The sequence below is a fragment of the Nitrospirota bacterium genome, assembly GCA_013388455.1.
Classification (GTDB): Bacteria; Nitrospirota; Thermodesulfovibrionia; order Thermodesulfovibrionales; family SM23-35; genus JACAFF01.
Genome location: JACAFF010000023.1, coordinates 1 through 51,415, shown reverse-complemented (window position 1 = coordinate 51,415; position 51,415 = coordinate 1). Strand labels below are relative to the sequence as shown.

53 protein-coding genes, 1 tRNA gene and 1 rRNA gene are annotated in these 51,415 nt (G+C 35.5%); 21 read left to right on the top strand and 34 right to left on the bottom strand.

What is annotated here, in order from left to right; translation table 11 throughout:
• Positions 1–177: 177 nt before the first annotated feature.
• Positions 178–786 (top strand): hypothetical protein, encoded by a 609-nt coding sequence (locus HXY53_05940; GenBank protein ID NWF76099.1) that lies wholly within the window; start codon positions 178–180, stop codon positions 784–786.
• 19 nt (positions 787–805) lie between these two features.
• Here the strand turns inward: HXY53_05940 and HXY53_05935 are convergent, their stop codons facing one another.
• Positions 806–1,756, bottom strand: a complete 951-nt coding sequence (locus HXY53_05935) for a hypothetical protein (GenBank protein NWF76098.1) — start codon at positions 1,754–1,756, stop codon at positions 806–808.
• A gap of 87 nt (positions 1,757–1,843) precedes the next feature.
• On the opposite strand from HXY53_05935, the gene HXY53_05930 reads away from it, so the two are divergent.
• Complete coding sequence (locus HXY53_05930; GenBank protein NWF76097.1) at positions 1,844–2,335, top strand: hypothetical protein; 492 nt, start codon at positions 1,844–1,846, stop codon at positions 2,333–2,335.
• A 112-nt stretch (positions 2,336–2,447) separates the two neighbouring features.
• Positions 2,448–2,705, top strand: a complete 258-nt coding sequence (gene rpsT, locus HXY53_05925) for a 30S ribosomal protein S20 (GenBank protein ID NWF76096.1) — start codon at positions 2,448–2,450, stop codon at positions 2,703–2,705.
• Here the strand turns inward: rpsT and holA are convergent.
• From holA to HXY53_05890, 7 genes are all read right to left on the bottom strand, one after another.
• Entirely contained in the window at positions 2,683–3,582 is a 900-nt protein-coding gene (holA, locus tag HXY53_05920) for a DNA polymerase III subunit delta (protein NWF76095.1), read from the bottom strand. The genes rpsT and holA overlap by 23 nt on opposite strands.
• Before the next feature lie 18 nt (positions 3,583–3,600).
• A complete protein-coding gene (locus HXY53_05915) occupies positions 3,601–4,035 on the bottom strand; it encodes a hypothetical protein (protein ID NWF76094.1) in 435 nt (144 codons plus the stop codon).
• A gap of 133 nt (positions 4,036–4,168) precedes the next feature.
• On the bottom strand, positions 4,169–6,640 hold the full coding sequence (locus tag HXY53_05910) for a leucine--tRNA ligase (GenBank protein ID NWF76093.1): 2,472 nt from the start codon (positions 6,638–6,640) through the stop codon (positions 4,169–4,171).
• 183 nt (positions 6,641–6,823) lie between these two features.
• Entirely contained in the window at positions 6,824–8,134 is a 1,311-nt protein-coding gene (locus HXY53_05905; protein ID NWF76092.1) for a tetratricopeptide repeat protein, read from the bottom strand.
• A complete protein-coding gene (gene rsfS / locus HXY53_05900) occupies positions 8,131–8,466 on the bottom strand; it encodes a ribosome silencing factor (protein ID NWF76091.1) in 336 nt (111 codons plus the stop codon). The genes HXY53_05905 and rsfS overlap by 4 nt, the downstream gene beginning before the upstream one ends.
• 93 nt (positions 8,467–8,559) lie before the next feature.
• Positions 8,560–9,222, bottom strand: a complete 663-nt coding sequence (nadD, locus tag HXY53_05895) for a nicotinate (nicotinamide) nucleotide adenylyltransferase (GenBank protein NWF76090.1) — start codon at positions 9,220–9,222, stop codon at positions 8,560–8,562.
• A gap of 9 nt (positions 9,223–9,231) precedes the next feature.
• A complete protein-coding gene (locus tag HXY53_05890; GenBank protein NWF76089.1) occupies positions 9,232–10,488 on the bottom strand; it encodes a glutamate-5-semialdehyde dehydrogenase in 1,257 nt (418 codons plus the stop codon).
• A 353-nt stretch (positions 10,489–10,841) separates the two neighbouring features.
• On the opposite strand from HXY53_05890, the gene mutL reads away from it, so the two are divergent.
• The 6 genes from mutL to HXY53_05860 all read left to right on the top strand — a co-directional run bounded on the left by mutL (position 10,842) and on the right by HXY53_05860 (position 15,210).
• Positions 10,842–12,530 carry a DNA mismatch repair endonuclease MutL gene (gene mutL / locus HXY53_05885; GenBank protein NWF76088.1) on the top strand — a complete coding sequence of 563 codons (1,689 nt, stop codon included), beginning with the start codon at positions 10,842–10,844 and terminating at the stop codon, positions 12,528–12,530.
• 82 nt (positions 12,531–12,612) lie between these two features.
• Positions 12,613–12,798 (top strand): type I restriction-modification system subunit M N-terminal domain-containing protein, encoded by a 186-nt coding sequence (locus HXY53_05880; GenBank protein NWF76087.1) that lies wholly within the window; start codon positions 12,613–12,615, stop codon positions 12,796–12,798.
• A gap of 7 nt (positions 12,799–12,805) precedes the next feature.
• Positions 12,806–13,765 carry a tRNA (adenosine(37)-N6)-dimethylallyltransferase MiaA gene (gene miaA / locus HXY53_05875; protein ID NWF76086.1) on the top strand — a complete coding sequence of 320 codons (960 nt, stop codon included), beginning with the start codon at positions 12,806–12,808 and terminating at the stop codon, positions 13,763–13,765.
• A 136-nt stretch (positions 13,766–13,901) separates the two neighbouring features.
• On the top strand, positions 13,902–14,135 hold the full coding sequence (hfq, locus tag HXY53_05870) for an RNA chaperone Hfq (GenBank protein NWF76085.1): 234 nt from the start codon (positions 13,902–13,904) through the stop codon (positions 14,133–14,135).
• A gap of 46 nt (positions 14,136–14,181) precedes the next feature.
• The gene (locus HXY53_05865; GenBank protein NWF76084.1) at positions 14,182–14,532 is read left to right on the top strand and encodes an NUDIX hydrolase; all 351 of its coding nucleotides are present in this window, start codon (positions 14,182–14,184) and stop codon (positions 14,530–14,532) included.
• 3 nt (positions 14,533–14,535) lie between these two features.
• Entirely contained in the window at positions 14,536–15,210 is a 675-nt protein-coding gene (locus tag HXY53_05860; protein NWF76083.1) for a SurA N-terminal domain-containing protein, read from the top strand.
• On the opposite strand, the gene HXY53_05855 is transcribed toward HXY53_05860, so the two are convergent.
• The 3 genes from HXY53_05855 to HXY53_05845 are packed head-to-tail and all read right to left on the bottom strand — an operon-like array spanning position 15,205 to position 17,992.
• Positions 15,205–16,878, bottom strand: coding sequence for a response regulator (locus tag HXY53_05855; GenBank protein ID NWF76082.1), 1,674 nt, complete (start codon positions 16,876–16,878; stop codon positions 15,205–15,207). The genes HXY53_05860 and HXY53_05855 overlap by 6 nt on opposite strands.
• Complete coding sequence (locus tag HXY53_05850) at positions 16,875–17,480, bottom strand: hypothetical protein (protein ID NWF76081.1); 606 nt, start codon at positions 17,478–17,480, stop codon at positions 16,875–16,877. The genes HXY53_05855 and HXY53_05850 overlap by 4 nt, the downstream gene beginning before the upstream one ends.
• Positions 17,480–17,992, bottom strand: a complete 513-nt coding sequence (locus HXY53_05845; GenBank protein NWF76080.1) for a hypothetical protein — start codon at positions 17,990–17,992, stop codon at positions 17,480–17,482. Before HXY53_05845 ends, HXY53_05850 begins: the two co-directional genes overlap by 1 nt.
• Positions 17,993–18,125: 133 nt before the next feature.
• On the opposite strand from HXY53_05845, the gene HXY53_05840 reads away from it, so the two are divergent.
• Together HXY53_05840 and HXY53_05835 are read left to right on the top strand one after the other, a co-directional pair.
• Positions 18,126–18,211 (top strand) — tRNA-Leu (locus tag HXY53_05840).
• 109 nt (positions 18,212–18,320) lie between these two features.
• Positions 18,321–20,006 carry a radical SAM protein gene (locus HXY53_05835; protein ID NWF76079.1) on the top strand — a complete coding sequence of 562 codons (1,686 nt, stop codon included), beginning with the start codon at positions 18,321–18,323 and terminating at the stop codon, positions 20,004–20,006.
• A gap of 10 nt (positions 20,007–20,016) precedes the next feature.
• Here the strand turns inward: HXY53_05835 and HXY53_05830 are convergent, their stop codons facing one another.
• A complete protein-coding gene (locus HXY53_05830) occupies positions 20,017–20,358 on the bottom strand; it encodes a histidine triad nucleotide-binding protein (GenBank protein NWF76078.1) in 342 nt (113 codons plus the stop codon).
• A 210-nt stretch (positions 20,359–20,568) separates the two neighbouring features.
• On the opposite strand from HXY53_05830, the gene HXY53_05825 reads away from it, so the two are divergent.
• Positions 20,569–20,820: a sulfurtransferase TusA family protein gene (locus HXY53_05825; protein ID NWF76077.1), complete on the top strand. Its 252-nt coding sequence runs from the start codon at positions 20,569–20,571 to the stop codon at positions 20,818–20,820.
• 180 nt (positions 20,821–21,000) lie between these two features.
• On the opposite strand, the gene HXY53_05820 is transcribed toward HXY53_05825, so the two are convergent.
• The 10 genes from HXY53_05820 to HXY53_05775 all read right to left on the bottom strand — a co-directional run bounded on the left by HXY53_05820 (position 21,001) and on the right by HXY53_05775 (position 29,344).
• Positions 21,001–21,189, bottom strand: a complete 189-nt coding sequence (locus HXY53_05820) for a 4Fe-4S binding protein (protein NWF76076.1) — start codon at positions 21,187–21,189, stop codon at positions 21,001–21,003.
• Positions 21,190–21,233: 44 nt separating this feature from the next.
• Complete coding sequence (nrfD, locus tag HXY53_05815) at positions 21,234–22,424, bottom strand: polysulfide reductase NrfD (protein ID NWF76075.1); 1,191 nt, start codon at positions 22,422–22,424, stop codon at positions 21,234–21,236.
• Positions 22,425–22,436: 12 nt separating this feature from the next.
• Positions 22,437–23,213 (bottom strand): 4Fe-4S dicluster domain-containing protein, encoded by a 777-nt coding sequence (locus HXY53_05810; protein NWF76074.1) that lies wholly within the window; start codon positions 23,211–23,213, stop codon positions 22,437–22,439.
• A 2-nt stretch (positions 23,214–23,215) separates the two neighbouring features.
• Positions 23,216–23,617: a sulfate reduction electron transfer complex DsrMKJOP subunit DsrJ gene (gene dsrJ, locus HXY53_05805; GenBank protein ID NWF76073.1), complete on the bottom strand. Its 402-nt coding sequence runs from the start codon at positions 23,615–23,617 to the stop codon at positions 23,216–23,218.
• On the bottom strand, positions 23,618–25,222 hold the full coding sequence (locus HXY53_05800; protein ID NWF76072.1) for a (Fe-S)-binding protein: 1,605 nt from the start codon (positions 25,220–25,222) through the stop codon (positions 23,618–23,620). It lies immediately after the preceding gene.
• Positions 25,223–25,226: 4 nt separating this feature from the next.
• A complete protein-coding gene (gene dsrM, locus HXY53_05795) occupies positions 25,227–26,219 on the bottom strand; it encodes a sulfate reduction electron transfer complex DsrMKJOP subunit DsrM (protein ID NWF76071.1) in 993 nt (330 codons plus the stop codon).
• Positions 26,220–26,224: 5 nt separating this feature from the next.
• Positions 26,225–26,785 carry an RsbRD N-terminal domain-containing protein gene (locus HXY53_05790; GenBank protein NWF76070.1) on the bottom strand — a complete coding sequence of 187 codons (561 nt, stop codon included), beginning with the start codon at positions 26,783–26,785 and terminating at the stop codon, positions 26,225–26,227.
• A gap of 165 nt (positions 26,786–26,950) precedes the next feature.
• Positions 26,951–27,286: a TusE/DsrC/DsvC family sulfur relay protein gene (locus HXY53_05785; protein ID NWF76069.1), complete on the bottom strand. Its 336-nt coding sequence runs from the start codon at positions 27,284–27,286 to the stop codon at positions 26,951–26,953.
• Between the two features lie 313 nt (positions 27,287–27,599).
• Complete coding sequence (locus HXY53_05780) at positions 27,600–29,108, bottom strand: cobyrinate a,c-diamide synthase (protein ID NWF76068.1); 1,509 nt, start codon at positions 29,106–29,108, stop codon at positions 27,600–27,602.
• Positions 29,105–29,344 (bottom strand): zinc ribbon domain-containing protein, encoded by a 240-nt coding sequence (locus HXY53_05775; protein ID NWF76067.1) that lies wholly within the window; start codon positions 29,342–29,344, stop codon positions 29,105–29,107. The genes HXY53_05780 and HXY53_05775 overlap by 4 nt, the downstream gene beginning before the upstream one ends.
• 138 nt (positions 29,345–29,482) lie before the next feature.
• Between HXY53_05775 and HXY53_05770 the strand changes: the two genes are divergently transcribed.
• Positions 29,483–30,556, top strand: coding sequence for a hypothetical protein (locus HXY53_05770; protein NWF76066.1), 1,074 nt, complete (start codon positions 29,483–29,485; stop codon positions 30,554–30,556).
• A complete protein-coding gene (locus HXY53_05765; protein NWF76065.1) occupies positions 30,553–31,671 on the top strand; it encodes a hypothetical protein in 1,119 nt (372 codons plus the stop codon). Before HXY53_05770 ends, HXY53_05765 begins: the two co-directional genes overlap by 4 nt.
• On the opposite strand, the gene HXY53_05760 is transcribed toward HXY53_05765, so the two are convergent.
• The 6 genes from HXY53_05760 to HXY53_05735 form a co-directional block, all read right to left on the bottom strand.
• The gene (locus tag HXY53_05760; protein NWF76064.1) at positions 31,649–32,296 is read right to left on the bottom strand and encodes a YkgJ family cysteine cluster protein; all 648 of its coding nucleotides are present in this window, start codon (positions 32,294–32,296) and stop codon (positions 31,649–31,651) included. The genes HXY53_05765 and HXY53_05760 overlap by 23 nt on opposite strands.
• Entirely contained in the window at positions 32,293–33,009 is a 717-nt protein-coding gene (locus HXY53_05755) for a tetratricopeptide repeat protein (protein ID NWF76063.1), read from the bottom strand. Before HXY53_05755 ends, HXY53_05760 begins: the two co-directional genes overlap by 4 nt.
• A 115-nt stretch (positions 33,010–33,124) precedes the next feature.
• Positions 33,125–33,382: a sulfite reductase gene (locus HXY53_05750; GenBank protein NWF76062.1), complete on the bottom strand. Its 258-nt coding sequence runs from the start codon at positions 33,380–33,382 to the stop codon at positions 33,125–33,127.
• A gap of 67 nt (positions 33,383–33,449) precedes the next feature.
• Positions 33,450–34,631 carry a dissimilatory-type sulfite reductase subunit beta gene (dsrB, locus tag HXY53_05745; GenBank protein NWF76061.1) on the bottom strand — a complete coding sequence of 394 codons (1,182 nt, stop codon included), beginning with the start codon at positions 34,629–34,631 and terminating at the stop codon, positions 33,450–33,452.
• Positions 34,632–34,649: 18 nt separating this feature from the next.
• Entirely contained in the window at positions 34,650–36,086 is a 1,437-nt protein-coding gene (dsrA, locus tag HXY53_05740; protein NWF76060.1) for a dissimilatory-type sulfite reductase subunit alpha, read from the bottom strand.
• 257 nt (positions 36,087–36,343) lie between these two features.
• Positions 36,344–37,000, bottom strand: a complete 657-nt coding sequence (locus tag HXY53_05735) for a hypothetical protein (GenBank protein ID NWF76059.1) — start codon at positions 36,998–37,000, stop codon at positions 36,344–36,346.
• A gap of 277 nt (positions 37,001–37,277) precedes the next feature.
• Here HXY53_05735 and bamA point away from each other — a divergent pair, with 277 nt between their 5' ends.
• From bamA to lpxI, 6 genes are all read left to right on the top strand, one after another.
• Positions 37,278–39,527: an outer membrane protein assembly factor BamA gene (bamA, locus tag HXY53_05730; GenBank protein NWF76058.1), complete on the top strand. Its 2,250-nt coding sequence runs from the start codon at positions 37,278–37,280 to the stop codon at positions 39,525–39,527.
• 31 nt (positions 39,528–39,558) lie between these two features.
• Positions 39,559–40,104, top strand: coding sequence for an OmpH family outer membrane protein (locus HXY53_05725; GenBank protein ID NWF76057.1), 546 nt, complete (start codon positions 39,559–39,561; stop codon positions 40,102–40,104).
• Positions 40,101–41,123 (top strand): UDP-3-O-(3-hydroxymyristoyl)glucosamine N-acyltransferase, encoded by a 1,023-nt coding sequence (lpxD, locus tag HXY53_05720; protein ID NWF76056.1) that lies wholly within the window; start codon positions 40,101–40,103, stop codon positions 41,121–41,123. The genes HXY53_05725 and lpxD overlap by 4 nt, the downstream gene beginning before the upstream one ends.
• Positions 41,120–41,554 carry a 3-hydroxyacyl-ACP dehydratase FabZ gene (fabZ, locus tag HXY53_05715; protein ID NWF76055.1) on the top strand — a complete coding sequence of 145 codons (435 nt, stop codon included), beginning with the start codon at positions 41,120–41,122 and terminating at the stop codon, positions 41,552–41,554. The genes lpxD and fabZ overlap by 4 nt, the downstream gene beginning before the upstream one ends.
• A 4-nt stretch (positions 41,555–41,558) precedes the next feature.
• Positions 41,559–42,338: an acyl-ACP--UDP-N-acetylglucosamine O-acyltransferase gene (lpxA, locus tag HXY53_05710; GenBank protein NWF76054.1), complete on the top strand. Its 780-nt coding sequence runs from the start codon at positions 41,559–41,561 to the stop codon at positions 42,336–42,338.
• Positions 42,339–42,477: 139 nt separating this feature from the next.
• Entirely contained in the window at positions 42,478–43,308 is an 831-nt protein-coding gene (gene lpxI, locus HXY53_05705) for a UDP-2,3-diacylglucosamine diphosphatase LpxI (GenBank protein NWF76053.1), read from the top strand.
• Between the two features lie 5 nt (positions 43,309–43,313).
• Here lpxI and HXY53_05700 read toward each other — a convergent pair whose 3' ends face one another.
• From HXY53_05700 to HXY53_05685, 4 genes are all read right to left on the bottom strand, one after another.
• Positions 43,314–43,844, bottom strand: coding sequence for a YIP1 family protein (locus tag HXY53_05700; protein ID NWF76052.1), 531 nt, complete (start codon positions 43,842–43,844; stop codon positions 43,314–43,316).
• Between the two features lie 30 nt (positions 43,845–43,874).
• Positions 43,875–45,830, bottom strand: a complete 1,956-nt coding sequence (locus HXY53_05695; GenBank protein NWF76051.1) for an adenylate/guanylate cyclase domain-containing protein — start codon at positions 45,828–45,830, stop codon at positions 43,875–43,877.
• 120 nt (positions 45,831–45,950) lie between these two features.
• Positions 45,951–47,300, bottom strand: coding sequence for an insulinase family protein (locus HXY53_05690; GenBank protein NWF76050.1), 1,350 nt, complete (start codon positions 47,298–47,300; stop codon positions 45,951–45,953).
• Positions 47,297–48,619 carry an insulinase family protein gene (locus HXY53_05685; protein ID NWF76049.1) on the bottom strand — a complete coding sequence of 441 codons (1,323 nt, stop codon included), beginning with the start codon at positions 48,617–48,619 and terminating at the stop codon, positions 47,297–47,299. The genes HXY53_05690 and HXY53_05685 overlap by 4 nt, the downstream gene beginning before the upstream one ends.
• Positions 48,620–48,838: 219 nt before the next feature.
• On the opposite strand from HXY53_05685, the gene HXY53_05680 reads away from it, so the two are divergent.
• A complete protein-coding gene (locus tag HXY53_05680) occupies positions 48,839–49,822 on the top strand; it encodes a LysM peptidoglycan-binding domain-containing protein (protein NWF76048.1) in 984 nt (327 codons plus the stop codon).
• On the opposite strand, the gene HXY53_05675 is transcribed toward HXY53_05680, so the two are convergent.
• Both HXY53_05675 and HXY53_05670 read right to left on the bottom strand, forming a co-directional pair.
• Complete coding sequence (locus HXY53_05675) at positions 49,809–51,236, bottom strand: sigma-70 family RNA polymerase sigma factor (protein NWF76047.1); 1,428 nt, start codon at positions 51,234–51,236, stop codon at positions 49,809–49,811. The two genes, HXY53_05680 and HXY53_05675, sit on opposite strands and share 14 nt — an antisense overlap.
• Before the next feature lie 82 nt (positions 51,237–51,318).
• Positions 51,319–51,415 (bottom strand): 23S ribosomal RNA (locus tag HXY53_05670); the annotation flags it as partial.

The window sequence follows — 51,415 nt, the reverse complement described above, 5'->3', positions numbered from 1 at the left end:
TGCTGATTATATGATCTTTTATAATACTCAGAGACCACATAAGTCTTTGGGATTAAAAAGCCCTGTAGAGTATTTGATTGAAAATGGAGAAATGTCGCAAAAGTCTTTAACTTATACAATCCATTGACATTGTTTTAAAAAGATAGTAGATTACTATTAAAAAACAAAGGGTTGGCTATGAGGAGAATCATTTCTATTGCTATTCTCTGTTGTGTTTTATCCTTTTCCCTTGTGAATTGTGCTACTACAACAAACAACCTCAATAATAATGAAAAAAATACAGCATTACGCACTTTTACAGGAGGTGTTATTGGCGTTCTGGTTGAAGGAAATACTATGGGCGCTATTGCTGGAGCTTTTGTGGGAGATGTTGTTCTTGAACTTTTCATTAAACATAAAGAAAAACCTGCAGAACCGATTGATATTGAAGAAGAAGCAAGAAAAAAAGAAAAAATACAAAGGGCTGCTAAGCTCTTTATAGAAGAATTGATAGTTGAACCACAAAAAGTAAAAAATGGCTCTTTCATAGAAGCTAATGTTAGATATTCTGTATATGTTCTTACACCAGCCGAGCATATTACAATTACTGAAAAGTTAACACTTTTAAACACTACTAAAGAAATGGAAGTGGTAAATCGTGAAGTTGTAAGATCGGAAGGTGAGCATATATTAAAAATAAAGTTCATTGTGCCCGATGATATACCAAAAGGTGATTATACCGTTCTAACTACTATTTCAATGGGGAATTATGCCAAAAGGGCAAAATCTTTTATAAAAATTATTTAGTTAGATATTAATTATAAAGTTAACACTTCTCAATCTCTTCAATAATCGCTGCAGCTAATAGGGGAAACATAATCTCATGATGACCTGTTAATGCATAAGCTGCACCTTTTTTAAGAGTGGGCCTTCTTAGAATATTCTCTCGCGGTCTATAATGCTGGATAAAATCCATATTTACTGTAGTAATATTTTCTATCTTATATCCAAGATTTCTTGCGATATTAAGTGCTTTTAAAAAAACTTCTGGCATAATGACTGAGGAGCCAAAATTTATATATACCCCTCCTTCAAGGTCTGTTATAACAGAAGTAAAAAGTTTGAAGTCCCTGAAACTTGTTTCACCTATCGCTGCACCATAAGCTTCGGGATGCATATGAATGATATCTGTACCAATTGCAACATGTACGGTCGCTGGAATGTTAATAGCATAGGCACTGGCAAAAATACTTTTTTCCTTATATTGCAATTTGCTTTTATATATCATCCTACCAACGGATCTCCCGATCCCTTCTCCTTTTTTATATCCTTCTCTTATAGCCTTATTTAGATATTTTCCAGTCTCTTCTGACATACCGAACATTCCTTTACACAATTCCTTTTCTACATCTTCTGAAGTATGCCCGACAAATGCAAGTTCAAAATCATGAATAATACATGCACCGTTTGTTGCCAAAGCAGTTATGATCCCTCTATGCATAAGATCTATAATCAATGGTGAAAGACCTACTTTAATAGGATGCGCTCCCATTCCCAGAATAACCGGCCTTTTTTCGTTATTAGCTCTAACGATTGCTTTGACAACGTCCTTAAAATTTCTCGCAGCAAGATAATCTGGAAGATTTGCAATAAATTTTGCGAAAGTATCCCCTTTTGAATGAAGTCTCGCGAAAGAATCAATTGAAACCTTGCTCTTTCTTTTAAATAATGAGGAGGTGTTTACTTCCTTTAAAGAGAGAATTTCATATTTTTTCATCAATTACATATTACCATAAAAAATTCCTGTGCACATGAAAAAACATAATAATTGAAATATCATGGCGAATACTTATAATGTATATATATGTCTAAAGGTACAAATTATAATTTTATTGTTGGCACAAAAAATATCGGCCACTCGAAATTTTATCATGTGATTCTCATAAAAGGTTCAGATTCATATTCCTCCAAAGAAAAAACTTTACAATTTTTTCAAAAGTATCAGCTTGTCAAGTATTCTCGAATTTCTATAAGAGAATCTTTACAACCTACACATCCAGATTTTTGGGAAAAGATCGAAAAAGCTATTCACAAAAATCATCACATATTAAATGAACTTATTAAAGAACTCGAGGGAGAAGGTATCGTTACAATAAAAGATCTGGCGACAATGCCACAGGGTTATAAATCCAGTATGCTACACACAATCACACATATTGTTGATGGTTTTTTCGGAATCGATACCTATTTTTATAATCTTGAAGAAGATTCCCACTGGATTTCTATGGAATTAAAGGAGGAAATAAAGCAAAATCCTGATGTATATTGGCTTTTCAGTATTGAAGCCCAAATTTAAATATACCTCATTTATATTGCTTTTTTTAGTATTTTTATGGTAATTTTATAATCATTTTTTAGGAGGATTGATAGTGCCAGCTAAATCAAAAGTGAAAAAGAATCTTTCTGCTATGAAAAGGGCAAGGCAGGCTGAAAAACGCGCTCTCCGAAACAGAACAGTGCGTAGTTCTATTAAAACCGCTATTAAGAAGATCGAAGCATCAGTATCTACTGGTAAAAGGGATGACGCAAGGAAAGCACTTATTGAAGCTATAAAAAAATTGAAAAGTGCTGCATCAAAAGGTGTGATACATAAAAATACTGCTTCCAGAAAAATATCAAGGCTTACCAGAAAAGTAAATGCTCTTACTGAAGCTGGAGCAGCTTAACAAAAAGATACTCCATAGGAAAATTTCTTCCTGAACTTTTAATATCAATATCTACTTTGTTGAGGATTTCGAATGCCCTCACAAAGTATTCATTATTTTTTGTTCCGCCTGAATCTTGTACTTGAAGCCCGTAGTGCCAGTTCAATGCACCGATGAGGTTGTAATCATCGATCATATATTTAAGTGTTCTATATATATTAAAAACCTTTTCCGTATCCTTATTCTTTATTGCATCAATTAGGTTAAAAACATTATACGTCCTTCCTCCAGCAATAATATCAGAAATATCATCTATATGTATTATTTCTTTACCCAGCATAGAAATTTTTTCTATCTCTGCTGATAGAAGACCAAGGTCTTGCCCAATAATACCGATAAGATAATCAATAGCTTCATCAGATATTTCTATTCTGTTAATCTTTGCTTTCTGTTTTATCCAGAATGGAATTTCATTTTCTTTTATATCAAGAGATATAGATTTGAAAATATTGATTCTCTCTCTGAGCTCTCTCTTAAGTATTCCATTATGGACAATAATAAAAACCGAATCCTGCATTGGATTATTCATGTAAGCATTTAATTTCTCAAAATCTTTTTTAGACAGTTTCTGGAAATTCATTAATGAGATCGTAAACCTTCTTCGTCCAAAAAAAGAGTGAGTATTTAAAACATTCAAAAGATCATCAAGAGTATGCCTTTGTTCATCATCAGAAATAAAATTAAAGATATGGAGATTAAAATCACGTTCATCCTCAGGCAAAATCCTTTTTATTGCCTCTATAGCTTCCCTCTGAAGAAATGACTCAGAAGTATATATCACATATACAGATTCTAATAGACCTTTTTCTATCTCTTTTAAAAATGTCTTATAACTCATCTTAATGATTATTTAATGCTATTCCTTTTTGCTATAAAAAAGAATACCAGTAATCTCCATCGCCATATCTTCTATCGCCTTTTCTGAAGCAATCTCTTTTGATGCAACAAGCTCTTCAAGTCGGCCGGATCCCGAAAAAGACAAAATAAAAGGAGAACCAATATCCTTATACTCCCTGCTACTCTCTGAAGGACTTTGAAGTGTAAAATCACCCTTTATAATAACTTCATATTCTGATGCGATATCAGACTTTTCTGAAAGTATACGCATTTCAAATGTATTAATTACCCCGCTCAGTTTCAATTCTGCATCTTGCCTTACTTCTACCCCATGTTTCAGAAACTCTTTCACTAATGCCTTGTAAAGCCTGTCCTGAAGTTTAGGTTCAAAAGTTCTATTTTCGATCTTATCGATTTTAATTGAATTAAATGGCAAAGAAACTTTTCCATACAATTTATATCCACATCCAGACAAAGTTAACAGCAAAAAGTACATGGTGAATAAAAAAATAACTGAAAATAGCATTTTCACCAGAACATACCTTTCTTTCGGAGAGTAATAAGCCACTATTTTATTTAAAGGATTTTTATTCACCAACAACAATATTTACTAATTTTCCTCTTACAACAATAATTTTCTTTATTGTTTTTTTCTCAATAATCTTCCTGATCTTTGCGTCATCCAAAGCTACCTTTTTTAAAACGTCTTCAGTAAGACCATATGGGACCATAATCTTTGACCTTACTTTGCCATTGACTTGAATCACAAATTCTAATAAATCTTCACGTGCCTCATCTTCATTCCATTCAGGCCATTTTTGATCAAATATACTGGGTTTGTTACCTATTGCTTCCCACAGTTCTTCCGCGATGTGTGGAGAAAATGGAGATAGCAGAAGCAATGTTTTTTCTATTGAAAATCTGATTGCCATCATATCGTCTTCAGATTCAGGTTGAAATGAAGCTATCTCATTGACGAGTTCCATTAATCCAGCAATAGCTGTATTGAAATGATATTCACGTTCTATATCATGCGTAACTTTTTTAATAGTCTGGTGTGTCTTACGATAAAGGCGCCGGGCATCAAATGTAAATTCTGAGAAGTTTTGTCCTATTTTCTGATTTTTGAATTCTAAGCTATAATTTATAAACTTATACACTATACCCCATAACTTGTGTAAAAACCTGTATGCACCTTCTACTCCCTTATCCGACCAATCAAGATCTTTCTCAGGAGGAGCTGCGAATAGAGCGAATAAACGTGAGGTATCAGCGCCATATCGTTCAATAAGATAATTTGGATCAACAACATTCCCTTTTGATTTGGACATTTTTGCACCATCTTTAATAACCATGCCCTGAGTAAGTAAATTCTGAAAAGGCTCACTAATATTGATAAGCCCAAGGTCGCGTAAGACCCTTGTAAAAAACCTGGAATATAGGAGATGCAGGACTGCATGTTCAACCCCACCGATATACTGGTCAACAGGCATCCAGTATTTGAATTCAGAGTCTTCGGCACGAAGTTCAGTTAAAAGGTTAATATCGCCCTTGTTAAAACAATAACGTATAAAATACCATGATGAATCGACGAATGTATCCATGGTATCTGTTTCACGCCTCGCTTTTCCACCGCATTTAGGACAGTCAGTTTTTAAAAATTTTTCAGATTCTGCAAGAGGTGAACCGCCCTTCCCTGTAAATCTAACGTCTTCTGGAAGAATTACCGGCAAATCACTTTCAGGAACTGGGACCATACCGCATTGTTCACAATAAATAATGGGTATTGGCGTTCCCCAGTATCTCTGCCTCGATATGCCCCAATCTCTCAATTTATAATTCACTACACCTTTCCCTATTCCCTTTTCTTCTATAAATTTTATAATTTCATTTTTAGCAACATCACTCTTCATGCCTGTAAATATGCCTGAATCAACAAGCAAACCTTCACCTTCATAAGCTTCTGATAATTCTGAAAGTGACAAGGAAGAATAATTGAAGGGAGTAATAACAACTTTTATGGGCAAATTATACTTCTTTGCAAAATCAAAGTCTCGCTGATCATGTGCCGGGACAGACATAATCGCACCAGTTCCATATTCCATGATTACAAAATTAGCTACATAAATCGGTATTCTCTCTTCATTCAAAGGGTTAATTGCATAATAACCTGTAGGGATACCTATCTTCTCATCCTCTTTCCCATATTTTGCTTTTATCTCGTCAAGTCTGGTTTTTTGCCTCACCATCTGTTCAGCTAAAGGATGTTCAGGGGCAATACACATGAAAGTAACGCCGAATAATGTATCAGGCCTTGTAGTAAATATCCTCAGCTTTTCTTTCATACCTTCAATAGGAAAATCAACTTCAACGCCTTCGCCTTTTCCAATCCAGTTTTTCTGCATTATAACAACTCTTTCAGGCCATCCGCTTAATTCTTCACAACCCTGAAGCAGTTCTTCTGCATAATTAGTAATACGAAAAAACCACTGTTCGAGTTTTTTCTGTACGACATTGTTATCACATCTCCAGCATTTATCATCAATAACCTGTTCATTAGCAAGAACAGTTGAACACGAAGAGCACCAATTAACATAAGAAAATTTTTTATATACAAGACCTTTCTCCATCATTTTCAGAAAAAACCACTGATTCCATTTATAGTATTCTGCTTTGCATGTTGTGACTTCCCTTTCCCAGTCATAGCCGAGTCCCATCCGTATAAGCTGTTGTTTCATATGCTTAATGTTATTATATGTCCATTCTGAAGGATGTATCCCATGTTTAATTGCTGCATTTTCTGCTGGGAGACCAAATGCATCCCATCCCATGGGGTGTAAAACATCATAACCCCTCATTCTTTTATATCTTGCAATAACATCTCCTATAGAATAATTTCTCACATGCCCCATGTGTATTTCACCGGAAGGATAAGGAAACATCTCAAGGCAGTAAAATTTTTTCCCAGTCGGATTCGCTTTTGTTTTATATATATTATTGTCCTCCCAGAATTTCTGCCATTTAAGTTCTATATTTTTAGGATCATATCTTTCTTTCACTATTATGTCCTCCTATAACCAGTTATAACATCCTGAAAAAAATCAACAAAATCAAAATTTATTGACTTGTTCTGGGTAACATAAAAAGACATTTTCTCAACATCCTGCTAAAAATTATAAGACATATATAAAATGTTTACGAACGTTATTATAACAAAAAAATGTTTTAGCTTAGGGGATGGTCTATGAGTGAAGAAGATTCAGTTGATATGTACTCCATTTTTTACAATTGGAGCATCTTCCTGCCCACTCTGAAGATATATAACCACAGTTGTTACAACCATAGGATATACTAAATGCACATTTATGAGACTCTAAGGCTTTCTTATATTCAAGGACAGCCTTATCAATTTGGTTTCTCTTCATATAAAGATTACCCAGTAGTTGATGCAACTCGGGATAAACAATTCCTCCTGTATCTATAGAAAGAAGAGTTTCAAAAGCATCATCTATCATTTCAAGACGGTAAAATAGTCTTCCAAGAAAAAACTTAGTCACCATCTTCTGAGGATTTTTTGAAATGTTGTTATTGTAAATCCTTATGAGTTTCGAAGGTTCTCCAACACTAATAAGTAAATCCTCCAGCCTTAAAAGGACTATCAAAGATGAAGTTTGTTCATAATTTGTTTCGAGAATTTCTATTGCTTTTTCAACTTCATTTTCTCTCAAAAGCACCTCTGCAAGACCTAAGGTAGCAGGGATAAAATTTTTTTCAAGCCGCAATACTATCCTGAATGCCTTCTTTGCCTTTTCAAGTTCACCATTTTCAAGACAGTTTCTTCCATATTCATATTTATATCCTATAAGGTCTTCCCTCGCAAGAAGTTTGTCCTTTTCTGAATATTCGTTTTTTAGTATTATTTTCTGAACATATACAAGTTCTTGCCACCTTTCCAGCTTTTCAAGAATCTCTCTTTTCTTATATAGTGCATTCAAATTTCCGTCATCTATTTCGAGAATTTCATCTATGTTTCTGAGTGCTTCTGTTAATCTATCTGTTTTTTCCAACAAGCGGACAAGTGCGAATAACACTTCAATATTTCTCGGATTTAGATCACGAACTTTTTGATAATATTCCCTTGCAGTTTGATAATCCTCTTCAGAAGCGGCTATGTTTCCTAACTGGAGCAATGCATTAACATGTTCGGGGTCTTCAGAGAGAACTTGCTGTAATGCCTTCTTTGCCTCTTGTAACTTATGATAAGAAAATAAATAATTCAGAGCCTTTGAATATAACTCCTGAACTTTTTCCTCTCTCTTCTGTTTTTTCTGATATTGCCAGGTGTCAATAAATCTCTTAGTATCCCTTATGATAAAGACAAAAAGCATTGCAAATGCTCCGACCGCCCCAGATAGGAGAAGAAGTGCAATAGTAGGCGTTTCATATGTCTTTCCAAAAGGGATTCTTACTATTGTAGATTCTTGGTTGAAAATTGCAAGAAGAGCTATTGCTCCAAGGAATAAAATAAAAATAAATACACCCAACTTACTCATAAATCTTGATATTCTTCTATCGGAAGTCTGATAGCATCAATCCAGAGTTTCTCGAGTTCATAAAAAGACCGGGTTTCTTCTTCAAAAATATGCACTATTACGTCTCCATAATCCATAAGCACCCAGTGGCTATAACTTAATCCTTCAATTCCTAAAGGTTTAATATTGAAGACATTAAATACCTCCTCAATCTTCTCTGTAATTGCTTTAACCTGTGTGGTACTTTCTCCTGAACAGATTACAAAATAATCTGCTATAGTAGTCAGGCCCTTTAAATCGAGGATAATAATGTCTTTTGCTTTCTTATCGAATGCTGCTCTTGCTGCTTCGATAGCCTTATTTTTACTTTCTAAATGGGGTCCCCCCCTTCAAAATATACTTTTTTTGAGAATTTATGTAAATATAGAACATTTCTTTTTACATACTTAATTTTTGAATTTATATATCTTATTAAAAATTATATAAGATTTAACATCTGCTGGCAACAGATATTTTACGCTTTTTCCATGTGTTAGCAAATTTCTTATCTCTGTTGAGGATATACCAATTGGGGTAAGTCGAAGCAATCTGGCCTTAACGCCAGTGGGCAGCTCAGTTTCATAAAGCTCGATCTTCGCCTCATCAAGTTCCTTCAGGAACTTTTTCTTAATCTTAATATACGGAGAAGCTTGCAAGTCGAGAAATTTAAAGTTAGGACGGGAAATAATAATAAAATCTATAAGGCTCACAAGCTTTTCCGGGTGCCACCATTTCGGAATTTCAAGGAAGGTATCTATACCCAGTATCATTGAAAAATCTTTTTCTGGATTAGATTTCTTTAGCACTTCAATTGTTTTTACAGAATAAGACTTCCCTTTCAGTCTGAATTCTATGTCTGAAAGTTCAAAATAACTGTTATCAAGCAGCGCAATTTTTAACATTTCATATCTATGCTTTGCTTCAGCTATTCCTTTTGTTTTCAAAGGAGGTTCTTTAGATGGGATAAAGAGAATCCTGTTCAGATTGAGTCTTTCCCTCACTTCCTCAGCAGCCCTTAGATGTCCATAGTGAACAGGATTAAATGTTCCGCCGAAGATACCTATCTTCATAATTAAATTTTATTCTCTTAACTGCCCATTACCTAAAACTATAAACTTTGTACATGTGAGTTCCTCAAGTCCCATAGGCCCTCTTGCATGAATCTTATCTGTAGAAATACCTATTTCAGCTCCAAGGCCAAACTGAAAGCCATCGTTTAACCTGGTTGAGGCATTTACAAAGACTGCTGATGAATCAACTTCCCTGAGAAATCTCATAGCTTTCCCATAATCCTTTGTAACTATGGCATCAGAATGTGAAGAACTATATTTGGAAATATGTGTCATTGCATCATCAATATTTTCAACTATTTTAACATTCAGAATTAAATCAAGATATTCCTTGAAAAAATCAGCTTCTTCAAGTCTTTCAAGCGAATTATCAATTTTTCTGGTCAAAGGACATCCTTTCAATTTCACATTAGCCTTTTTAAATCTTTTTATCATGTCAGGCAGAAAAACTTTTGCAATCTTTTTGTCAACAAGCATTGTCTCCATTGCGTTACATGTCCCAGGTCTCTGCACTTTTGCATTAAAACAAATATCTTCAGCCATTTTCAGATCAGCATCTCTGTCAACAAATACATGACATACCCCTTTATAATGCTTCAGGACAGGTATTCTTGAATTTTCTGTAACAGTCCTTATAAGTGACTCACCACCTCTTGGTATAATTAAATCAACTATTCCTTCAAGTTTCAGCATTTCCATTATTGCTTCTCTATCTGGGATGTCAATAAAGGTCACTGCACCTTCGTGCAGGCCATGTTTTCCTGCTGCCTCTTTTAAAACTTTTACAATAGCTCTATTTGAATTTATAGCCTCTGAGCCACCCCGTAGTATTACAGCATTGCCCGCCTTCAAACATAGACTTGCAGCATCTGCTGTTACATTAGGCCTTGATTCATAGATAATCCCAATAACTCCAATAGGCACACGCATTCTTCCTACTGTCATTCCATTGGGCCTCTGCCACATATTTAGAACCTCACCTACAGGGTCAGGCAGTGTCGCTACCTCCCTTAGTCCATGTGCCATCTCATTTATGCGCTTTTCATTTAAAGCCAATCTGTCTATCAACGATTTAGAAAGTCCCTTTTCCTGAGCAAAATTTAAATCTTTCTTGTTTTCTGATATAAGTTCTTTTGAGCGTTTCTGTAATACTTCTGCCATAGCAAAAAGAGCATCATTTTTTTGTTTAGATGATGCCTTTGCGAGCGACTTTGCTCCTTCCTTAGCCTCAAGTGCTTTATTAACAACAAATTCCTTTATATCCATAAAATTCCCTCCTTAATAAAGCCTGTTGAAAATCTTACAATACCTTGAAAATCAAGGTTCTATAAAAATATTCGTAAAACCATCAGTTAAAGGTGCACTAAGGTATCGAAAAATAAATTTTCTCACAACATCTGCATTATTTTAATCGCCTTTTTCGGGTTAATTATTGAACACCCTCATTATACATTAAATATGATTTTTCTGCATTTTCCAATAAAAGTCTTTAAAGCAACCCATTTCTCAACCTCAGAGATATCTTTATTAATATCCCATACAGCTTGTCATTCTTAACACTTTCTTCTCGATAATTTTATGTAGATGCATTTTAGAAATAATGTGAGTTAAAATGTTTCATGCCAAAAATCAACATTCTTCCTATCTATTTACGGAACAAAATTGCCGCTGGAGAAGTAATAGAAAGGCCTGTATCTGTTGTTAAAGAACTGATTGAAAATTCAATTGATGCCGATGCCACCGAAATAAAAGTGGATATTCTTTATGGAGGAAAGCGTCTTATTAAAGTATCTGATAATGGAGTAGGAATGCAAAAAGAAGATGCCCTACTTTGTTTCGAACGTTATGCTACAAGCAAACTTCTCAAAGAAGAAGACCTTTTCAATATTCAGACTATGGGATTCAGGGGAGAAGCACTTTCATCTATTGCATCAGTTTCAAAAGTTAGACTGATGACAGGTACGAGAGATTCAATAGGAGTATATATTGAACTATATGGAGGTGAAGTCAAAGAAATAAGAGATTTTCTCTCAATCGGCACGACCATCGAGGTGCAAGACTTATTTTTCAATACACCAGCAAGAAAAAAATTTTTAAAATCGAACAGCACAGAGCTATTTCATATCATAGATATTGTTACCAGAGAAGCCCTTTCTCATCCAGAAATTGCTTTCAAACTGACTTGCGATAATCATGAAACTATGGATCTATCTTTATCATCTGGCATAAAAGAACGATTAATGCAGGTCTATGGTGAAGAATTTCTAAGTAGTTTATTGGAAATAACCAATAAAACAGAAGGAATTGCATTGCATGCATATGTATCAAAAATTGATAATTTCAGGAAAACAAGATCCCATCAGTTCATCTTTATCAACAGACGGCCGGTAAAAGAGCCTTTTATCTCTTCAGCAATTTACAGTGGATTTGAAGGTATTCTGCCGCGTGAAAAACATCCATGTTTTTTTCTTTTTCTTAATATCGATCCAGCAAAAATAGATGTTAATGTTCATCCAACAAAACGCGAAGTTAGATTTGAAAACCGAGAAATTGTTTATAGATTTGTGCTTGAAAGCATAAGAGAGACGATAAAGAAACAGCGAAGGGAATTCATAGAATCATTCATGATACCACCTTTTCCTGATAAAAATACATTAGCTGCTCAATTTAAAGGGATACCTTCTATCCCAAATCTCCGAATTGATTCAGAGATATCTGCAATATCAGAAAATATTGAATTGACATATAGACCTGAATTACCACATCTTTATCTTGGAGAAACCTTTGTTGCTATGGGAGGAAAGGGCGGATTGACACTTATAGACCATCATGCAGCACATGAGAGGATACTTTTTGAGAAATTTATAAAGGGAATAAATCTTAACTCTACTCGTTTGCTATTTCCAAAGCACATAAAACTTTCACCAAAAGAATATCAGATTATTCTTGAGAATTTACAGGTACTTGCAGATTTCGGCATAGATACAGACGATTTTGGTCATAACACTGTTATTGTCCGCTCATTACCAGATGATTTGAAAAACTCTGATATAGAAGGTATTCTCTCAGATATCGCCTCATGCATAATTGAAGGGACTGCTCCTGATAAATCTCTAAAGGAATCCATCGCAGCAAAGATTGCATGCCATAGCTCCATCAGGGGAAAAGAAATCTTAACTCATGAAGAACTCTCAAGACTCATCAGCGATCTTGAGCATACAGAAAATCCTGATCAATGTCCCCATGGAAGACCCACAAGGATATTTATTTCACTCGATGATCTGAAGAAAATGTTTAAGAGGAAATAAGTTGGGATGAAGCCAGAGGTAGAAGAAAATATGGATTACTTTTTAAATTCATTAACTCAAATTCAGCTAAAAGGAGTTAAGCATGGCTAATGAATCTTCAGCTATTGAACAACGCCTATGGAATTACTGCAATGTCCTACGTGATGACGGAGTAAGCCATGGCGATTATGTAGAGCAGTTGACCTATCTCTTGTTCTTGAAGATGGCAGATGAGCAGACAAAACCTCCTTTTAATAAACCTTCAAGCATTCCAAAAAATCTTGACTGACAGAGAAATGAATAAAGTTATCATCCTACTTGGCCCGACCGCTGTTGGAAAGACAGGTGTTTCGATTCTACTTGCGAAAGCACTGAATACCGAAATTATCAGTGCCGATTCAATGCAGATTTATAGGCACATGGATATTGGAACAGCCAAGCCATCTCCGGAAGAAAGGACTATGATTAAACATCACATGATTGATATTGTTGAGCCGTGGGAGTCTTTCAGTACAGGAAAATATATTTCAATGGTTGTACCGATAATCGAATCAATTCACCGAAATGGGAAAATACCCATTATCGTCGGTGGAACAGGTCTTTATATCAAAGCAATGACAAGGGGCATCTTTAGCGGTCCATCTGCTGACTGGACTCTGAGAGAAAATCTTCTCTCTCTGGAAAAAGAAGAAGAAGGATCTCTTTATAAATACCTGAAAGAATTAGACCCAATGGCTGCAGTAAAAATAACGCCTAAAGACACACGTAGGATTATAAGGGCATTGGAGGTCTGTATCCAAAGCAACACAGGAATTTCAGATATGCAAGAAAAATTCACCAAACCACTCCCATACGACTTCATCAAGATCGGTATTACAAGGGATAGGAAAGAACTTTACAGTCTGATTGAAAACAGGGTTGACAATATGTTTAAGGCAGGACTTATAGAAGAAGTAAAGACTGTAACAAAATTGATAGAAAATGCTATGTCTGAAAATGTTTCACAGTTTCCCTCAATGCAGGCAATTGGGTACAAAGAGATAGCTATGTATCTTCATGGGAATATTACGCATGCTGAAGCTGTCAGAATTATTAAAAAAGGAACGAAGAGATATGCAAAAAGGCAATTTACATGGTTTAAAAAAGAAGAAGCAATTCACTGGGCAGATATAACAGGAATATATGATAACTACAAAGCATATTTGATTGTTTATGGTTTACTAAAAAAATATTTGGATCATCTCCAGAAAAGTTGATGATATGTAGATGAACTGTAATTTTCGCAAGGTTTGTCCCTTCAGAATCAGACATCAATAGAGAAAAGCAGATAGAGAAAGAATATTTATTTGTCAAAAAAAAATACTTAGATTATACTAAAGGTAATAATAAATTATGACAAATAATATAAAGACATTGAATCTGCAAGATACATATCTAAATCTGCTCAGAAAGCAGAGGACTTCTGTCGTTGTTTATCTTACTAATGGAGTTAGATTAAAGGGTATTATCAAAGGATTCGATAATTTCGTAATTCTTCTAAAGGAAAATACTTATTCACTTATTTATAAGCATGCTATATCAACAATAATTCCTGAAAAAGAGATAGAGATAGGATTTGAAGAATAGGGGTGCTATTAAAAATCCTATTCCCACTGTAGACCTTATCATAGAGATGGATGAGGGGATCATTTTAATAAAAAGAAAAAATCCACCTGAAGGATGGGCACTTCCAGGTGGTTTTGTAGATTATGGTGAAAGCCTTGAGGGTGCAGCTATTAGAGAAGCAAAAGAAGAGACTGGACTTAATGTTAAATTGATCCGCCAGTTCCACACATATTCAGAACCAACAAGAGATCCACGAACTCATACTATTTCTACAGTTTTTATTGCAAAAGCAGAAGGTGAAACAAAGGCTGGTGACGATGCAAAAGAGGTCGGCGTTTTTAATAAAGACAATCTGCCAGATCAAATTGCTTTTGACCATAGAGACATCCTCAAAGATTATTTTTCAGGGAGGTATTAGTAAATGCTCAAGATAATGCGGAAACATGCAAGATATTTCTATTTTCTATTTTTCATCGTAATAATAACTTTCATATTCTGGGGTGTGGGTACAGTAGATAAGACAAATAGCATCGAGATTATTGCAGAGATTGGAAACTATAAAATTACTACTGAAGACTACTGGCGAACTTATGATAATGTCTATCGCTTTTACAAAGAAATTTATAAGGATAAGTTAGATGAAGAAATGGAAAAAAAACTAAACCTTAGAGATAAGGTTCTTGATTCCATGATTAATGAACGCATACTCCTTTTAGTTTCAAAAGAAGTCGGTATTACGGTAAGCGACCAAGAGTTGCGTGAGGCCATTGAAAGTGAACCAGCATTTCTCAAAAATGGTGTATTTGATAAAGACATATATGCAAATAGACTCAGACTCAACAGAATAACCCCCGAGATCTTTGAAGCCTCAAAACGTCAGGAGCTCGTTTTAACAAAGATGAAACGTTTTATAGAACTTTCTGTAGAAATGCCCAATCTTGATATCGATATACCACAAGCTTCAGAAAATGCTCAACTATCTATGATGCTTAGACAAACAGCCTTTAATGAAGAAAAGGATAAAGTAATAGAGTCATATATAGCAGGTTTAAAAAGACAGATGAAAATCAAAATCAATAAAGACCTTATTTCATAAATTACGAGTTGTATCCCCACGTTTCATTTTTATAACATGCTGTATACACTCTGCCATCTCTTTTATTTTATAAGGCTTTTTTAAAAATCCATTTGCCTGTCTATCTGAAAGTGGCTGTAACATTTCCTCTTTAGCATATCCAGTCGAAAAAATAATCTTCGCATATGGATCTATTAGTCGTATTCTGTCGAAAACCTCTTTCCCGCTCAATTTCGGCATTATTAAATCAAGGACTACGACGTCGATTTCTTTCTGTTTTTCTTTATATAGCTCTAATGCAGTTAATCCATCTTCTGCTAATAATACTTTATATCTAAGGTGTTTCAGAATATTGTTTCCCATTTCAAGTATCATCTTATCATCGTCTACAAGGAGAATCGTCTCTCCAGCTCCTTTAGGGATGTCTATGGCAACTTCCTTATCAATGGAAATTAATCTCTGTTTACACTCCTTAGAAAGTGGCAAAAAACAATGAAACTGAGTACCAAATCCTATTTTGCTTTCAACTTCTATATGTCCATTGAATTCCTTAATTATTCCGTACACCATTGCGAGGCCGAGTCCTGTTCCGCCGGTTTTACCTTTTGTAGTAAAGAAAGGATCAAATATTCTACTGCGCGTTTCTTCATCCATCCCGATTCCATTGTCGATAATAGAAAGCTTTACATATTCTTGTTGCTGAGATTGGTGAAAATAATCATTGAATATGTTAAATTCAGGATTAATCACTTCTGTCTTAATTGTTAATGTGCCACCATCAGGCATAGCTTCAATTGCATTTATACAAATATTCATAATTGCCTGTTCCATTTTTGATTCATCTATGTCAACATAACACAAAAAAGATGTTAGATCATTTTTAATATTAATACTACGTTTTGTGGTCCGCTCTAAAATTTGTGATATATCAATAATTAACCTGTTGAGATCGACAGTCTTGATTTCAAAGAAACTTCGGCGTGCAAATGTCAGAATTTTGGAAGTAAGCTCTGATGCACGTATTACTGATTTTTCGATATGCTCCATATATTTATAAACAGGACTACTTGTGGAAATTTCTGTTTTTGCAAGAGATGCAAATCCAAGAATGCCGGTCAAAATATTATTAAAATCATGGGCAACCCCTCCAGCAAGTGTACCCAGAGCCTCCATTTTCTGCGCTTGTAATAGTTGCTCATGGGTTAATTTAAGCTCCTTAAGAGCTTCATGAAGCTCAACATTTCTCTCAGTTAATTCCATACGGGAAATTTCAAGATCTGTCATAATCTTTTTTAAAAGTGATATATCACGGAAGGAATATAGATATCCTATAATCCGTCCTTCTTTATTCTTAATCAACGAAGCACTTACAAGAGCAGGAATTGTTTTCCCATTCGCCGTCGTAATAGTGGTTTCAATATTGAAAATATTCTGGTCCGCGTCAAGAGCTCGCTTTACAACACATTCAGTCTCACAAATACTGGTTTTTAGCACATCCTTGCAATACATCCCCTGAGCTTCAAATGATCTAAATTCTGTGATTTTTTCTGCAGCCAGATTAAAAAAAACAATTCTCATCTGAGAATCTGTAAGAAATATTGCATCAGGCATTGAAAGAAGAATATCTGTTGCACCTAATTCTTTTGGCCACCCTGTTAATTTTCTTATATCTGTATCTAAATAAGTCATTCCCTGCCTTTAAGTTCAGCAATAAATTTGCATATATAATCTCCCTTAGAACGGCATGAAACCTCATTTGCAATAAATGTTCCCATCCCTTTAGGATAAGGTAGCCCGTAAACAAGATCCATATACGAAGCAGTACAAGCACTAAACATATAACAACGGCTATAAGGCTGGGGGCCATATTCTTCCAAATAGCGTCCTGGGTCGTAAGCATTTTTTACAATAGTAACTAATTTCTCTCCAGGCAGCAGTTCTTCAATCTCGATGTAACCAATACCAAAAATATTCGTATAAGCCACAAGAGCATGCACTTCATCCTCAGAAGATTTAATCATTGGAAAGATATATTCTCTCCAGTGCATAGATGTTCGCACCCCATGAAAGGTATGATATCCGCATTCAAGCACCGCATCATATAATTTCCTCTGGACGAGCTGAGCTGTTTCAATATCTACATGCTGTATAAGTCGAGAAACGACTTTAAAATAAAATTCATTGTAATTCAATGCAGCATATACGCCAAAGGCTGCCATAATACCCTTTTCATTACTCTCTACTGGCAAACGTGATGCAATCTCAATAACTCTCTTGATATCTATAGCCATTATTCATTCACCGAGACAGAAAATTCACACTGTTTGTGTCCTGTTATCATACAATGTTTCTCAATAACCTTATAATCATTAACTGGCCTTGAATAGATCGCTGAAAGAATTCCCTTTAAAAAACCACACGTCAGATAACAAACCGGCGTATTACGCCTTCCATATTTTGCTAACCATCCAACAACATAATATGAGGAATCAGCATATGCAAATCCACCATTTTCATTCAATTCTGCAAGATAGATTCTACCTAAACCCATAAAGCGATATAAATCTTCTGCTGTATCTAATATTTCGCTTACTGTCTTATTTATCAAGTATTTTTTTATATATTCTGAAAAATTTAGATTAAATTCTTCTGCTGATGCCTGGATAAGAATATCCTTCGCTTCAACAACTTTCATATCTTCAAGTGCCTTAAGCAAGCCACAATTATAATGATGACAGTGAAGGGATACCAATGCACCTTCAAGTTTTATAATATTCAGATTTGCATCAAAGGAAATTTTCAAAATAATAAATACTCCATATTTATCAATTGATTAATATTTTTGCAAATATCATATTTTATTTCAAGTAATATAATCCTCTAAAATAATTACAATCTCTTGAAACCTATCTGTTTTTTATTGTAGCATATTCTATGCCGAAGTGGTGGAATCTGGTAGACACGCACGTTTGAGGGGCGTGTGGGGTAACCCATGCGGGTTCAAATCCCGCCTTCGGCACCATAAAATTTAGGGGTTCGATCCTGTTTTAATATCAATGTGTATCAACCTGTTAAAATATTTAAGTTAAAGTTATTTAACCCTCTCTTAAAAGAAATGATGAGGTAATTTTTTGAAAATACTCCTTATTTATCCTTATTTTCTTGATGAAAGAATTCACGCAGAGGATGTTGGAATTATACCAATCGGTTTATATTACATTGGCGCAGTTTTAAAAGAAAATTCATACGATGTAGAAATACTAAACTGGCACAATATTCATAAAGCACCTCATAAAATAGAAGAAACCCTCAAAGAGAAAAAACCTGATGTTATAGGATTTTCTATTGTTAATGCTAACCGTTGGGGGGGGATAGATATTAGTAGAATTGCAAAACAAATTCTTCCTGATGTAAAAATTGTATTTGGTGGAATTGGAACAACTTTTCTCTGGAAGCATCTGCTTACAAATTTTAAAGAAATTGATTATGCTGTTCTCGGTGAGGGAGAAATAAGTTTTCTCAATCTGATTAAGTGTCTCGAAAGTAAAGATTTAGAAGGTATCCATCAAATAAAAGGAATCGCATATCGTGAAGGTAAAAAAGTAACCAAGACACTTGATGCGGATATGATACAGGACATTGATCAAATTCCCATGCCTGCGAAATATTTTGATTTTCAACACCTCTCTTCTTCGCGAGGATGTCCTTCCAACTGCACATTCTGCGGCTCTCCCAAGTTCTGGGGACACAAAGTCAGATTTCACTCTCCAGAATATTTTATAAAGCAGATAGATTTACTCTATCAAAGAGGGATTACGTTCTTTTATTTTTCAGATGATACATTTACCATGAGAAAAGATCGGGTTATTCAGATCTGTAAAAGAATTATTGAGAAAGACCTGAAAATCAACTGGTTTGCAATCTCACGGGTTAATTTTATAAATGAAGAGATTCTCTACTGGATGAGAAAGGCAGGCTGCGTTCAAATCAGCTACGGTGTAGAAAGTGGCTCTGAAAAAATTAGAAAAGTTTTGAATAAAAATATACGAACAGAGGATATCAAAAACGCTTTTGATTTAACCACAAAATTCGGAATTCTTGCCCGTGCCTATTTTATTTATGGTTCACCAGGAGAAAGCTGGGAAACCATAGAGGAGTCTTTAAATTTAATTCACGAGATTAAGCCTCTTAGTACAATATTTTATATTCTTGATATATTTCCAGGCACAGCATTATATGATGACTTTAAACGAAGAATGAAAATAGGAGATGATATCTGGTTGCAAAGGATAGAAGATATTATGTATTTTGAAACAGACCCTCGATTATCGAAAGACGTGATACTTTCTTTTGGTAAGAAGCTCAGAACCTATTATTACAATCATCTTCCAGAGTTTACAGATGCAATCCAGCTCTTAGATCTGAAAGATCTTTATGAACACCATGCTGATTTTCTATCAAGGCTGGCAATGACTTTCAGCCACGGAGATTATGCGACAATTGAAGCAATACCACAAAAAGAAAAAATTGCTCAAAAGCTTTATGAGAGATCATTGTTATATTATCCAAACCACAGAGCTTATCTTGGATTAGGGATAATCTGGCAAAAGAAAGGAAATTTTATGGAATCTTCCAGAATACTTTCTGAAGGAATAAAATATTTTCCTCAAAGCGAGTCTTTAACTATGTGTCTCGGTATCACATATATGAATTTAAAAAAATATGAAGAAGCATTAAAGTGCTTTCAAAAGTTTCCGGAGTCAAAGGAAGCAATTGAATTCTCCACAATCTGCAAGAGTAAAATAGGTGTTTCTTAAATTGGCATTTCTATCCAGGTGGCCAATGCATCAATCTCCCTCCGAGTAAATGCATATGAAGATGATAAACTGTCTGCCCTGCTTCTAAATTGCAGTTCATGACAAGTCGGAATCCACGTCCATCAATTTTCTTATCACGAGCTATCTTGTTTGCAATTTTGAAAATATGTGCAACAAGATAGCTATCTTCTTCCTGTATGTGAAGTGTTGTCGGTATATGTTTTTTCGGAATCACAAGGACATGAACCGGTGCTTGAGGATTAATGTCATCGAAGGCAATAACATATTCATCTTCATATAAAATTCTTGCAGGCTTTTTCTTTTCTGCAATTTCACAAAAAATGCATCTCATTACTTTACTCCTTGTAAATTTAAAAAATAGTTAGACTCTACTTTATAAAGATTTTGATATCTATATATCTATGTTAATATCTCTGAATTCATTCATTTAAGAAAAAATGTATTGACATCAGTTTAAAAAACAGTTATAAATTTTAAGCAAATTTAAACTTATCATATCTCATTTTCATCTAATTTAATTGAAAAAAGGAGATTATATAGGATGACTGATCTGAAATCAAAGATACCAGCAACAACACTTGACCTCCTTGGGCAGGTATGTCCATATCCAATAGTACTGACTAAAAAAGAGATGGAAAAATTACCAGCTGGTGCGATTCTTAAGATACTCTGTGATTCCACAACAATGATTGAAGATACCATTCCAAGATACTGTGAAAAACATGGTTATCAACTTGAAATTGTAAGAATAGAAGATAAAGGTTGCTGGGAACTTTATATACTAAAAACCTGACTCTGATTTGTTTCTGAAAAAAACAATGACAGGAAACCATATTGCAAATACTGCTCATATCATAATAAATATTCAACATCTAATAATATTCACAAAGGTTGCTCCAAAAAATATCCTAAAAAATAAAAAAGGGATACTTTACCTTCTCGAGAGTATCCCCTTTTTATTTTAAGAAAATCTCTATTGCTCTTTAAGAGTTATAGCACCAGTGGTACAAACACTGACACATGTTTCACAACCTTCGCACAAATCAGCCTGATAAGGATCTGATTTTCCATCTTTCATCTGGAAAACTCCAACAGGACAATTATTGACACATTCCTCACAGCCTTCACATTTACTTAAATCCACTACTGGAATAACTCCCACTCTCTTTCACCTCCTTGCCAATATTTCAAAAATCTATTCAACTTCTATTCTGCTCTTATCTGCCTTTCTCCATACTTATCGAAAATAACTTCTTCTTTGACAGAAATAGCTACCTTATAAAGTATGGTAAGTATAAAAAATCCAATTCCCCATACGCCGAGGGCAATTAAAACTTCAGGCAACGTAGGCCAGTACTCAACAACCTTTTCAAACGGATTAGGCACAAATCCGCCCACAACAAGGCTGATACCTTTCTCTAACCATAAAGCTATAAATGTTGCTACAGCAGCAAAACCTAATGCTTTCTCATTCTTTCTTGCCTTAGGAATAATCAATATTGGAAGTGCAATTGCTAAGAGAAGAGTACATGTCCACATTACAGGTACAAGTTTTGTGTGCCCATGAATACCGACAAAAAGATACTTAATGGGATGCATATGACCTGGTATATTGCTGTAGAATGCAGTAAAAACCTCAAATAAATAAAAGGCTATAGTTGCTATTAAAAAGTAAGCGGCTGTTTTCGCCATTGTCTGTATGGCATCCCAGCCTGCATCAAATCTGGTAAATTTTCTTAAAATTAAAGATATTATTATCAGAAGTGATGGACCGGATGCAAATGCTGAGGAAAGAAACTTAGCAGCCATAATAGCGGTCAACCAATAATGCCTTCCAGGTAGACCTTGATAGAGAAATGCTGTAACAATATGAATAGAGGGTGCCCAGCATATTGCAATAATTATGAATGGCTTTATCCAAGCCGCTGGCGGTACTCCCTTCCGTTCTGCTCCCAATACATACCAGCCACATAAAATATTAAGAAAAAGATAACCGCTAAGAACAATCATATCAAAGAACATGACCGAGTTAGGAGTTGGATGGAGTAAAACATTCAGAACCCGGAGTGGCTGACCAAGATCAACAAAAATAAAGAGCATACACATAATTACGCTGGGGACCGCAACAAATTCACCCAATATAGCAATTCTTCCATATTTCTTGTAATTATGGAGATAATAAGGCAGGACTATTGTAACTGCTGAGGCTGCAACACCTACAAGGTAAGTAAATTGACCTATATAAAGTCCCCATGAGACATCCCTGCTCATGCCTGTTATTCCAAGACCAACTCGAAACTGGTAAAGGTATGAAATTACGCCAGTACTTATAATAGCCAGTAAAAAGATTACCCAACTCCAGTATCTTCGACTTCCTTTTATAGCTAATTCAAGCATAAATATTCCCTCCTAAATTATGTAATAAATACTGGGCTCTGTTCCAAGTTCGGATTTACGCCGGATAGTGTAATGCTCACGAAGAACCTTCCTTATCTCCGAATTAGGGTCATCCAGGTCTCCAAAGATCAAAGCACCATTTGATTCTTCTACGCATGCAGGTTTAAGCCCTTTTGCAAGCCTCTCATAACAAAGAGTGCACTTCTCAACAACGCCTTTCATCCTTGTTGGATACTCCCTATTTTCTTCTTTGATAAAAGGCCTTGGATTTCTCCAGTTAAAACTCCTTGCTCCAAATGGACAGGCAGCCATGCAGAACCTGCATCCAATACAACGGTGCATGTCCATCATAACAATCCCATCTGCTCTCTTAAATGTAGCCTTTGTCGGGCATACCCTAACGCAGGGAGGATTATCACATTGATTGCAAAGAACTAAAAATTGCATATGTTCAATTTCTTCTGACATATATTTGCTTTCCATGCCAGGAAAGGCGTGCTCAAAAGTCTCTGGCCATATCCATTTAATTTCTTCTTTTGGATTGTCTATATTAGGGACATTGTGAATACGATGGCAGGCGTCTATACACTTTTGCATCGTCTCGTTATCCAACTTTTTCATATCTATAACCATACCCCATCTTTTCCCAACTAAAGCTTCTGGGTTTTTCGAGAGTTGTGATGCTTCAAATTGTCCTGGCTGTAAAATTTCAAATGCAGATATACCTCCTAATCCTATTACGGCAGAGGCACCTATCATCTTTAAGAATTGTCTTCTGCTAGTACTCATAGTTAGCTCTCCTCCTTCGGCTCTATATGACAATCCCAGCAATAAGGTTTTACGGCTGTATAATTATGACACTGGTCACAAAAATCCTTTTTATTTGAGTGGCATTTCATACATGTATTTTGAAGACTCATTTTATATTGCTTACCAGTGGTACTTGTGTAAAGTGCATTCGCATCACGCACTACCCAATCCCTCCATTGATTAAGCAATTTCATGTGTTCGCTTCTCATATATTCTTTAGATTCTATACATTTTCTCTCGCTTTCAGGCAATTTCAGAATTTCTGGAGTATTAACTTTTGGGTCTGGTTTAGCAGTTGCCTTTTCACCGCTAAAGAGAAAAGGCGTTATCACCAACCCAACAAATATTAAAAGTCCAATTATTATTTTCCCTCCGTTATACATTTATCCACCCTCCTTTCCTGGAAGTGGGTCACCTCGTAAATCGGTTGTCCTTTCTTTTTCTCCCTTCATGACAAGAGCATTACCAACCATTTCATGGACTCCACGTACAGCTACTCCAGGAACCCAATAATCCACCAGTGTTTGTAAAGTAGCCCTGTCAATCTGACATATATTTGCCAGAGTGTTTACCCCAAATTTTTCATTAACGTGTTTCAGTGCATTTGCCCTTGGTAAAGCACCTCTCAATCTGAGCTCCATATTTTCTGATGCGTTCAATCCTGAGCCAGACCCACAACAGAAAGTATTTTCCCTTATAGTTTGAGGTGGCATCTCATAGAAATGATTGCATATATTTTTAATAATATACCGAGGTTCTTCAAGCAGTCCCATTGCTCTTGCAGGATTGCAGGAGTCATGAAATGTCACAATATAGTTGTCATTCCTACTTGGGTCCAGATTAAGTTTACCATGCTTTATAAGATCAGCAGTAAATTCAGTGATATGAACTATCTTGTTTGATTTTGCATTCTCAAATTTAGTGCCTGTTATTGGTGAAACAGGCTCTTCAAGAAAGTCAATAGGTCCAAACCATGTATTATGATATTGATGCCATACCCTCCACATATGTCCACATTCTCCGCCGAGTATCCATTTCACTTTCAACCTTTTTGCCTCTGCATATATCTTTGAATGGAGTCTTTTTGCCATCTCATTAGATGTGAAGAAACCGAAGTTTCCTCCTTCTGAACAATAAGTGCTTAAAGTTATATCAAGCCCAAGCTCATGGAATAACATTAAGTACCCCAGAAAAGTAATATTCCCATTTGGATCAAAATATTCACCAGAAGGATGCACAAAAAGAATTTCTGCTCCCTTTCTATTGTATGATGGATCAACATTTATCCCTGTAACTTGATAAATTGATTCTTTAAATTCATTAACAATATCCATAATTGTATGGGGAAGAAGTCCCATATGATTTCCTGTCATATAACAGTTTGCTACGGGACCGGCAATCCATTCAATATTTAATCCGAGAAGATTCAATAATTCCCTTGCTAAAATGGTAATTTCAGCAGTATCAATTCCATAAGGGCAGAAAAGAGAACATCTGCGACATTCAGTGCACTGGTATGCATAATACCACAATTCTTTGAGCACATTAACATTAAGGTCTCTTGCACCGGCAATTTTACCCATAATCTTTCCAGATGTCGTGCAGTATTTTCTGTAGATTGACCTGAGAAGCTCTGCTCTGAGAACAGGCATATTTTTAGGGTCACCACCTCCTATAAAGAAATGGCACTTATCAGCACATGCACCACATCTCACGCAGATATCTAAAAAAAGTCTAAAAGAGCGATACTTGTTGACCCTTTCCCTTAAACCTTCGATAAATATCTCTTTCCAGTTTTCAGGAAGTTTCCAGTCTTCATCAGCTACCGACCATTGCCTTATATTAGGGAATCCAACTGCTTTAAGGCTTTTTTCTTTGTTACCCCAGCAGAAAAAACCTTTTTTAATCTCAGTCGGTGTATCAAACCATGCTGTCTTTGGTGGCTTATAATTGATCTTTGAAAGTTCTTCAGGTTTTTGTATTGCCATAATTCTACTCCTTTTCTACTGGTAATCCAGCCTGTTTCATAAATTCTCTATAATCATCTTCATATTCTTCATATGTATGAACTTTTACAGGGTAATTCCATGGATTTACATGCATTACCTCACGGTTGTTGTTAGCCAAATTTCTCGTAGGACTTAAAAACACACCTGCCATATGCATTAACTTGCTCATAGGAAAATAAGCAAACAATGCACTTACAAGGAAAAGATGAATATAGAAGATAATACCTATGCCTTCTGGAACAACAGGCTTGAATGTAATTAGCCCCATTGTAATTTGCTTGATGCCTACAACATCTGTTTTAAGGAAATACCGCATAAGAACTCCTGTAAGACCTATTGAAAATATCAGAAAAATGGGGAAATAATCAGACGCAAGTGAGATATAACGGACTTGAGGGATTATTACCCTTCTAAGGAAAAGGAACGTTACAGCACCAAGAAATATTATATCCGTTACATAGAGCACTGGAGCACCTACCTGGAAAAAACCATCAAGAGATTCTAAAATTTCAACGAAAAAAGGCACTGGCTCAAAAAATAACCTTAGATGCCTTGTTAGTATTATAAAAAAAGTCCAGTGAAAGGCTAAACCACCTAACCAGAGCCATTTGGTAGATGCATAAGAAAGTTTAGGTCCATCTCTTAATTCAGTTCTCATATTCCTGAAAAGAGAACGGAAAAGGAGCACCTCAAACGCCATTCTTATGATTACACCGAGCGAACTTGAGGGGTTATCAATTTTATTTTGTTTTATCCATGGGAACGATTTTTCTTGTCCTGCAGTCGTTGGTATACGAAAAGGCACAGGTATTCGTCCCCATTTGATAACACGATAGATAACCCCGATAACGAATGTTAAGAAAGCTGCATAGGGAATAATAACAACGAAAAAGTAATGTAGACCGGCTCCTTTAACTCCTATGAATACTATCACAATGAGAGCTATAACTGCGAAGAACGAAAATAAAATTCCCATTTTTCTTACCCCTTTATGTTTCGAGTTAATACTGTTTCTACTTTAATATCTGATTCGCAATCTTCTATCTCAGAAATTAGATTAGCTCTTTTTAAAAGCCCGAATGTCATGTTCCTTATTTCATTAACTCTGAGATCAAAAATCCTTTCTTTAAATTTCATGTAAATATCAAAAGACAGAAAGGTGAGATTGTCAATTTTTGTTTCAAGAAACTTTAAGTCTTCTGAGAATTTATTTTTTTCTATATCATCCAATTCATCCTTAATAACTTGTTTTAACAGGTAAATAATTGAGACAGCTTTTGATGGAGAAAAATCCTGAACGGCGTTGATTTTCATAATGTCATTAAGATAGAGAAAAATCTTCTCAGATTCGGTATCATGAATAAGTTCATCAAAAAGACCTTGAATGTTTTCAGAAATTGTATGCCCTAATGGATTTAGAAAACGATCTTTTTGATTTTTAAGGAAATTAGAAGAATCAGATGGAAAATTATCAATGATTAAGTCAAACCATTTTTTTATAACAGATGTTCTCTTTTCTGCGAGGAGGTCTCTCAGACTCATAATATAGTATGCAGATCTCCTTTTGGTTTTTAAATTTATATCTCTACGTAATAAATTTATTTTCTACAGCTCTATCAATTAAGCAATAAAATTGAAAATTCTTGAGCAAGAAGCAAGAACATACTTACTTCTTGCTCTTAAATAATTTAAAAATAAATATATAAATTACACACAACCAGTTGGTTTAGGGAGTCCAGCATATCTACAAGCCTGCTTTGCAGGTCCAGCTGGGAAAAGCTGATACAGATATTTAGTATTACCTTTCTCGGGACCCATAACCTTACCAATTTCTTTAACAAGTATTTTAATCATTGGAGCAATCTGGAACTTTACAAAGTAATCTCTTAAGAAATTAATGATTTCCCAGTGTTCTTGCGTAAGGGTAATCCCATCTTCTTTTGCCATTAATTCTGCTATCCCAGGCTGCCAAGCCTGCCAGTCCTGTAAATAACCATCCTCATCAATCTCATACTGTTTTCCTTCAAATTCCAAATACGGCATCTGACTACCTCCTTTGTTTATTTAAATTTAAGTTTTTTGATAGAAGATTTCTCCCATCAATTTCGAGCATCGATATATTAGCATGGTAAAATTTTTATTACAATATAATAAAATTAATAATGAAACGGGTTATAAAAAGTAATACAAAGATATAATCATGGTCAAATAAAAAAATTTTATTTAAAAATAAATCTTTTTAAAATTAAACTTTTCAGAATGATAATTTATATCTACAATGTTTTTAAAAACATTGTTCTAAACTACACCAGCTATTAATAAAAGTCAATATCAATTTCTGATTTTATATAATATATTAATTGCTTGTTTTTTTGTTTACGAGTGCAACTTGTATCATTGCCTCTACCCACTCTTTTGCTCCAAGTGCATGTAAATGTGTGTAAGTCGCAAGCACATTCTTATAACAAAGTCCATCTTTTCTATTCATTATCCCCACGCCTTTATTCATTTTAAATGCAAAATAAATACTATCCTTTAGAGTCGATAATCCCATCTGCATTCCACTTTCGAGTTCCACATTGTATCCCTTTTCTATCTGACTGATTTCCTCCAGGTTTAGGACGTGCGAATAATGGAACTCATGCCCATGAAGAATAAGTCCAATTTTAAAAAATGGATTGGGTGATTCTACTTCTATCACTGTATAACCATGCCCCGCAGGTTTCTTGCTTACTCCCATAACGATAGGTAAAACACCTGTCATATCATATGATTTACCTCCATAGATTAACTTTTCGCTAAGATAAATCAGTCCTCCACATTCAGCATAGATTGGTAATCCTTCCTCAGCAGCTATTTTGATTGCGTGTCTTAATTTTACATTGGAAGACAACTGCTCTGCATGTGTTTCAGGGAAGCCACCACCAATATATAGTGCATCAATATCAGATGGGAGGTCATCTGTTAACGAGCTGAACTCAATAAGTTCCACCCCTTCTTTTTTTAAGGCATCAAGATTTTCCTGATAATAAAATTGAAACGCTGAATCCCTGATAACGCCAACCCTGAGTTGGTCATTGGCGACCTGAAACTTGTCACTGTGCTTTACCAATAACGAATGACTATTGACAATTGACTGTTTTAATAACCGTTGACTATTGACTAATAATGGGTGTGCATCGTGGGCGATCTCCCACAATTTCTCCAGGTCAAGGTATTTCTTAGCTATAGATGCAGCATTTTCAATCGCCTCTTCAGCCTCCGGGTGTTCCTGAGGCGGCACCAAACCAAGGTGCCTTCCAGGAAATATTATATTCGTCAAACGCGGGATTGCTCCACAAACTGATAGACCACAATTAAATTCTATACTCTTACGGATAATTGATTCATGCCGGTGTCCGGCTAATTTATTGAGAATTACTCCTTTTATGGAAACATCCGGATCTAACATCTTACATCCGAGTATTAGTGCAGCTACAGTCCTTGTAACCTTCGTGCAATCTACAACAATAATGACAGGTGAATGAAGTAGCTTGGCTATTTCAGCAGTACTCACACTCCCAGCTTCATCCATTCCGTCGTAAAGACCGCGATTTCCTTCAATAACCGAAATATCTGAATTTTTTGCATAATGGCTGAAAGAGAATTTAACATCATCTTTACTCATTAAAAAAAGATCGAGATTATAACAGGGATGTTTTGCGGCATAACTCAACCAGGCCATATCAATGTAGTCAGGACCTTTTTTAAAAGGAATGACTTTCTTTGACTCTTTATGCCATAAACGACATAAACCTGTGCTAATGGCTGTCTTGCCATTATCTCCACCGAGGCCTGATATTATAAGCCTCGGATATTGAATCATCTCTTTGGGCCCGGGATTTCAAAGGTGGCACAGCTACCACCACCACAACTTTTAATTGTCTGTTTTGCTTTTCTGCCACTACTTGATGTTCCTACATTTATCGTACTCAAAACTCTTTCCACTTCCTCACAGCCACACTTTGGGCACTTCATTCCTGACTTTCCATCCTCCTTTTTCAATTTTAAAAGCTCAAAGATATGTCCGCAACCAATACACCTGAATTCATATATGGGCATGGGTTTCCCTCCTTTTCAAAAAAAATTTAGAACAATGACTTATAATATCATAAATTATCCTTCTAAGAGTTTTATTATAATGAATTATCTACACTAAATCTTTGAAGGACCAATTGATTAAAAAATAAGGAGAACTTAATGGCAACTAAATCTGAAGAACCTCGCTGTCCTTTTTGTTATTACCTAATCGAACAACCAAGAGAATTACCTAAACGAAAAGTAATAGAGTTCCCTATAGGAGCTTGCACACATTGCGGTGCTGTATATGCATATGATGTGACAGGACATAATCTGGGAGCTGCATTTATTGAAGCACTCCTCTTTGCTTGCAATGAAGATGACTATTTAGCCTTCTCTCTTTCTTACGGGGATGATTATACAGATGCTGTAATAGGGAATTATGATATTATTACTCATCGTGTTTTACCTGACAAAATATTCAATGATCGGTATGTTCGAGGTTCGCTTGTTTTCGTAAAACTATTTGGAGAGTTTCATGAAGCTACAGAGGAGAAAGTAAAAGAAAAACTAAAGTATACAACTCCCATAAAGAAAAACAAACTGCGTTCAGATAAATTCTCTAAAGAAAAAGTTCGTCAATATGTTTCAGAGAATAATCTTGTAGAACTTTTATCTCTTGCAGAAGAGGATTCAAGAGTAATCAATGAGTTACAGCGAATGCTTTATACACCAGATGAACATGCACGCTGGTATATAATTGACATTCTTGGCGATGTTAGTGCGAGAGTAGCAGAGAAACGGCCTGATATAATTAGCAAACTAATAAATAATCTCTTACAGAACGCATCATATCCAGGCGCTTCAGCATGGGGTTCTTTGGAAACTATTGGCACTATTATAAGTAAAAATCCTAACCTTTTCGGAGAATTCGTCAAGCCTCTTGCTTCTTTTATAGCTCAACAAAATCTGAAAAGGGAAACCACATGGGCTATCGGAAAAATTGCGACAACAAAACCCGACCTGACCAAATTTGCCTTTCGTATTCTTTCGTCTTTTCTTGATGATACTGATGCTTTTCTTCGTGGATATGCTGCCTGGGCACTGGGAAGCATTGGATTTAATGATGTATTAGACAAACTGAAAAATCTTGAAAACGATAATAATAAAATATACATTTGGCTTGATGGAGAAATGAAAGAAATAACAGTTGGTGAGTTAGCAAAAGAAGCAATCAAAAAAATCAATCAATGAAAAAAACAGTGATACGGTATCTTGTTGCATCACCAACTGGGGATATTCCTGCAGACATTAATAAACTTGACTTTCCTCTGGAAAAAGACCCTCTAAAAACCTCCTATAGGGTTTATTTTTCTGCTATCACTGATTTTCTTACAAAAGAAAATTGCATACCCCTTTTTCAGGCAATCAAAGAAAATCTCCAAATCCAGACAAGTATCGACTATCCGAGAGAAATTGTCATTCGCGCTGAAAAACATGGTGCTCTTTATCATCCTGCAAGTATCGAACTACTGGTCGATGGGAAGAGAATCAAATTTGGATTGAATGTCGCTATTACTGAAAAAGGCAAACATGCACTGATGGATGAATTTTGTATACTCAAAATGCTTCATAATAAATTCAATTTACCATACATTCCAAAACCTTATTATATAGATGAACTAAATTCTATGGTATTTCTCCTCGAAGAATGGTTTGAGGGCTATCATGAATTTCATATCTCAAACACAAAGGATGGCAAGAAAAGATTAAAACTCTGGGAATATGGCAAAGGAAATCGCTTTCTTACAAATGAAGAAGCTTTTGAAATTTACCGACAAGCTGCAATGATTTTAACTCTCTACTATGATATTGAGAGTTTCAGATTGATTTTTCCATGGCATCATGCAGCAGGTGATTTTGTAGTAAAGATAGAGGGATTTTTGGACAAGAAAATAGATGTCCGATTGACAACAGCACGTGGCTACCAATCTTTTATGGGCTTTGATGATCAGAGGATATCTAATCCTAAAATAGCTCTTGTTTATTTTCTCCTTTTTCTCTCCATTCAAATGCGGATTGATAAAATAGATGGTTTGAATAAAATAGTATGGGCAGATGATTTCTGCGTTGATGCAACAATCAAAGGTTTTTTTCAGGGGCTTAATTTAAAAACAGATTTCAGGAATTACTTTCATTCAACAGAAGAATTTATTCAATTATTGAAATCTTTCAGCAAAAAGGAACTCATAAAAATAATAAATCCGCTTGTCAAACAATATGAACAGACAAAGGACTTTCCAATTATCAATCAAAATTTAAAACAACACATAGGAAATATTTATTCTACTCTTCGAAATTCCCTTTGACTATGTCTTCAAAGGACATCCTGAGAACTCTTGCGAGGGGAATCATAAGGGTTGCTTTTCTTTCAGGATGGAGGGTTTTTCCTTCGACAAGAAGATCCTGTGAAAGTTTGCATAGCTGATCATATATTCTGTTAAGTTTAACGGTCGGATATGAAGCTTTTTCTTCAAATGCAGAAAGTCCGCAGACATAAGAATGTTCCTTTTTATCTTTTTCAACACTATATGGCACTCCATAAACACGACAGATAATAGGCCGTTTTTCGTAAAAAACACACTCATCTCTGTCGCTTAGGAAAGGGCATCTCACTTTTTGTTTTCCCAGTCCATAAACCTTCATTTTTTGATCTTGATCGAAAATTTTAAGGGTCTCTTTTGCTTTGAGCATTTCAACCTCTGCCTTCTCAGCCCGTCTGAGTATATCTCTCCTTTTCTTTCTTTCAAGACGGTTGAAATGCATATTAATATAAGCAGCCTCGACAGGGAATAAACCAAAAATTGCATAACAACAACCACTGCAACGTATTCGACAGCGAACACTATCAGGATATTTTTCTTGAATTGTTTTAAAAAGGATCTCTGCTTTTCGTGCTAATGCAGTATACTGCGAAAAAAGCTCTTCAATCATTCTTTATGTTTAATTTTCTTTAACTTCTCTTTATTCTTAGCTGAAATTTTCTTTTTGTTATTCTTACTATCGACTATCTGTTTCTTTGTTCTTTTTCTGTACGGCTCAAGAAGCTTAAGCAAATCAGGATGAACCTCAAAACCCAGGGATTGGGCTTTCTTACAATGTTCGACTGCTTTATCAAATTCTCCCATTAAGTAAAATACATTAGCAAGATTATTATGCCCGAGTGCAAAATTCGGTGCAAGCTCAATCATTTTTTTATTTATTGTAAGACTCTTTTCAATATCACCTTTCTGCAAATATGCATTTGCAAGATTACACATTGCCTGGACTATTTCAGGATTTAATTCTAATGCTTTTTCCAGTGCTTCTATAGCCTTATCTGTTTTACCCATCTGAAGATATGCAAACCCGAGATTTGAATATCCCCTTGCATAACGAGGTTCTATCTCAATAGCACGTAGATTAGCTTTAACAACCTTCTCAAGATCCCCTTCTTTGAAATAAATATATCCAAGATTCACATAAGCCTCAAACATCCTAACACCCACATCAATAGATTCTTCAAATGCTTCAATCGCCTTATCGAAGTCGCCCTGAACCATATATGCAACTCCAAGGTTATAAAGAGAAGTAGCACACTCTGGCTTTTCGGCCAATCTCATCTTCTGTTCATAAATAAATCGCTCTATATCTTTTGGATCTTCCATAATTTATAATAACACCCAGAAAATAATCTGTGTAAAAACAGAAAAAATCATACGGATAGCCTTTAAAGCTACCCGTATGATTTAACTTAAAAATAAAATTTTTATTTGCTTTTATTTAGCCGCCAGTGTCACCAGCTTTTTCAGGAGATACCCCTCTACCTTTTACTCCATACATAGTTGAACTTCCAGTAGAGAAATACTCCAATACACCTTCGGCTACCATTTTTGAAGCTACATTCTTGACTTCAGAAGCTCCAGTGTCAGGGATAACTTTTTTCACCCCAGCAAGCATATCTTTAAAATAAAACTTGCTTTTTGCTCCTTTTGAACCGTAATCAAGAATGGCCTGTCTAATGTCTTCTTCTCTTCCCATACTATTGTCTCCTCTTTCTCCTATTGTGTCTAACAAAATTATATATATTTAGACACTGTAATATCAACTATATGCCACTTACTGCTTTAGATACAGCCCATGCATGGTCTGTATACTTAAATTGAGTCGAAGTTCTGAAAGTATCATATGCTAACCGATAATCGTCAAGTATATGCCATGAGAATTCCAACCCTGTCTTTTCAAAGAACCTTTCCCAACCAATCCTTTCTGCCCAATCGCCGAGTCTTTCATATTTCCTTGCATCTTTTGCATAAGCTTCTACAATCTTTTTCACTGTTTCAACCACTTCAGGCCAGCGAGGCATATTATTAGGTAACCAAGGCACAACCACCTTTGAGAATTTAGGCATGCTAATACGGTTAGAAATCTTACCACCCGCAAGTATAGCTACACCGTCACCCGCTTTGTCAGCAAGTGGCAATGCCATACACATAGTATAGCAATTACCACAATACATACATTTCTCAACATTAACCTGAACGCTTTTAGTTTTCCCATCTTCCAGTGTAATTGGCTTAATTGCATAAAGAGGACATGCTGCAACAACAAGTGGGATCTCACACACTTTCATAAGAACATCGTGGTCAATTGCTGGTGGTTTTCTGTGATACCCTAAAAGGGCTATATCAGAACAGTGGACTGCACCGCACATATTTAGACAACATGCCATAGAAACCCTTAGTTTTGCTGGCAGTCTCATGGTTTTAAAATCCTCAAATAGGGCATCAGCAACAGATTTTACGAGACCAGAAGCATCAGTTGCTGGAGTATGGCAATGAACCCAGCCTTGAGTATGAACAATGTTTGTTATAGAATTCCCTGTGCCACCTGTTGGGAATTTAAAAGAGCCTCCGACGTGCTTTCTGCTATCCAATTCTTTCTTTAATGCTCGAGCTTTATCTTCACTATCAGTTATAAATTCTATGTTATTTCTTGTTGTCCATCTTACATATCCACCTGTATATTTATCTGCTATGTCACAGATTTCACGAACATGCTCAACTGACATTACTCTTGGAGCCCCCGCTCTCACTGTATATGCTTTATCTCCTGTTTCAGATACATGCATCAGTAAGCCAGGCTCTAATATTCTGTGAGAAACCCACTTTCCATAATTCTTTCTTAAAACAGGTGGCATTAATTGTTTGTAATGTGCTGGACCAATATCAGTAATCCTGCCTTCTTGTGGCTTTTGGGGATTGTAATATCCTAATCTACCTTTCGACATAATATCCCTCCTTTATAATTATCTTGGATGTCTGCTTCTATAATCGTTAATATCTCTCTTCCATCCACCGGGGACTTCCTCCTCCTTAAAGAAAACATATGGGTTTGAACGAGGTTCTTTGACCATTTGTGGCATTGCCGGAATTCCTATAACTTCGATAAATGTCTTTAATCCCATACGCTGTATTAACTCACCAAGACGCTCTCTGTTTTTACCTTCTTCAATCCACCAGTCAAAGACCTTTCTTTGAACTTCTTTAATACTATCATATGGGCTTTTGGCATAAATGAATGGAATCGTCAAAACAGCCATTTGAGCACCTTCGAGAATAGGAGCCTTTGCTCCAAAAAGCATGCTCAAACCTGTATCCTTACCAACTCTTAGTGCTTCTGGCATTACATTGATGCAATGCATACACCGATTACATTCTGCATTATTAATAGTTAATTTTTTACCATCCCATTGCATACACTGAGTAGGACAAAGATCAATTACCTCTTCTTGAATGTTAAACGGACCCCAATTTGCGCCAGCCATTCCACCACCATCGCGAGGGATTTCTCCAGCCACATATGCTTTTACAGCATCCTGATTAATCCGTATATCGTCCTTCCAGGTTCCTATAAAAGCTGTATCTGAGCGAGCAACTGATGCAACGCAACAATTTGGACATCCATCAAATTTAAATTTGTATTTATAAGGAAATGCAGGTCTGTGTAATTCATCCTGGAATGTCATCGTCATGTCATAACATAAGTCGAGTGTATCGTAACATGCAAATTCACATCTCGCAGGGCCTATGCAGTCGGATGGTGTTCTAAGGTTTGAACCAGAACCTCCTATATCACATCCGAGATCGTGGGTTAAATCAAAGAAAATAGGTTCTAATTGTTCAGTAGTTGTCCCAAGCATAACCATGTCACCAGTAGAACCATGTAAATTCATTATACCGCTTCCCCGATACTCACAGATATCACAAACAAGTCTTAAATAATCGCTATTGTAAAACTTACCACCTGTCTGATTGATTCTGACAGTATGGAAATGAGCGACCGCAGGGAATTTTTCTTGCTGGTCACAATAACGACCGATAACGCCTCCTCCATAACCAAGAACACCGACAATACCGCCATGTTTCCAGTGTGTTTCACCTTCTTTATAAGAGAGCTCTACTACACCAAGTAAGTCTTCACACACCTCTAAAGGTATCATCAAATTATCCTGTCCGAGTTTTCTCCTATGTAATGCTTCTCTCTTAATATCACTCACAAAGCTTGGCCACGGACCTTTTTCCAGCTCATTTAACATTGGGGTAGCATGTTTTGGCTTGAAGCTTTTTAGCTCGTCTTCTGTGTAATTTTTCAACTGCTCATCAGTAAAAATTCGCACATCTTCATATTTCCTATGCTCTTTCTCTTCTTTATCCCATAACTTCTCTTGTCCTGGGATTCCCATGTTATACCTCCTTCTGGTGAGTTTTTAGTAAGATGCAGGCAAATAAAAGTAAACTTTTAGAACTACTCTTCACCCCCTTCCTCTACGTTTACAATAAAAAACATTAGTTGATAAGCAACCTTTTTAATTAATGAAAGGTGTTAAAGGTGTATAATGATATACAACTATTTTTCTTTTGTCAAGTAAGGATTATTTATTAAAAGATTAGATGTTTTGATTGTAAAAGGTTATATTTAGATAATGCAAAATTATAATTATTATTTTATCTCAATTTTAGCGACCGCTCTATATACCCATGATGATAAAGGTTCTTCACGGAATTCACCCTTAACATAAATCTTAACAGGGGTTTCTATTTCTTTTAATTTTTCCAGAAAGGGTAGCGCTGGCTTAAAACAAACTTCTCCCATAGCCCATGCTGCAAGACCAAAGATTTCAATATCATCAGTTTGAAAGACCATTAATATTTTTTCTTTAAAAAAATCAACAGAATCAGTTATTTTATCCCCCAATCGCCCAATCCCCCAGAGGCATCCTTTTATGAGGGGCGGCTCATCTATTGCATATGCTATCATCATACTTCCGTAAGGGTCTATTAATTCTGGTATATTGCAAATGATTTCTGCTATTGTCTGAGGGGAGCTCCAGCCAATACCTCCTGATTCATCTGTAATTGACCAGAAAAGGGTTCTTATGTAATTTCTCACCTTTTCTTCATGCCCTGATTCCCACCAACTTTTCATTATAAAACCAACTGCTTCGATAGCAGGCCATCTTATTGTCTCGTCAATGGCATAAAGACTCGTGCGGATTTTCTGCCAAATCTTTCTATCTTTTTTATATAAAAAAAGAAGACTATCAAAATCTCTTTTTTTCAAAAGGGTTTCAAATTGTTGTTTTTCAGATTTGTTCATTTTTATAGCTTAAGCAGAATCTATCAAAATGCTCAATCTCCAATCTGTTATTAAAAATATTTTGGACAGCATCAATTTGTTATATTTTTACACAATATCAAACTTTTTGTTATCAATTTTTGTTTCTTAATGAAGTAAACATCACTAATTCCTTAACGCATTCCTAAAGTGTAGCATTACAAACCCCGAAAGGGTAATACTTACCTTAATGTAATTTCTATTTACATCCACCCCTTTAAGAGTGCTATACTTACAGACTGAATTTATAAGGAATTTTATGTCTCAATTGAAATTTATTTTAATTTTTTTGAGTCTAATAATACTTTTCTCCGTAAGTTCAACTTACGCTGAGGAATTTCCTATTATCAATGCAATAGAAATACAAGGATTGAAACGTATTGAAGAAAGCGCTATCAAATCAAAGATTGTTCAGAAACGAGGTGAAACAATTTCACAGGAAAAAACGAATGAGGATATCAAGGCAATTTTCAAAATGGGGTATTTCGATGATGTAAGAGCAGAGATTGAACCTTTCGAAGGCGGGGTAAAACTCATATATATTGTAAAAGAAAAACCCACTATCATAAAAATTGATTTGCAGGGGAATGACGAAATTGAGGATTCAAAGCTTAGAGAAAAACTAACCATAACTACCGGAGCTATTGCTGATGCTGTATTAATACAGGACAATGCTAATAATCTAAGGATGCTTTATGAAGAGGAAGGATACTGGTTATCACACATAGTTCCCGTAATTAGAAGAATAGGAGAGGATGAAGTCAGTTTGACATATCAGATCGAAGAGGGGCAGAAGATTAGGATAAAAAAGATAATATTTGAAGGTAATAAAGCTATATCATCAGGCAAGATAAAAAAAGTAATGGAAACTAAAGAATGGTGGTTATTCTCTTTCATTACTTCATCTGGTTATTATCAAAAAGTTCGTATAGATTCAGATATAGAAAAAATTAAAGATCTCTACTTTAATAATGGATTTATCAAAGTTGTTGTAGGAGAACCAACAATAAAGCTTACTGAAGATAAAGAAGGCATGATAATTTCTATCCCAATCTCAGAGGGCGAACAGTTTAAAATTTCTTCGATAGAATTATCTGGGAATAAAGTTTTTGACGAGAATAAAATCAGAGAAAAGATTACCATGTCTAAAGGAGAACTATTCAGCAAGGAGAAACTGCGTAAAGATATATTTTCGATATCTGATCTTTACTCACAGAACGGATACGCTGCAATTTCAGTCACTCCTGATCTGTCACCTGATCAAGATAATAAACTTGTCAGCGTTTCTTTGAAGATTGATGAAGGTGAACAATATAAAATAGGCAGGATAGAAATTTCAGGCAATACAAAAACAAGAGACAAAGTTATACGCAGAGAGGTTAAACTCGATGAAGGTGATATATACAACAGCGCCTTAATAAAAAGAAGTTACGAGAGGATTAACAATCTTAATTTTTTCGAAACAGTTGAATTGATACCAAAACCCAGACCTGAGGAAAAACTTGTTGATATTGAAATAAAAGTAAAAGAGAGAGCAACTGGATTTTTCAGCATTGGAGGTGGTTATAGTTCAGTAGAAAATTTCATATTCATGGCTGAACTAACTCAGGGAAATCTATTCGGTAAGGGTCAGTTCATCAAACTACGGGGAGAATTAGGTGGAAGAACTACATTATATGATATATCTTATAAGGACCCATGGTTTCTTGATAAACCACTAACTTTTTCTACCAGTCTATATAAAACTACAAGGGAATATATTGAATATAATAAAAAAGCAACAGGTTTTGAAATTGCGTTTGGTAAAAGGTTTACTGAATATGTATGGGGTAACATAGCATATAATTTTGAGGATGCAGAAATATACGATGTTACAGATGATGCACCGACTATTATAAAGGATCAGGAAGGGACAAGTGTCACAAGCAGTATTACCCCCTCACTTGTAAGGGATTCACGAGACAATTTCCTTGACCCATCAAGAGGCTCAAGGAATTCTCTTTCTGTTACCTTTGCCGGCCTCGGCGGCACAAACAAATTCTTAAAAGGAGAGTTAGATTCTGCATGGTTCATACCTATAAAAAGCACCTCTGTAATGTTAAGAGGAAGATTTGGTTATGCCACAGGAATTGGCGGTGAAGAGTTGCCATTATACGAAAGGTTTTATGTTGGAGGTATTTATACTGTTCGAGGTTTGGATTATGGGGAAGCTGGTCCAAGAGACGAAGAAACTGGAGACGAAATAGGTGGCACCGAACAACTCATTTTCAATGTAGAATATATCTTTCCATTAATAAGTGATATTCGTCTAAAAGGTTTAATTTTCTTTGACGCAGGAAATTCCTATGAAGAATTTAACAATTTTGGAGAATTAAGATATACTACAGGATTGGGAGTGCGTTGGATTTCCCCTATCGGCCCTGTAAGAATCGAGTGGGGATATAATCTCGACAGAAAACCTGGCGAAAGCTCCAGTAGATTTGAGTTTGCATTTGGCACATTCTTTTAAAATAAACGGAAAATTATCAGGAGGAAAATATATGAGAATATCTTTTTTCAAAAAATTTTGCATACTAAGTTTTCTGCTATTCGTTATCTATTGTTTACCAATTTCTTCAATCGCATCTGACCAGGTAAAAATTGGTGTAATAGATATTCAGAAAGTTTTAAATGAATCGGAAGAAGGAAAGAAGGCAAAATCCAATCTTGAAACTTTGATAAGATCTAAACAGAGTATAATTGATGAAAAAGGCAAAGCTATAGAAAAACTGAAAAGTGAAATAGAGAAACAGTCATCCGTTCTTTCTGCTGATGCAAGAAAAAACAAGGAAGAGGAGTTGGAGAAATTGATAAGGGAATATCAACGAACTGTTCAGGATTCTCAGGCAGAAATAAAAAAGAAAGAAAGCGATTTAACGGATATAATTTTGAGGGAAATTCAGGAAATAGTAAGTAAGATTGGAGAAACAGAAGGATATACGCTAATTATTGAAAAGGGCATGATTATATTTTCAAATAAAAATATTGACATCACTGATACCATCTTGAAGAAATACAATGAATCAAAGGCAAAAAAGAAAGAGTGAAACTTAAAGAACTTGCATCTTTAATTAATGGTGAAATTTTAGGGGACAATAATATTGAGATAAACGGGGTTTCTGGAATTCAAGAAGCTCAGGAGGGGCATATCACATTTATAGCTTCAAAGAGCTACCTGAAATATCTAAAAAAATGCAAAGCTTCATGTGTAATTGTAAAAGAACCATTAACTGATATCCATATTACACAGCTCAAGGTATCTAATCCCCATCTTGCCTTTGCAAAACTGCTTGAATTATTCTACGTAAAAAAACAGAGACCTTCCGGTATAAGTGAAGAAGCGATTGTATCTGAAAAAGCCAAAATTAATAAGGATGTCACTATATATCCTTTTGTATATATATCAGATGGTGTTTCAATCGGCAAGGGAACAATAGTATATCCACATGTTTACATAGGTGAAAACACAAAGATTGGTGAGGATTGTCTCATTTATTCTAATGTTACGCTTAGAGAGGGTGTTAAGATAGGTAATAGGGTAATAATCCATTCCAGTTCAGTAATAGGTTCTGACGGTTTCGGTTATGTTTTTGATCAAGGGACTTATCATAAGATACCCCAGGTTGGTGGTGTAATAATCGAAGATGATGTAGAGATTGGGTCAAACGTATCTATTGATAGAGCAACAACTGGTAATACAATAATTGGGAGAGGAACAAAAATAGATAACCTTGCACAGATTGCTCATAATGTTAAAATCGGAAGAAACTCTATTATAATAGCACAGGTTGGCATAGGAGGTAGCACAGAAATCGGGGACTCTGTCACAATAGGAGGTCAGGTAGGGATATCAGATCATGCAAAAATAGACTCCGGCACAATGATTGCTGCTCAATCTGGTGTTATGGGACACATCAGCAAGGGTATATATTCAGGAACACCTGTATTACCTCATAAAGATTGGTTAAAAAGCTCGGTAATTATAGCAAAACTCCCTGAGCTTTATAAAATAATAAAAAAACTCGAGGAGAAAATAAAAAAACTTGAAAGGAGGAATATTACATGATCGATATAAAAGAGATACAGAAACTCTTACCTCATAGATATCCTTTCCTTTTAGTTGACAGAATCCTTGATATGGAGCCAGGAGTAAAAATTACAGGCATAAAGAATGTAACAATAAATGAGGAGTTCTTTCAGGGACATTTCCCTGGTTATCCGATAATGCCTGGAGTTTTAATTATTGAAGCAATGGCTCAGGTAGCAGGCATTTTAGCTTTCCGTTCAGGTGCAACAATCGGGAAATCTGTTTATTTCATGAGCATAGAAAAGGCAAAATTTCGAAAGCCTGTTGTTCCTGGAGATCAGCTTAAATTAGAGGTAAGTGTTATACAACACAGAGGCAATGTATGGAAATTTTCAGGTCATGCTATAGTTGATGATAAGGTTACCGCAGAAGCAGAATTTACTGCGATGGTTTCTGAGAAAGAGATATAAAAATATGAGCAATAACATTCATCCAACGGCTATTATTGAATCTGATGTTCAGATTGAAAAAGACGCACATATCGGACCATTCTGTATTTTGAAAAGAGGAGTTTATATAAAAAATGGCACACGTCTTATTTCGAATGTAATAATAGAAGGCAACACCGAAATTGGTGAAAACTGTGTAATATATCCTTTCACTACTATCGGGCTACCACCTCAGGATATGAAATATAAAGGTGAAAATACCGGAGTAAAAATAGGTAAAAATAACACCATACGTGAATATATTACAATTCATAGAGCCTCAGTAAGTGGAGATGGATTCACAACAATTGGTGACAATAATTTTTTAATGGCATATGTTCATATTGCACATGATTGCAAAATAGGCAACCATGTAATAATGGCAAATGTTGCTACACTTGCAGGGCATGTGTCTGTTGAAGATTATGCAGTTATAGGAGGACTTGTTGCAATACACCAGTTCACAAGAATCGGGACCCATGCAATGGTTGGCGGATTCAGTGGGGTAGGTCAGGATATTCCACCATACATGATCGCATCCGGTGCAAGAGCAAAGCTCTTTGGAGTTAATACTGTCGGACTAAAACGACATGGCTTTTCAAACATCACAATAAATGAACTAAAAAAAGCATATAAGATACTTTTCAGAGAAAAAAGAACTTTGAAGGATGCAATAAAGAAGATACAGGAAGAACTCCCTTACACAGACGAGATAAAGCACCTCATTGAGTTCATACAAAAAAATAAAAGAGGAATCTGCCGCTGATAAAAAATCAATCAGCAATGAACGGTTATCAATGTAAAATTAAAAATTCGAGAAATAACGTATTAATCTCCATATGTATTCTTGATTGATACTTGTTATTTGCTAAATTTAACTTGATTCTTTATCTGGAGATTATTTGATAAAATCTCAGCACACACCCAAAAAAATAGGCCTCATAGCAGGCGCAGGCGAACTTCCCATAGCAATAGCAACTGAAGCACGGGAACAAGGTCATAAAGTAATCGCTATAGCGCTTGAACCTTTAACAGATAAGCGTATCTCTATGTATGCTGACGAAGTAGAATGGGTAAATGTTGGCAAATTCGGAAAGCTCATCAATGCCCTGAAAAAACGTGGGATAAGTGAAGCTGTGATGGCAGGAAAAGTCTCCAAGACCCTGCTTTATAAAAGCAAGATCACACCGGATTTGAGGGCTGTGAAACTTTTATTATCTCTTAAAGACAGAAAAGACGATTCCATACTTCTTTCAATAACAAGGGAACTCGAAGATGAAGGCATCCGTCTCCTTGAAATCACACGGTTTAGTGGTTCTCTACTGATACCTGAAGGGGTTCATACCAAAAAAACCCCGACTGATACTGAATGGAAAGACATAGAGTTCGGCTGGAAGGTCGCAAAGGAAATCGGCAGGCTGGATATCGGGCAGACTGTTGTTGTAAAACAACGGGCTGTCATGGCTTTAGAAGCTATTGAAGGCACTGATGAAGCAATACGAAGAGGAGGTTTACTGGCAGGTGAAGGGGCTGTGATCGTTAAGGTTAGCAAACCCGATCAGGATATGCGGTTCGATGTGCCGACAGTAGGTTTACATACTTTGCAAGTTATGAAAGAGGTCCGCGCAAGAATCCTTGCCTTAGAAGCAAATAAATGCATTATCCTTCAGAAAGCTGCGCTAATCGAAGAAGCCAATAAAGCAAAAATCACAATTGTAGGTTACTCAGGTGCTTAGTATTTTTATAACCGCATTCTTACACCAAATAGAAAAAATAAGAGTGCGATGAATAATATCTGGATTATCCAGCCAATTAGGCATACTCCAACAGCACGAAATGTGCTCTTATAATCCAGTGCCTGTCTCACAGCAATTACCATGGCTATAAGCATCCATACAGATGCTACGAATGAAACAATTCCCGTGATTCCGGGGATGATTCCCAATACACGGATTATACCGGGTGAGCTTGAAAAACCAACAGTACGCAATAATTCCCCAGGAGTTGCATTCGTCTGCTGCTCCGGCAGGAATCTGGTCCCGATGAAGTAGGTTAAATATGCCCATACAAACCATCCGATTAATGCTCCCATAGTTCCAATAAATATACCGCTTAAACCTCCATACCGAAACGTACCAATACCAGCAGCAACGCTCGAAATTATTACAACAAACATGGCCTGCTTTAATGCATCGGGATCATTTTCAACTTCTTCATACAAATGCACATCTAACTTTGCAGCACGTATCATACGATTATTAAAATTAACCATATCTGCCTCCTTGATACGTTCGCTTTTGGTTTAGACATTTAGGGTCCCCCCCCCAACCTTCAAATTTTTCAATTCGAAGATTTTGACTTCTTGCTCTCTCCCTTTTACCTTCACTCTGTCGAGTTCATTGATTTCTATATGTCCTAATAATTTTTTATCAAGTAGAGGCATTATATGTTTGAGGGTAAATTCAGTAATAATAATTTTAGCATTATAGTCTCTTGTCAGTTTTTCAGCACGTGCAGCAAGATTCACGTGGTCTCCAATAACTGTGTAGTCCATCTTTTTACCTGCCGCACCGATATTCCCTATTACAACCTCACCTGTATTTATTCCGATACCGCAATCGAGTATTGGTTTCCCCTCACTTATCCATTTTTTATGCAATTCCTCAAGTCCTGTAACCATATGCAATGCACATCTTATAGCAAGTTCAGTATGGTTCGGCTGGTCAGCAGGTGCACCCCAGAATACCATTATTTCATCACCAACAAACTTGTCCAATGTTCCATCCCATTTAAAAATTATGCCTGACATTTTTTCGAAGTATTCATTCAGTAATTCAACAACCTTTTCAGGTGATGTTTTTTCTGAAAGGGTTGTAAATCCAATAATATCCGAAAAAAGTATTGTTACCGTCTTTCTATCCCCTCCTAATTTTGCTTTATCAGGATTGCTGATTAATTGTTCGACAATTTTTGGCGACACATAGCTCGAAAACATCTTTCTAATCTCTTTAGCTTTCCTTTCCTCAAAAAAGTATTTTGTCACTGTCACAACTATAGCAATAAATATCATATTTGTGGCTGGATAAATGAGATTGACCCATAAATTCATGAATGAAAAAACAAATAGTGAAACTACAATATAGCCACTAAAAAAACCAAATGACAGTATCGCTCCCTTTATCGCACTCATTCGTGGCAGAAAAATTCCCGATAAAAGGCCCGATAAACATACAAAGATAATCTCAAGATAGCCGCTACTTTTCTTCAGAAAATTGCTGGTAATAATATTTTCAACAACTGTTGCATTCTTTTCAACACCAGGCATATTTCCTGAAAAAGGGGTATTCTTTAGATCATAAGTTGCAATAGCTGATGTTCCAAGAAAAATAATATGGTTTTCAATCTCTTTCCGCTGGACATTTCCGTGTAAAATTTCAGCAGCCGATATATATTTGAATGTCCTTTCCTTACCATAATAGTTGATTACCAGCCTTCCATGAAGATCTGTCGGAATAAAAAGATTATTCCCGAGTTTCACACCCCTGTTTCCTGCTATAATCAGATCATCCAATTGTAAACCGAGCGCCAAACGAGCTGTCTGCAATGCAAAAGAAGGGAAGAATTCATCCTGGTATTTCAGATACAGGATCTCCCACCGTAGTTTACCGTCACGATCCGGATGGGAGTAAGCATGACCACTAATGTTATTGCGTAAAATTGGCTCTATATCAACCATCAAATCATGGGCTTCAATAGCACGTATCTGCTTCTGCTCTTCAAGCTTCAAAAAAGCAGAATTAAACATCTGCTCAGGGATATCCCCTTTTTGCAAATCCTTTTTCGCCACCCAGACGTCAAAAACGGATGCAAGCACGATCTTGCCTTCTGCCTGCTGGAGTGCTTCGCCAAGAAATTTATCCGCCTGTTCGTTTTCCGTTTCTGTATAAAAAATATCTACTGCAAGAACCTTTGGATTTAATGCTACTATTTTTTTTACCAGTTCAGCCTGTATTGTCCTGCTCCATGGCCATCGTCCATATTCCTGCAGACTTCTTTCATCAATAGCTACAATAACTACTTCACCTGTCAGCAGCGGGCGTGAGATGAAATTCCTCGCATAAAATCTGTAGTCAAGGGTGAGCGTCTCAGCTCGCTCTTCTAAGGAATCAGGCCTCCAGATTAAAAAAGCAATAAATAATACCGAAGAAAATATACAGAATAAAAATATACGCCTGCCTGTCTTCTTATGGACATCCATATTTACAACTGATTATTAATGAATTATCCGAAAGTTTCAACCTAAAAAAACACCTGAACTTTTAGTCCTACAGGCATGAAGTCATAAAAAGCTTAATAGAACAGATATCATTTGGCAGGTCTAATATTTCAATTCTGCTTTATTGTGATTCGCAACAACAACCAACACAAAATCTTCAGATGAGAGATATCTCTGAGCAACTTTTAAAATATCATCTTTGGTTATAGCATCTATATAAAGAGGATATTTTTCTACGTAATCAGTCCCGAGATCAAAAAATTCTGCAATCGCAAGAAAGTCAGCAATCTTTCTGCTCGTGTCAAGCCTCCTTTTAAAACTTCCAATTAGATAGGATTTAGCTTCCTGGAGTTCATTTTCTAAAACATATTCTTCTCTTACATTTTTAATCTGTTTTAATATTTCATCAATAACAATGTTGGCTGACTCATTTTTAGTCTGCACCTCGATCTGAAAAATTCCCCCTGCTTTATAAGCTGATAGAAAACTATGGATATCATATGCAAGTCCCATATCCTCTCTTATTGTTTGCGTCAGTCTTGATGAAAAACCTCCTCCTCCAAGTATATAGTTCATTACAAAAAAAGCATAATAATCGGGATTATTTCTGCTTATACCAGAACTACCAAAAACAATATTTGCCTGTGTTAAGTCTTTATTTATCTTTATAACCTTTTTTTCTGGTTTATTAAAAAAAGGATACAATATATCTGATGAAGGGACCTCAACTTTCTTCCATCCATTCAGATATTTCTCTATCAAATTGTTCAACTCATCAGCTGAAATATCACCAACTACTGATAAAATACTATTATTCGGCGAATAATAAGATGAATAGAATGCAATTATATCCGCTCTACCTATCTTATCGATTGTATTAACTGAGCCTTCTAATATCCTTCCATAAGGATGTTCACCAAATATTTGCTTTTTTAGAGCTCGATTAGCAAGGAAAGAAGGGTCTTCTTCGAGTTGTCTCAGAAATCCTTTTATATGTTCTTTTTTTCTCAATATTTCATTTTCAGGAAAAACTGGGTTTAGTAGAATATCAGAAAATATTTCAAAACCCTTTTGTAAATCTTTTTTCAATATAGACAGTGTAACCATTGTGTAATCAGCACTTGCGGTCGCGTTCAGAGATGCTCCAATAAAGTCAATTTCTTCGCTAATCTCTCTTGATGTTCGATTTTTTGTTCCTTCTGTAAGAAGCTCCGCTACTAGATTTGCAAGACCTGATTTTTCTGCCGATTCATTAATACTTCCTGCTTTTATAACAAGAGTCACCATAACAATCGGTAGACTTTTATATTCAGAATTGAGAACTATAAGACCATTAGATAACTCTGTTCTTTTTATATCGAGGGCAAAAACCTCTGAAGATAGTAAATAGTTAATAGTAAATAGTGATAAAAATAAAAAGATCAAATATTTTTTAAGCTGTTGATTTTTCACTGTTCATTCTTCACTTTCTTAGTTGGTATCAGAATCCCTACTGTCTTATTATCTTCGTGTAAATATTTTTTTATAACCCTTACAATATCTTCAGAAGTCACCTTTCTTATACCTTCTAAATATTTATCAATGAGCCTCCAATCACCGAGCATCTCAAAAATTCCATAATTCATAGCCTGCAAAAAGATAGAGTCCTGATCCATAATAAAAGATGCTTCTATCTGGTTTTTTACCTTTTGAAGTTCACGTTCAGACAGATCTCCATCCATAACCTTTTTTATTTCTGAATATATTGATTTTTCTACCTCTGTTATGTCAATTCCAGGAGAAACTGTTGCCGAAAGAAAAAAAAGATATGGATCTTTATTAAAACCGCTGTAATCTGCAGATACCTCCAAAGCAATCTTTTTCTCATAAACGAGAGACCGATAAAGTCTTGAACTTTTTCCATCTGAAAGTATCATGCTCAGAACATCAAGCGCGTAGCTGTCTTCATGAGGGAAACTCGGGGTATGATAAGCTAAAAGAATATAGGGAAGTTCTGCTTCCTTTTTAAGATAGACTTTACGTTCCCCTTTTTGTTCTGGTTCATTGTATTTTTTTAGTTTTACTGAATTTTCAGAAGGAATGTTCTCAAAAGCATCTCTGACTTTTTTTATAATTTCATCTGACTTTACATCTCCCACAATGACAACGACAGCATTTTGAGGAGAATACCCCGCTTTGTAATATGAAAGAAGATCATCTGTTTCTATAGATTCAATATCAGACATCCAACCAATAACAGGCCTCTGATATGGATGCGATTTAAATGCCGCTGCTATAATCTCTTCAAAAAGTGCATTCTGTGGATCATCCTCATAGCGAAGTCTTCTCTCCTCTATAACCACATCCCTTTCCGATATAAATTCTTCTTTAATAATTTTAAGGTTTTGCATTCTATCTGACTCAAGATCAATAGCAAGTGATATTTTATCTGAGGGTAAAATCTCGAAATAAACGGTATAATCTTTTGTAGTATATGCATTATCTGTTCCACCATTTTTTTGAATAATTCTCGAAAATTCAGAAGGGCCATATCGATCTGTTCCTTTAAACATCATATGTTCAAGTAAATGGCTTAATCCTGATTTTCCTTCAGGTTCATTTCTTGCGCCAACTTTATACCAGACCTGGAATGTGGCCACAGGCGCCTTATGTTCTTCAATAATAATTACCTTGAGACCGTTTTTAAGTTGATATTCTTTGATTTCAGAGGCGAAGCTATTAATTGAAAATAATAAAAAAAGAAGAACGCTTAATGGTCTAATGTATTTCATTATTAAATATAACAAAAAATGTAAAAACAATGGAACTATACTTTTAAACCTGAAAAATGTAATTAAAATATGGATAATTTAATAATTACATCGAGCTAAAAAAATTTTCGAGCAATGTATGCATTATTTGGGTTAAGCTTATTTTAACAATATACTTGACACTTTTCAGTAACTTCGCTATTTTATGTAAAGTAAAACTTTTATATAAGGAGTAACATTATGCATAGGAAAAAATATATATTATTAAAGACATTGTTTTTTTGTGTAATATTGATTCTACCTTCCATTATCTCAGCAGAAATGCAGGAATATAAAGATTACATTATTATGAGAGGTGATACCCTCTGGGATATAACTAATAAGGAATTGCAAGATCCTTTTCTCTGGCCAAAGGTCTGGAAGGAAAATCCTGAAATAGAAAACCCTGATAGAATCTATCCAAACCAAAAGATCAGGATTCCTCTCTACTTGTTACAAAAAGAAATAACTCTCGAACCCAAAGTCGAAGCAAAACCTGAAGAAATAAAAAAACCTGAAGAAATAAAAATTGAGCCTCTGATAAAACCCTATCTCGTTAATAAAACTCTATTGATTTCAAGTGGTTATATAGTTGATGAAATACATAGCGTTGGTAAGATTATTGAAACTCCAACTGGCAAGACTGTTCTGGGCAAAGGGGATTCTGCATATATTCAAACACAGATTCCTATAAAGAAGGGTGATAAGTTTTACATTATTAAACCCATGGAAAAAGTAAAGCACCCCAAAACCGGCCGTAAAATAGGATATCTCATTGAGGTTATAGGTATTGCAGAAGTAATAGATGAAGAAGACCCGAAAATAATTATAAAAGAATCCTATTGGGAAGTTACTACAGGAAATCTCCTCGACACCTACTATGAAATCGAACCTCCTTTAGCTCCTGAAAACCCAAGGAAACCAGATATAAATGGATACATTATTGCAACAAAACACTCACATTTAATAAATGTGCCGTATGATGTAGCATATATTGATAGAGGAAAAAAAGATGGCCTTCAGGTCGGAGATATCCTTGCAACACTTGTTCAAAGTAAACACACGATATTTAACGGACTCATACAAGTTATCAATCTCAAAGAATCAACATCTACCGTTATTGTAAGAAAAAGTGATTCAGAGATTTTAAAAGGAGATCCGGTAACTAAGGTTATGCAGGAGTAGAAGTCAATCTCTTCAAGGCTTTTAGTCTGCTCGGATGCTTAAGTTTTCTTAAAGCCTTAGCTTCTATTTGCCTAACTCTTTCTCTTGTAATAGAAAGATGTCTACCTACCTCCTCAAGGGTATGATCTCTTTCAGCTCCAATTCCAAATCTCATTCTTATGACCATTTCTTCTTTTGGAGTTAATGTTTTCAAAACCTTCTGTATCTGTTCAGAAGTTTCAATCTTTTCTGCATCTGAATAAGGAGAAGGACTGTTCTTATCACCTATAAAATCTTCGAGTTCTGTATCTTCATCTCCTACAGGAGTTTGTAAAGCTATAGGGTCCTGTATGGCCCTGAATACCTCTTCTACTTTTCTTGTCGGAACTATAAGCTTTTGCGCAATTTCTTCATTAGTAGGCTCTCTTCCAAGCTGCTGAGTTAGCTCTCTTGATGCTTTAGTGACCCTATTATAAAATTCCATCATGTGCACAGGGACTCTTATTGTCTTTGTCTGATCTATCAATGCACGGGTGATAGCTTGCCTGATCCACCATGTTGCATATGTGCTGAATTTAAAACCCTTTTCATATTTAAATTTATCAACTGCCTTCATCAGGCCTATATTACCTTCCTGTATCAGATCAAGAAGAGGCAGACCTCTTCCCACATAATTTTTTGCTATATTAACAACTAACCGCAGATTACGGGTTATTAGCTCATTTTTTGCAGTAGTTATCAATGTCTTTGCCTTCTGAATTCGAACCCACATTGATTTCAATTGGTCAACCTTTATTCCAACTTCAGATTCAACTCTTTTATATGTCTTCTCTATCTCTTTGGCTATTAATTCCAATTTTTTTGTATCAATATTTTTTTTCTTCTTTTCTCGAATAGCATTCTTAAGACTCTTCAATGAACCAAATTTTGTAATTTTACTATCCTTCTCATCAATCTCATTCATAAGCTCTTCAATGATCTCAACACTCATATTAAGTGCCTCATCTGGCTTGTCGTCTTCTGAATTGAGATCTTCTTCGTGTCCATTTAAGCTTGCTTCTAATTTCTTATATAAAGGCATCTCTGTTACCAACTCTCTAATTATTGTCTTGCCTTCCTCCAATCTTTTAGCAAGCTCTGTTTCCTCATCTTTTGTAAGGATTGATATATCACCCATTGAGTAAAAATATGCTTGTACTAAATCCTCAGTCTTTTCATACTCATCTGCCTCTTCTTCCATTTCTTCATCTGAAGGAAGCACCTCTTCATGATCTACTACCTTTACTCCCATATCTTGAAGAATATCCATAAGGTCTTCTATTTCATCAGGGGAAAAGAATTCTGATGGTAATGCATCATTTATCTCATCATAGGTTAAAGTTCCTCGCCTTTTACCTATATCTATTATTTCTTCAAATATGTCTCTTTCTCTCATTATTTAATACCCCTCAGTAAACACAAAATTAGGGCCCTTTTATAGGCCCTTATTTTTCTCTGACAACAGGAGGGAGTTAATAAGGGTCAAGTCGCACGGTCTATTAGTACTGGTCAGCTCAATGCATTACTGCACTTACACCTCCAGCCTATCAACGTGGTAGTCTACCACAGACCTTC

What these genes read in the sequence shown, in the direction of transcription:
- HXY53_05860 (NWF76083.1), top strand. Translation starts at nt 14,536, where the DNA reads ATGCTCAAGATAATGCGGAAACATGCAAGATATTTCTATTTTCTATTT.
- HXY53_05765 (NWF76065.1), top strand. Translation starts at nt 30,553, where the DNA reads ATGAAAAAAACAGTGATACGGTATCTTGTTGCATCACCAACTGGGGAT.
- HXY53_05810 (NWF76074.1), bottom strand. Translation starts at nt 23,213, where the DNA reads ATGAGTACTAGCAGAAGACAATTCTTAAAGATGATAGGTGCCTCTGCC.
- HXY53_05890 (NWF76089.1), bottom strand. Translation starts at nt 10,488, where the DNA reads ATGGATATAAAGGAATTTGTTGTTAATAAAGCACTTGAGGCTAAGGAA.
- nadD (NWF76090.1), bottom strand. Translation starts at nt 9,222, where the DNA reads ATGAAGATAGGTATCTTCGGCGGAACATTTAATCCTGTTCACTATGGA.
- dsrJ (NWF76073.1), bottom strand. Translation starts at nt 23,617, where the DNA reads ATGTATAACGGAGGGAAAATAATAATTGGACTTTTAATATTTGTTGGG.
- HXY53_05930 (NWF76097.1), top strand. Translation starts at nt 1,844, where the DNA reads ATGTCTAAAGGTACAAATTATAATTTTATTGTTGGCACAAAAAATATC.
- HXY53_05865 (NWF76084.1), top strand. Translation starts at nt 14,182, where the DNA reads ATGGATGAGGGGATCATTTTAATAAAAAGAAAAAATCCACCTGAAGGA.
- HXY53_05935 (NWF76098.1), bottom strand. Translation starts at nt 1,756, where the DNA reads ATGAAAAAATATGAAATTCTCTCTTTAAAGGAAGTAAACACCTCCTCA.
- HXY53_05725 (NWF76057.1), top strand. Translation starts at nt 39,559, where the DNA reads ATGAGAATATCTTTTTTCAAAAAATTTTGCATACTAAGTTTTCTGCTA.
- HXY53_05800 (NWF76072.1), bottom strand. Translation starts at nt 25,222, where the DNA reads ATGGCAATACAAAAACCTGAAGAACTTTCAAAGATCAATTATAAGCCA.
- hfq (NWF76085.1), top strand. Translation starts at nt 13,902, where the DNA reads ATGACAAATAATATAAAGACATTGAATCTGCAAGATACATATCTAAAT.
- mutL (NWF76088.1), top strand. Translation starts at nt 10,842, where the DNA reads ATGCCAAAAATCAACATTCTTCCTATCTATTTACGGAACAAAATTGCC.
- HXY53_05940 (NWF76099.1), top strand. Translation starts at nt 178, where the DNA reads ATGAGGAGAATCATTTCTATTGCTATTCTCTGTTGTGTTTTATCCTTT.
- HXY53_05785 (NWF76069.1), bottom strand. Translation starts at nt 27,286, where the DNA reads ATGCCGTATTTGGAATTTGAAGGAAAACAGTATGAGATTGATGAGGAT.
- dsrB (NWF76061.1), bottom strand. Translation starts at nt 34,631, where the DNA reads ATGTCGAAAGGTAGATTAGGATATTACAATCCCCAAAAGCCACAAGAA.
- HXY53_05755 (NWF76063.1), bottom strand. Translation starts at nt 33,009, where the DNA reads ATGGAAGATCCAAAAGATATAGAGCGATTTATTTATGAACAGAAGATG.
- HXY53_05750 (NWF76062.1), bottom strand. Translation starts at nt 33,382, where the DNA reads ATGGGAAGAGAAGAAGACATTAGACAGGCCATTCTTGATTACGGTTCA.
- HXY53_05880 (NWF76087.1), top strand. Translation starts at nt 12,613, where the DNA reads ATGGCTAATGAATCTTCAGCTATTGAACAACGCCTATGGAATTACTGC.
- lpxA (NWF76054.1), top strand. Translation starts at nt 41,559, where the DNA reads ATGAGCAATAACATTCATCCAACGGCTATTATTGAATCTGATGTTCAG.
- holA (NWF76095.1), bottom strand. Translation starts at nt 3,582, where the DNA reads ATGAGTTATAAGACATTTTTAAAAGAGATAGAAAAAGGTCTATTAGAA.
- HXY53_05855 (NWF76082.1), bottom strand. Translation starts at nt 16,878, where the DNA reads ATGACTTATTTAGATACAGATATAAGAAAATTAACAGGGTGGCCAAAA.
- dsrA (NWF76060.1), bottom strand. Translation starts at nt 36,086, where the DNA reads ATGGGAATCCCAGGACAAGAGAAGTTATGGGATAAAGAAGAGAAAGAG.
- bamA (NWF76058.1), top strand. Translation starts at nt 37,278, where the DNA reads ATGTCTCAATTGAAATTTATTTTAATTTTTTTGAGTCTAATAATACTT.
- HXY53_05775 (NWF76067.1), bottom strand. Translation starts at nt 29,344, where the DNA reads ATGCCCATATATGAATTCAGGTGTATTGGTTGCGGACATATCTTTGAG.
- HXY53_05790 (NWF76070.1), bottom strand. Translation starts at nt 26,785, where the DNA reads ATGAGTCTGAGAGACCTCCTCGCAGAAAAGAGAACATCTGTTATAAAA.
- HXY53_05685 (NWF76049.1), bottom strand. Translation starts at nt 48,619, where the DNA reads ATGAAATACATTAGACCATTAAGCGTTCTTCTTTTTTTATTATTTTCA.
- dsrM (NWF76071.1), bottom strand. Translation starts at nt 26,219, where the DNA reads ATGGGAATTTTATTTTCGTTCTTCGCAGTTATAGCTCTCATTGTGATA.
- HXY53_05760 (NWF76064.1), bottom strand. Translation starts at nt 32,296, where the DNA reads ATGATTGAAGAGCTTTTTTCGCAGTATACTGCATTAGCACGAAAAGCA.
- rpsT (NWF76096.1), top strand. Translation starts at nt 2,448, where the DNA reads ATGAAAAGGGCAAGGCAGGCTGAAAAACGCGCTCTCCGAAACAGAACA.
- HXY53_05680 (NWF76048.1), top strand. Translation starts at nt 48,839, where the DNA reads ATGCATAGGAAAAAATATATATTATTAAAGACATTGTTTTTTTGTGTA.
- HXY53_05850 (NWF76081.1), bottom strand. Translation starts at nt 17,480, where the DNA reads ATGGCTATAGATATCAAGAGAGTTATTGAGATTGCATCACGTTTGCCA.
- HXY53_05780 (NWF76068.1), bottom strand. Translation starts at nt 29,108, where the DNA reads ATGATTCAATATCCGAGGCTTATAATATCAGGCCTCGGTGGAGATAAT.
- HXY53_05700 (NWF76052.1), bottom strand. Translation starts at nt 43,844, where the DNA reads ATGGTTAATTTTAATAATCGTATGATACGTGCTGCAAAGTTAGATGTG.
- nrfD (NWF76075.1), bottom strand. Translation starts at nt 22,424, where the DNA reads ATGCTTGAATTAGCTATAAAAGGAAGTCGAAGATACTGGAGTTGGGTA.
- HXY53_05735 (NWF76059.1), bottom strand. Translation starts at nt 37,000, where the DNA reads ATGAACAAATCTGAAAAACAACAATTTGAAACCCTTTTGAAAAAAAGA.
- HXY53_05825 (NWF76077.1), top strand. Translation starts at nt 20,569, where the DNA reads ATGACTGATCTGAAATCAAAGATACCAGCAACAACACTTGACCTCCTT.
- HXY53_05675 (NWF76047.1), bottom strand. Translation starts at nt 51,236, where the DNA reads ATGAGAGAAAGAGACATATTTGAAGAAATAATAGATATAGGTAAAAGG.
- HXY53_05830 (NWF76078.1), bottom strand. Translation starts at nt 20,358, where the DNA reads ATGAGATGCATTTTTTGTGAAATTGCAGAAAAGAAAAAGCCTGCAAGA.
- fabZ (NWF76055.1), top strand. Translation starts at nt 41,120, where the DNA reads ATGATCGATATAAAAGAGATACAGAAACTCTTACCTCATAGATATCCT.
- HXY53_05695 (NWF76051.1), bottom strand. Translation starts at nt 45,830, where the DNA reads ATGGATGTCCATAAGAAGACAGGCAGGCGTATATTTTTATTCTGTATA.
- HXY53_05770 (NWF76066.1), top strand. Translation starts at nt 29,483, where the DNA reads ATGGCAACTAAATCTGAAGAACCTCGCTGTCCTTTTTGTTATTACCTA.
- miaA (NWF76086.1), top strand. Translation starts at nt 12,806, where the DNA reads ATGAATAAAGTTATCATCCTACTTGGCCCGACCGCTGTTGGAAAGACA.
- HXY53_05905 (NWF76092.1), bottom strand. Translation starts at nt 8,134, where the DNA reads ATGAGTAAGTTGGGTGTATTTATTTTTATTTTATTCCTTGGAGCAATA.